This is a genomic window from Salipiger sp. CCB-MM3 (assembly GCF_001687105.1).
In the GTDB taxonomy this organism is placed as follows: Bacteria; Pseudomonadota; Alphaproteobacteria; order Rhodobacterales; family Rhodobacteraceae; genus Salipiger.
Map to the genome: position 1 here is coordinate 1 of NZ_CP014600.1, position 57,505 is coordinate 57,505.

Annotated in this window: 48 protein-coding genes (1 of these 48 cut by a window edge); 24 read left to right on the plus strand and 24 right to left on the minus strand. The window is 67.5% G+C overall.

Annotated elements, in window-relative coordinates; genetic code table 11:
* Positions 1–131 precede the first annotated feature (131 nt).
* Genes AYJ57_RS26435 through AYJ57_RS26445 form a run of 5 tightly spaced genes read right to left on the minus strand, consistent with a single transcriptional unit; the run spans position 132 to position 2,859 of the window.
* Positions 132–335, minus strand: a complete 204-nt coding sequence (locus tag AYJ57_RS26435) for a hypothetical protein (RefSeq protein WP_237220297.1) — start codon at positions 333–335, stop codon at positions 132–134.
* Positions 305–916, minus strand: a complete 612-nt coding sequence (locus AYJ57_RS25735) for a lysylphosphatidylglycerol synthase transmembrane domain-containing protein (protein WP_237220298.1) — start codon at positions 914–916, stop codon at positions 305–307. The genes AYJ57_RS26435 and AYJ57_RS25735 overlap by 31 nt, the downstream gene beginning before the upstream one ends.
* On the minus strand, positions 913–1,089 hold the full coding sequence (locus tag AYJ57_RS26440; RefSeq protein WP_237220299.1) for a hypothetical protein: 177 nt from the start codon (positions 1,087–1,089) through the stop codon (positions 913–915). The genes AYJ57_RS25735 and AYJ57_RS26440 overlap by 4 nt, the downstream gene beginning before the upstream one ends.
* A 58-nt stretch (positions 1,090–1,147) precedes the next feature.
* Positions 1,148–2,563, minus strand: coding sequence for a sulfatase (locus tag AYJ57_RS24335; RefSeq protein WP_237220300.1), 1,416 nt, complete (start codon positions 2,561–2,563; stop codon positions 1,148–1,150).
* Positions 2,560–2,859 carry a hypothetical protein gene (locus AYJ57_RS26445; protein ID WP_237220301.1) on the minus strand — a complete coding sequence of 100 codons (300 nt, stop codon included), beginning with the start codon at positions 2,857–2,859 and terminating at the stop codon, positions 2,560–2,562. The genes AYJ57_RS24335 and AYJ57_RS26445 overlap by 4 nt, the downstream gene beginning before the upstream one ends.
* 545 nt (positions 2,860–3,404) lie before the next feature.
* Between AYJ57_RS26445 and AYJ57_RS24345 the strand changes: the two genes are divergently transcribed.
* The gene (locus AYJ57_RS24345) at positions 3,405–3,959 is read left to right on the plus strand and encodes a cytochrome b (protein WP_066112003.1); all 555 of its coding nucleotides are present in this window, start codon (positions 3,405–3,407) and stop codon (positions 3,957–3,959) included.
* Between the two features lie 84 nt (positions 3,960–4,043).
* Here the strand turns inward: AYJ57_RS24345 and AYJ57_RS24350 are convergent, their stop codons facing one another.
* The 9 genes from AYJ57_RS24350 to AYJ57_RS24385 form a co-directional block, all read right to left on the minus strand.
* On the minus strand, positions 4,044–5,699 hold the full coding sequence (locus AYJ57_RS24350) for a BCCT family transporter (RefSeq protein WP_066112005.1): 1,656 nt from the start codon (positions 5,697–5,699) through the stop codon (positions 4,044–4,046).
* A 98-nt stretch (positions 5,700–5,797) separates the two neighbouring features.
* Complete coding sequence (locus AYJ57_RS24355) at positions 5,798–7,495, minus strand: FAD/NAD(P)-binding protein (protein ID WP_066112007.1); 1,698 nt, start codon at positions 7,493–7,495, stop codon at positions 5,798–5,800.
* 86 nt (positions 7,496–7,581) lie between these two features.
* Entirely contained in the window at positions 7,582–9,807 is a 2,226-nt protein-coding gene (treY, locus tag AYJ57_RS24360) for a malto-oligosyltrehalose synthase (protein ID WP_066112009.1), read from the minus strand.
* Entirely contained in the window at positions 9,804–11,510 is a 1,707-nt protein-coding gene (treZ, locus tag AYJ57_RS24365; protein ID WP_066112011.1) for a malto-oligosyltrehalose trehalohydrolase, read from the minus strand. The genes treY and treZ overlap by 4 nt, the downstream gene beginning before the upstream one ends.
* Positions 11,511–11,512: 2 nt before the next feature.
* Positions 11,513–13,603 carry a glycogen debranching protein GlgX gene (gene glgX / locus AYJ57_RS24370; RefSeq protein WP_066112013.1) on the minus strand — a complete coding sequence of 697 codons (2,091 nt, stop codon included), beginning with the start codon at positions 13,601–13,603 and terminating at the stop codon, positions 11,513–11,515.
* A 1-nt stretch (position 13,604) separates the two neighbouring features.
* The gene (locus tag AYJ57_RS24375) at positions 13,605–14,777 is read right to left on the minus strand and encodes a sugar phosphate nucleotidyltransferase (RefSeq protein WP_066112015.1); all 1,173 of its coding nucleotides are present in this window, start codon (positions 14,775–14,777) and stop codon (positions 13,605–13,607) included.
* 299 nt (positions 14,778–15,076) lie between these two features.
* Positions 15,077–15,178, minus strand: coding sequence for a DUF2474 family protein (locus tag AYJ57_RS26095; RefSeq protein ID WP_157374394.1), 102 nt, complete (start codon positions 15,176–15,178; stop codon positions 15,077–15,079).
* Positions 15,178–16,185, minus strand: a complete 1,008-nt coding sequence (cydB, locus tag AYJ57_RS24380; protein ID WP_066112017.1) for a cytochrome d ubiquinol oxidase subunit II — start codon at positions 16,183–16,185, stop codon at positions 15,178–15,180. The genes AYJ57_RS26095 and cydB overlap by 1 nt, the downstream gene beginning before the upstream one ends.
* Before the next feature lies 1 nt (position 16,186).
* Positions 16,187–17,593 (minus strand): cytochrome ubiquinol oxidase subunit I, encoded by a 1,407-nt coding sequence (locus tag AYJ57_RS24385; protein WP_066112019.1) that lies wholly within the window; start codon positions 17,591–17,593, stop codon positions 16,187–16,189.
* 353 nt (positions 17,594–17,946) lie between these two features.
* Between AYJ57_RS24385 and AYJ57_RS24390 the strand changes: the two genes are divergently transcribed.
* Positions 17,947–18,264 carry a hypothetical protein gene (locus AYJ57_RS24390; RefSeq protein ID WP_066112021.1) on the plus strand — a complete coding sequence of 106 codons (318 nt, stop codon included), beginning with the start codon at positions 17,947–17,949 and terminating at the stop codon, positions 18,262–18,264.
* A gap of 1 nt (position 18,265) precedes the next feature.
* Here the strand turns inward: AYJ57_RS24390 and AYJ57_RS24395 are convergent, their stop codons facing one another.
* A complete protein-coding gene (locus tag AYJ57_RS24395) occupies positions 18,266–19,633 on the minus strand; it encodes a PAS domain-containing protein (protein WP_157374395.1) in 1,368 nt (455 codons plus the stop codon).
* Positions 19,634–19,908: 275 nt separating this feature from the next.
* On the opposite strand from AYJ57_RS24395, the gene AYJ57_RS24400 reads away from it, so the two are divergent.
* Entirely contained in the window at positions 19,909–21,054 is a 1,146-nt protein-coding gene (locus AYJ57_RS24400; protein ID WP_066112025.1) for an alpha-hydroxy acid oxidase, read from the plus strand.
* Between the two features lie 26 nt (positions 21,055–21,080).
* Here AYJ57_RS24400 and AYJ57_RS24405 read toward each other — a convergent pair whose 3' ends face one another.
* The 3 genes from AYJ57_RS24405 to ftsH all read right to left on the minus strand — a co-directional run bounded on the left by AYJ57_RS24405 (position 21,081) and on the right by ftsH (position 24,737).
* The gene (locus tag AYJ57_RS24405) at positions 21,081–22,085 is read right to left on the minus strand and encodes an aldo/keto reductase (RefSeq protein WP_237220302.1); all 1,005 of its coding nucleotides are present in this window, start codon (positions 22,083–22,085) and stop codon (positions 21,081–21,083) included.
* Positions 22,086–22,187: 102 nt separating this feature from the next.
* Positions 22,188–22,778: a rhodanese-like domain-containing protein gene (locus tag AYJ57_RS24410; protein WP_066112027.1), complete on the minus strand. Its 591-nt coding sequence runs from the start codon at positions 22,776–22,778 to the stop codon at positions 22,188–22,190.
* Between the two features lie 48 nt (positions 22,779–22,826).
* The gene (gene ftsH, locus AYJ57_RS24415; protein WP_083191530.1) at positions 22,827–24,737 is read right to left on the minus strand and encodes an ATP-dependent zinc metalloprotease FtsH; all 1,911 of its coding nucleotides are present in this window, start codon (positions 24,735–24,737) and stop codon (positions 22,827–22,829) included.
* A gap of 380 nt (positions 24,738–25,117) precedes the next feature.
* Between ftsH and AYJ57_RS24420 the strand changes: the two genes are divergently transcribed.
* Positions 25,118–25,996 (plus strand): transferrin-binding protein-like solute binding protein, encoded by an 879-nt coding sequence (locus AYJ57_RS24420; RefSeq protein WP_157374396.1) that lies wholly within the window; start codon positions 25,118–25,120, stop codon positions 25,994–25,996.
* A gap of 2 nt (positions 25,997–25,998) precedes the next feature.
* On the plus strand, positions 25,999–27,306 hold the full coding sequence (locus AYJ57_RS24425; protein WP_066112031.1) for a surface lipoprotein assembly modifier: 1,308 nt from the start codon (positions 25,999–26,001) through the stop codon (positions 27,304–27,306).
* A gap of 39 nt (positions 27,307–27,345) precedes the next feature.
* Here the strand turns inward: AYJ57_RS24425 and AYJ57_RS24430 are convergent, their stop codons facing one another.
* Together AYJ57_RS24430 and AYJ57_RS24435 are read right to left on the minus strand one after the other, a co-directional pair.
* On the minus strand, positions 27,346–29,025 hold the full coding sequence (locus AYJ57_RS24430; RefSeq protein WP_066112034.1) for an alpha/beta hydrolase fold domain-containing protein: 1,680 nt from the start codon (positions 29,023–29,025) through the stop codon (positions 27,346–27,348).
* A 463-nt stretch (positions 29,026–29,488) separates the two neighbouring features.
* Positions 29,489–31,006 (minus strand): peptide MFS transporter, encoded by a 1,518-nt coding sequence (locus AYJ57_RS24435; protein ID WP_066112036.1) that lies wholly within the window; start codon positions 31,004–31,006, stop codon positions 29,489–29,491.
* Positions 31,007–31,239: 233 nt separating this feature from the next.
* Here AYJ57_RS24435 and AYJ57_RS24440 point away from each other — a divergent pair, with 233 nt between their 5' ends.
* From AYJ57_RS24440 to AYJ57_RS24460, 5 genes are read left to right on the plus strand one after another with little or no spacing between them, the layout of a single operon-like run.
* Positions 31,240–32,841 carry a UbiA family prenyltransferase gene (locus tag AYJ57_RS24440; RefSeq protein ID WP_083191531.1) on the plus strand — a complete coding sequence of 534 codons (1,602 nt, stop codon included), beginning with the start codon at positions 31,240–31,242 and terminating at the stop codon, positions 32,839–32,841.
* Positions 32,838–33,299 carry a GtrA family protein gene (locus AYJ57_RS24445; RefSeq protein WP_335740026.1) on the plus strand — a complete coding sequence of 154 codons (462 nt, stop codon included), beginning with the start codon at positions 32,838–32,840 and terminating at the stop codon, positions 33,297–33,299. The genes AYJ57_RS24440 and AYJ57_RS24445 overlap by 4 nt, the downstream gene beginning before the upstream one ends.
* The gene (locus AYJ57_RS24450) at positions 33,296–34,687 is read left to right on the plus strand and encodes an FAD-binding oxidoreductase (RefSeq protein WP_066112038.1); all 1,392 of its coding nucleotides are present in this window, start codon (positions 33,296–33,298) and stop codon (positions 34,685–34,687) included. The genes AYJ57_RS24445 and AYJ57_RS24450 overlap by 4 nt, the downstream gene beginning before the upstream one ends.
* Positions 34,684–35,424 (plus strand): SDR family oxidoreductase, encoded by a 741-nt coding sequence (locus AYJ57_RS24455; protein WP_066112040.1) that lies wholly within the window; start codon positions 34,684–34,686, stop codon positions 35,422–35,424. The genes AYJ57_RS24450 and AYJ57_RS24455 overlap by 4 nt, the downstream gene beginning before the upstream one ends.
* 59 nt (positions 35,425–35,483) lie before the next feature.
* On the plus strand, positions 35,484–36,797 hold the full coding sequence (locus tag AYJ57_RS24460; RefSeq protein WP_066112043.1) for a glycosyltransferase family 87 protein: 1,314 nt from the start codon (positions 35,484–35,486) through the stop codon (positions 36,795–36,797).
* Positions 36,798–37,588: 791 nt separating this feature from the next.
* On the opposite strand, the gene AYJ57_RS24465 is transcribed toward AYJ57_RS24460, so the two are convergent.
* Positions 37,589–38,698, minus strand: coding sequence for a ParB N-terminal domain-containing protein (locus AYJ57_RS24465; RefSeq protein WP_066112045.1), 1,110 nt, complete (start codon positions 38,696–38,698; stop codon positions 37,589–37,591).
* A complete protein-coding gene (locus AYJ57_RS24470) occupies positions 38,695–39,999 on the minus strand; it encodes an AAA family ATPase (RefSeq protein WP_066112049.1) in 1,305 nt (434 codons plus the stop codon). Before AYJ57_RS24470 ends, AYJ57_RS24465 begins: the two co-directional genes overlap by 4 nt.
* 810 nt (positions 40,000–40,809) lie before the next feature.
* Between AYJ57_RS24470 and AYJ57_RS24475 the strand changes: the two genes are divergently transcribed.
* From AYJ57_RS24475 to AYJ57_RS24540, 14 genes are all read left to right on the plus strand, one after another.
* Complete coding sequence (locus AYJ57_RS24475; protein WP_066112052.1) at positions 40,810–41,493, plus strand: hypothetical protein; 684 nt, start codon at positions 40,810–40,812, stop codon at positions 41,491–41,493.
* 180 nt (positions 41,494–41,673) lie between these two features.
* Positions 41,674–43,782 (plus strand): FG-GAP-like repeat-containing protein, encoded by a 2,109-nt coding sequence (locus tag AYJ57_RS24480; protein ID WP_066112055.1) that lies wholly within the window; start codon positions 41,674–41,676, stop codon positions 43,780–43,782.
* 275 nt (positions 43,783–44,057) lie between these two features.
* The gene (locus AYJ57_RS24485; RefSeq protein WP_066112058.1) at positions 44,058–44,858 is read left to right on the plus strand and encodes an IclR family transcriptional regulator; all 801 of its coding nucleotides are present in this window, start codon (positions 44,058–44,060) and stop codon (positions 44,856–44,858) included.
* A gap of 15 nt (positions 44,859–44,873) precedes the next feature.
* Positions 44,874–46,778 carry a thiamine pyrophosphate-dependent enzyme gene (locus AYJ57_RS24490; RefSeq protein WP_066112061.1) on the plus strand — a complete coding sequence of 635 codons (1,905 nt, stop codon included), beginning with the start codon at positions 44,874–44,876 and terminating at the stop codon, positions 46,776–46,778.
* A 35-nt stretch (positions 46,779–46,813) separates the two neighbouring features.
* On the plus strand, positions 46,814–47,704 hold the full coding sequence (locus AYJ57_RS24495; RefSeq protein WP_066112064.1) for an NAD(P)-dependent oxidoreductase: 891 nt from the start codon (positions 46,814–46,816) through the stop codon (positions 47,702–47,704).
* A 3-nt stretch (positions 47,705–47,707) separates the two neighbouring features.
* On the plus strand, positions 47,708–48,157 hold the full coding sequence (locus AYJ57_RS24500; RefSeq protein WP_224906639.1) for a GlcG/HbpS family heme-binding protein: 450 nt from the start codon (positions 47,708–47,710) through the stop codon (positions 48,155–48,157).
* Positions 48,158–48,161: 4 nt separating this feature from the next.
* Positions 48,162–48,989 (plus strand): sugar phosphate isomerase/epimerase family protein, encoded by an 828-nt coding sequence (locus AYJ57_RS24505; RefSeq protein WP_066112067.1) that lies wholly within the window; start codon positions 48,162–48,164, stop codon positions 48,987–48,989.
* A 70-nt stretch (positions 48,990–49,059) separates the two neighbouring features.
* Complete coding sequence (locus AYJ57_RS24510; protein ID WP_066112070.1) at positions 49,060–50,046, plus strand: TRAP transporter substrate-binding protein; 987 nt, start codon at positions 49,060–49,062, stop codon at positions 50,044–50,046.
* Positions 50,047–50,112: 66 nt separating this feature from the next.
* On the plus strand, positions 50,113–51,399 hold the full coding sequence (locus tag AYJ57_RS24515; RefSeq protein WP_066112072.1) for a TRAP transporter large permease: 1,287 nt from the start codon (positions 50,113–50,115) through the stop codon (positions 51,397–51,399).
* Positions 51,400–51,402: 3 nt separating this feature from the next.
* Positions 51,403–51,948, plus strand: coding sequence for a TRAP transporter small permease (locus AYJ57_RS24520; protein ID WP_066112075.1), 546 nt, complete (start codon positions 51,403–51,405; stop codon positions 51,946–51,948).
* A 52-nt stretch (positions 51,949–52,000) separates the two neighbouring features.
* Positions 52,001–53,446 (plus strand): NAD-dependent succinate-semialdehyde dehydrogenase, encoded by a 1,446-nt coding sequence (locus AYJ57_RS24525; protein WP_066112078.1) that lies wholly within the window; start codon positions 52,001–52,003, stop codon positions 53,444–53,446.
* 14 nt (positions 53,447–53,460) lie between these two features.
* Positions 53,461–55,188: a dihydroxy-acid dehydratase gene (locus AYJ57_RS24530; protein ID WP_066112456.1), complete on the plus strand. Its 1,728-nt coding sequence runs from the start codon at positions 53,461–53,463 to the stop codon at positions 55,186–55,188.
* A 121-nt stretch (positions 55,189–55,309) separates the two neighbouring features.
* The gene (locus tag AYJ57_RS24535; protein WP_066112081.1) at positions 55,310–55,567 is read left to right on the plus strand and encodes a ribbon-helix-helix domain-containing protein; all 258 of its coding nucleotides are present in this window, start codon (positions 55,310–55,312) and stop codon (positions 55,565–55,567) included.
* The gene (locus AYJ57_RS24540) at positions 55,557–55,907 is read left to right on the plus strand and encodes a type II toxin-antitoxin system RelE/ParE family toxin (protein WP_066112084.1); all 351 of its coding nucleotides are present in this window, start codon (positions 55,557–55,559) and stop codon (positions 55,905–55,907) included. The genes AYJ57_RS24535 and AYJ57_RS24540 overlap by 11 nt, the downstream gene beginning before the upstream one ends.
* Positions 55,908–55,974: 67 nt before the next feature.
* Here the strand turns inward: AYJ57_RS24540 and AYJ57_RS24545 are convergent, their stop codons facing one another.
* Positions 55,975–57,252, minus strand: coding sequence for a solute carrier family 23 protein (locus AYJ57_RS24545; RefSeq protein ID WP_066112087.1), 1,278 nt, complete (start codon positions 57,250–57,252; stop codon positions 55,975–55,977).
* 135 nt (positions 57,253–57,387) lie between these two features.
* Positions 57,388–57,505, minus strand: the 3' end of a protein-coding gene (locus tag AYJ57_RS24550) for an IclR family transcriptional regulator (protein WP_157374397.1). 776 nt of this gene lie beyond the right edge of the window; the window shows 118 of its 894 coding nt (coding positions 777–894); its start codon lies off the right edge, out of view; it ends in the stop codon at positions 57,388–57,390.

Consider the following 57,505-nt stretch of genomic DNA (forward strand, 5'->3'; position numbering starts at 1 on the left):
GGGTGAGGCAATGCCGGCGGTGCCTTGCGCTTGTGCCTGCGGGCTGCGGCGCAGGAAGAATGCCCCCGGCAGGGCGGACAGCAGGCTGATCAGGCCAAAGGCGATGCTCGCCGCCAGCCCCGCCTCGGCGCTCAGACCGGCCAGCGGAAACAGCGCCGCCGCCGCGCCCTCGCGCGCCAGCCCCAGCCCGCGACAGAGGCGGGCAGCAGCATCGCCGTCAGGATCAGCGGCACGATCAGCGCGGCGTGGCCCGCGGGCAGCAGGCTGCCACTGGCCCGCGCGGCGGTGACAAAGGCGGCGACGGTCAGCCCGGCGATCGCCAGCGAGAGCGCCACTTGCGTGCGCCATTGGCCAAGCAGCGCGATGCGGGCGGCGGCGCGCCAGCCCTGCGCGCGGCCCCGCCTCTGGCTGGCCAGCAGCACAAGCGCGCCCAGCAACAGGACCAGGACCGCGCCGGGCAGCCAAAGGCTTGGCACAAAACCCGAGGGCCGAGGGGCCTCCAACGCCCGCCAGCATCAGGACCAGCCCCGTCAGGGCGACGAACCCCATGCCCGCCTGCCCCGCCGCGCGCTCCAGCACCACCGCCTGCGCGGCGCGGCTCAGCGCGCCGTTCTGGCGGCTGCGCGCGGCCCCGCGCCGCATCGCCAAGCACGCCTCCGGGCAGGGTCTGATTGACGAATTGCGCCATGTAATACTCGCGCGCGGCCTCGCCCCGCGGCATCTGCAGCCCCAAGGCCGCGGCGGTCCGCCGCCAGCGCAGCGCCGAGAGCAGCGTCACCGCGTTGAGCAGCGCCAGCGTGGCCAGCCCCCAGCCCGGCGAAAGCTCGGACAGCCGCCGCAGCGCCTCGCGCCCGTCGGCGAGCCACAGGCAGAGCCCGATCAGCCCAAGCGGCAGCAGAAGACGCAGCGCGCTCATGACCCGTCTGCCCGCATCTGCGGCCCCGCCGCGCTGGTGGCGCGCAGGAACATGTCGCGGACGTCGCGCATGGGCAGGGCGTCTTGCGCCGGGTCGGGCTGCAGCCCCGCGGCCCAGCCCCAACCGTCGAAGAGGCGCAGCGCTTCCGGTGGGCCGATGAGATGCAGGGGCACATCCTTGCCCCCCGCCTGCGCCACGAATTCGGCGGCTGGTGATCGCCCAGCACGAGGATCAACGGCGGCTCGGCGCGCGGCAGCGCCGCCCATGACAGCACATTGCGCAGCGCATAATCGAGCGAGCGGCCAAAGTGATCGCGGATGCGGTCCGGATCGGCCCAGACCTCCTTGGGGCTCGGGCCAGAGGTGGCCTCGGCGTCGAAGATGCTGCCATCCCCACCGCCTGCCAAGGCACCATCTGCGGCACCGGCGTCCAAGGCGCATGGCTGGAGATCAGCGCGATCTCGGCCATCAGCGGGGCGCCTTGATCGGCGGCGATCCGGTCGAACTCCGCCAGCGTGTATTGATCGGGCATGGTCACCCAGTTGAACGGCAGCCCGCGATAGCCAAGCTCGGCGGCGCGCGGATCTCCTGAAACCCCATGGCCGGTCCTTCGGGCCAGTCCATGACGATCGCCGGGGCCACGGCCATGGTGTGATACCCGGCGCGGCTGGCGAGGCTGAAGAGGCTCTGCCGGGCGCTCGCCAGCAGGGCGCGGTAGCGGCGCTGGTCGCTGACCTCCACACCGCCGCCAGCGTCGCATGCGCCAGCCAGCTTTGCCCGCCCTGCACCGGCGAGCGCAGCCAGCCCGAGCGCATCGCCAGCCCCGCCTGCGCCAGCGCCGCCTCTCCGGCCTGCAGCGTCGCCAGATGGCGCGGCGCATAGAGCGGGTTGTCAAAGGCCGCCGCCCGTAGCTTTCGACAAAGACGATGACCACCGGGCGGCCCTCGAGTTTCGACAGCAGGCCATCGCGTCCGGCCCAAGGGTCGGTGGCGGCGGCGCGCTCGAATTCGGCCAGCGCGGTGCGGGCACGGGCGAAATCGCGAATGTGCTCGGCCCCGAGCCGCGCGGTGAAGGCGTTGCCGGCCGGGCGCCAGCCCTGCCAGCCGTTGAGCGCGGTGCGGATCTCGGCGGCGCAGAGCAGCGCGAAAACCAGCGCGGTGCCCCCCGCCGCCAGCCGCAGAGCGCGCGGCAGTTGGCTGCCGCAGCGGGCCCAAAGGCGCAGCGCGCGGTAGAGCAAAACCATCGCCCCGCCCAGCAGCAGCGCCAGCGCCGCGCCGACCCCCAGCGCACCCGCAAGCCCGGCGCTGCCGCGCAGCAGATGCGCCGCCGCGGGCACGAGATGCATGTCCGCCAGCGGATCGAAGCCGCGGCCAAAGGCGGTATAGGCGGACAGATCAGCCAGCTTGAGCGCCGTCATCAGGGTGAGCGCCACGCTCGCCAAGATCGCCAGCGGACGGGCGCGCGGCCCAAGCGCCAGCATCCCCAGCAGCAGCACCGGCAGCTCCAGCGGCACCATCCTCAGCGCGGGCCAGCGCAGCGCGCCGGGGTGGTTGGGCAGGATCAGCAGCAGATCGACCAGCACCGCCGAGACGAGCAGCGCCAGCCAGAGCCGCAGCGCTCCTCTCCTCCCCGCCCCGGCCCCGCTCACCGCCGCCTCGCCAGCCAGAGCACATCCAGCGCGAAGGACCACGCCAGCAGCGCCAGCGCCAGCAGCGCCGCGAGTTCGGACCAAGGCGGCCCCGCGATGGGCGCGAGCAGCCCCGCCAGCACCGCGATCTGCACCACGCAGACCAGCTTGCGCCGGAAGCGTTGCGGCAAGGGCGCGTCGAGCCACGGCCAGAGCAGGCTGGCGCTGACGAAGAGATAGCGCAGGCCGCCCAGCAACAGCACCCAGCCGCCCGCCGCGCCGCTGCGCCATGCCACCGCCGCGAGCAGCAGGGGCAAAGACGCTGTCGACCTCCATGGTCGAACCGCGCGCCCCAAGGTCCGGCCAGCCCGCTGCGCCGCGCCAGCGGGCCATCGACCCCATCGAGCGCCAGCGTGATCAGCGCGAGGCAGAAGAACCCCCAGCCAGAGGCGCCCTCGTCAGCGCGGGTTGCACCAAGGGCAGCAGCATCAGCGCCCGCCAGCGCCAGCCGCCCGAGGGTGAGCGCATTGGCATAGCCGAGGCGCGGCGCGGGCCAGTGGCGCAGCAGGAAGTGGCCCGAGACCCCCGCCCCCAGCCCGAAGCCCAGCACCGGCAGCAGCATCAAAGCCCCGGCCAGCCACCACGACAGGCCGCAAAGCGCCAGCGCAAACCCCGAGGCCAGTAGCGCAAGGGACGCAAAAGGCGTCCTTGCAGCGGCGAGAGCCGAGGCGCGTTGCACAGGGGGCGGCGGCAGGTCCATGCCAAATGAAGTGCTGCCGCGCCCGCGCCTGTCAAGCACCGCGCTTTACGTAAGGGCATGTACTCACTAGGCTGTGAGAGCTCAGAACCGGGAGGTCGGCGCATGGCCAGCGTGGCTCAGACAGAGGTTTTCCCCCGTTATTCCCGCGCGGCGCGGCTGCTGCACTGGCTGACGGTGCTGCTTGTGCTCACCACCATCCCCGCGGGGCTGGTCATGGTGCAGGAGGGGCTGCCGCGGGCGCTGCAGAATACGCTCTTTCTTTATCACAAGAACATCGGCCCGATCATTCTGGCTCTGGTCGTGCTGCGGCTGGTGGTGCGGCTGATCTCAAGGCCGCCGCCGCTTCCGGCCAGCGTCCCGGCGCTGCAGGCGTTGGTGGCGCAACTGGTGCATTGGCTGCTTTATCTGACACTGGTGGCGCTGGTGATCTCTGGCATCGTGCGGGTGCAGGCGGGCGGCTTTCCCATGGAGTTTTGGGACCCGCTGCTTGGCGGCATGGTCGGCAAGGATGAGGCGCTGGCCAAATCCGCCAGCGGCTTTCACGATCTGGCCAAGACGGTGCTGATCGGGCTGATCGCGGTGCACGCAGGGGCCGCCGCGCTGCATGGGCTGGTGAAGCGGGACGGGGTGTTCAGCCGCATGTGGCCGCCCGCCTGAGGCCCTGCGCCTCGCCAAAAACTACGTGTCGCCACAAAAAAGGACCGGCGCGCCCGCCGGTCCCCTGTCTTGTTCCTACGGCCCTTACTCCGCGGGCTTATACGCGGCATCCGGCTGCGGCGGCGGCGTCGGATCAGCCCCGTAAAGCTCGCCCGGCAGTTCCGAAGGCATGGCGTGATCCGCCTCTTCGTCGTCGCGGTAGCGCTGGTTGTGGCGATAGACCATCAGCGTGTCCCAGCGCAGCGCCTTGAACAGGCCGATCAGGATGAACAGGCACACCACGGCAAACGGAAAGCCCGCCACCACCGCCGCCGCCTGCAGCGCGTTGAGCCCGCCCGCCAGCAGCAGCACCGAGGCCACGGCGCCTTCGGTGATCGCCCAGAACACCCGCTGCACCCGCGGCGGATCGGTGTCACCGCCCGCGGTCAGCATGTCGATCACGAAAGAGCCCGAGTCCGAGGAGGTCACGAACCACAGCACGATCAGGATCATCGCAAAGCCCGACATCAGCCCCGAGGCGGGGAAGTAATCGAGCAGCGCGAACATCGCGTCGCCATAGGCATTCTTGGTGGCCTCGACCAGCGCCGGATCGCCGCCCAGCGAGATGTTCAGCGCGGTGCCGCCAAAGGCGCAGAACCAGAAGAACATGATCGAGGTCGGCAGCAGCATCACCCCCAGCACGAACTCGCGGATGGTGCGGCCCTTGGAGATGCGCGCCACGAAGACGCCGACGAACGGCGACCACGAGATCCACCATGCCCAATAGAAGATGGTCCAGGAATTCTGCCACGAGCCATCGGCCTGCCATGCCTCGGTCCAGCTGGCCCAGCTGACGAAGCGGGCGACGTAATCGCCGTAGCTCTGCACGAAGAGATCAAAGATGAACACCGTCGGGCCGACGATCAGCATGAAGATCAGGAAGACGAAGCTGAGGCCGATGTTGAGGTTCGACAAACGCTTGATGCCGCCGTCGAGACCCGCCACCACCGAGATCGTCGCCGCAAGGGTGATCAGGGCGATGATGATGATCTGCGTGACCACGCTGTCGCCGATGCCAAAGACCTCGCCAAGGCCCGAGTTGATCTGCATCGCGCCAAGCCCCAGCGAGGTGACGATGCCAAACATCGTGCCAAACACCGCAAGAATGTCGACCGCGCTGCCCCAGGGGCCAAAGATCTTCTCGCCAAGGATCGGATAAAGCGCCGAGCGGATGGTCAGCGGCAGCCCTTTGCGGAAGTGGAAATAGGCCAGCGCCAGCGCGATCACCGCGTAGATCGCCCAGCCGTGGAAGCCCCAGTGCAGGAAGGAGATCACCATCGCCTGCCGTGCGGCCTCTTGGGTTTCCGCATCGCCGGTGGGCGGCGCGAAGTAGTGATAGAGCGGCTCGGCCACGCCCCAGTAGATCAGGCCGATGCCAATGCCCGCCGAGAACAGCATCGACGTCCATGAGATCAGCCCATAGGCGGGTTTGTCGTTCATCCGGCCAAGGCGGATGTCGGCGAAGGGGCCGAAGGCGAGGTAGATCGTGGCAAGCACGAAGATATTGACCTCGATGATCAGCGCCCAGCCCAGCGTGTCGGCAAACCAGTTCTGGATGCCGGTGAAGACGCTGTTGGCCTGTTCGCTGAAGGTCGCCCCGAAGAGGATAAATCCGACGATGAGCAGCGCCGAGACTGCAAAGACGGTCTTGTGCACCCTCGGGAAGATGAACAGCCGTTCCTGCGGCATCTTATCGTGCATCTGGCTCTCCTGAATGGTCACGTTGGCTTGAAGCTTGCGAGAGCAGATAGCGCCCAAGCGCCGGTCGGCCAGTCTTTGCCGATGCGGCGAGGGGTGTGTCAGCCGGATTTCAGAGCCGTTTTGCGCATCGCTTTGGCGATCATCTCCGCCGTCTCGCCGCCCATTTCGCTGGCGTTCACCAGCCCCTGCACAAAGGGATGACGCTGGAGCAGCGCCGGCAGCGCGACGCAATGGATGCGCCCCGCGCAGGGCGCGGAAAGGGGCAGGACAAAAGCGTCAAAGCGCAGCGGCTCTGACAGCAGACCCGCGCGCGCCAGCGACGGAAACCCGAGGTCTGCCAGCGTCATGGCGCGCTGGCCGCGCGCGTCGATGAGCATCTCGAAGACGCTCTCCTGCCCGCCGTGGCGCACCGACACGCCCTGTGCGCAGGCGGTGATCTGGCTGTCATCGCCGGTCGTTTGACCAAGCCGCAGCACCTCGAGCACCCCCGCCTCGCGCAGCGCCAGCAGGCGCTTGATCGACGGGTGCGGCACGCAGGCGTAGCAATCGGTGAACATCGGCTTCAGCGTGGCGTGAAACGCCGCGACCTCGGCATCGCTGAACCTTGGAATGAGCTCTTCGAACAGCTCATGCGCGCGCAGCAGCGCGCTGCGCCAAGGCGTCGGGGTCTTGCTGGCGACGGTCTCTTCGGCCTCTACAAGATTGGCACGGGCCCAATCGAAGGGATCCGCCGCGAGGCGCTTGGCGAAATATGCGTGGCAAAACGCGTCGCAGGGCACGTCAGGCCCGCCGAGGCCCGCCAGCCACGCCGGATCCGCCGCCTGCAGGTCCGCAACGAAGGCGCGATAGGCGCGGTCGAGCAGAGCGCCCTCCTCGGCGCCAGAGACCTCCGTGCCAGACACCTCCGCGCAGATACCCGCCAAACGGGGCAGCTCGGGCAACGGCAGGTCGTACCAGTAATCCGCCTCGGGCAGCAGCCCCTTGCGGGACATGAGGCTGAGCAGAAACGGCTCCCGCCCCTCCTGCGCGACATAGCGCATCCGCCCGCCCTCCTCGCAAAAACGCCCGCGCGCCGAGGCGATGGTCACCGCCACATCAATGGCCGACAGCGAAGTGCCCAGCACGCCGATCCGTTGCTGCGGCAGCCGGGTCAGCTTCTCGGCGGGCCAAGGCGAATGCAGCACCGCCCCGCCCGCGCACGTCCGGTCCGGCCAGCGGTGCCCGGTGGCCAGCACCGCATCCGCATAGAGCGCCTTCGACGCGCTGCCCGGACTGCGCCACGCCAGCTCTACGCCCGCCGCGCGCGGCGCGATGTCGGTGACCGTGTGGTGCAGGTGAAGCTCGATCCGGTGCCCCTGCCGCCGCCCAAGCGCGATCACATCCGACATCTGCGCGGTGAAATAGGCCCCCAGCGCAAGACGCGGATAAAACGCCTCGTCGCTGATCTCGGCCGCGCGCAGCCCCAAGCGCGCCAGATCCGATGTGTCGAGCCCGCGCAGCCAGTCGTTGAGCGAGGTCAGAACCGGCGGCAACTCGCGGCTGGCGATGTTCGACAGCATGACCGGCGCGTTCATATCGGCGCTATAGGGCATCCCCGGACCGGCGGCGCTGCCCTTCTCAAAGATGTCCACATGCAGCCGAGACGGTGCCAGCCGCAGCAAAGCGGCAAGCGTGTAGACCCCGGTCGGACCGGCACCGACGATCGCGACGCGATGGGCCGCGGGCGGGCGGGGGCGCGGCGGCCTCACGGGCCGATTGCCGCGCGATCTCAGGGGGATGGGTTTCTCATAGGCCATGCGCGATCTCCGCCGAATGGAGGGTGGATGGGAGGCACCAAAGGCAACTCGGAACAGACCCGCGGGCGGGTGGGGGCACGCGCCGCCTATTGCGCGGCGGTGGTCTTTGCAGAGCAGGCGCAGCGGAACTGCGGATCAAACGCCCCCTCCGCCGAGAACAGCAGCCGCTGCGCGCGCCCCTCGAGGCTGCGGGTCAGCGCGAGGCCCTCCGCCTCGGCTGTGAGCCGGGTGCTGCCCTTGGTGAAAAGCTCGGGGTCGGCGCGCCGCAGCGCCACAAGCTCTTTGAGCAGCGCGGTCTTGCGCCAGCCAAACACCGAGATCGGCGCGGCGGGGTCGAGCGGCGTGCGGTTGTCCGGGTCGGTCAGATCGAAGCTGCCCTTTTCGCTGCCCTGATAGATGTCCGGCACGCCCGGCATGAAGACGCGCAGGGCAAGCTGCGTCAGCGACAGCCCCTCGCCCATCGTCCCAAGCTTGCGCAGCGCCTCGGGCGGGTCCGCCCGCCACTGCGCCAGAAGCGCCCGCCCGAAGTCTGCCGCCTGCGCCTCGGCGTCCTCGTCGGGGTCGTGCCAGTCGGTGAGTTCCTTGGCCTCGCGCAGCGCCTTCTCGAGATGCTCTGCCAGCCGGTCCTCAAGGTCCGCGCGGTCCGGATCCCAAAGCGCGATGGCCGATTGCAGGATATACCAGCGCACCGAACCGTCAGGCGGGTTCGGCCCTTTCAGTCGGGCGGCCTGCGCCCAGAGAACCGCGGCCTCTTCCGGCAGATGGGTCAGCGCGATGAGCCGCGCGCGCGCGTCCTCGCCGCGTTTGGTGTCATGGCTCGACCCCAGCGTCAGCGCCTGCGGCCAGAGGCGGGCGCGCTCGGTGCAATAGTCCTCGAACTCCGCCGGGGTCAGCGGTGGCGCATCGGGCTCGGATCCGACCTCGGCCTCGGCGAGACAGCGGGTGTGGCGGTAAAAGGCGGTGTCCTCCTGCGCCTTGGCGACCACTGCGCCGGTCACTTGCTGAAAGCGCCGGACGAAGGCGCGGCCAGCGCGGCCTTTCGGGGCGGCGAGCCGCGCGTGCAGCCGGTCCAGCATCTGGCGGTCGGGCAGCGTGGCGGCGGCCTCTTCGGCGGTCTGGGTCAGCAGCTGCAGATCCTCGGCGCTCGGGCCGTCGCCGTCGATGTAACTGCGGTAGCGCGGGAAGGCGACGAGCAGCGCGCGCAGCGCCTCTTTGATCTGCTCGGGCTTGACCAACGCGGGATCCTCCTCGGCGTCGGTCTCGTTCAGCGCCTGCAGCGCGATGCGGGTCAGTTCCGACAGTTCCGCCGCCAGATCCTCCGACAGGATCTGGTGCCGCGCGGCGCGGCAGGCCGCCGCATAGTCGCCCTTGGCCCCGGTCGCGCCGCGCCACATCCGGTCGAGCCGGTCCATCCCCTCGGCGTCCAGCAGCAGCCGGGTGATCCGGTCGTTGGCCTCATAGCCGGTGGTGCCGGTGACCGGCCAATGCTGCAGCCGTTCCTCGCCGGTGAGGATTTTCTCGATCCAGATCGGCACCTTCGGCCCCACCTCTTGTCGCAGGCGACGCAGGTATTCGGCGGGATCGGCGAGCCCGTCCACATGGTCGATCCGCAGCCCATGCGCCAAGCCCTCGCGCAGCAGCGAAAGCGGCAGGGCGCTCATGGCCTCGAAGACCTCGGGCAGTTCGACCCGCATCCCGATGAGGCTGGTGATATTGAAAAACCGGCGGTGGGTCAGGCGTTTGCGCTCGCGCACCCAGTGGCGCAGATGCCAGTGCTGGCGGTCAAGCACGTCCCGAGGATCGCCGCTTTCGGCGCTGCCGGGGGCGAGCGGCAGCCAGCCGCCCTCCCATGTGATGCGCTGCCCGCCAGCGTCGATCTTAAAGGCCCCCTGCTGCAGCATCTCGTCTTTCGGCTGCGGCAGCAGCGGCAGGATCAGCCCCTCGGCCCAGTCGACGTCGAAATACTTGGCAAAGCGGCTCTCGGCGCCATGGGTCAGCGCATCCACAAGCCACGGGTTTTCTGTGCTGAGCACCGTATGATTGGGCACGAGGTCGAGCACGATGTCGAGACCATGCGCCAGCGCCGCCGTCACCAGGCGCTCAAAGCCGGAGCGCCCGCCAAGCACCGGGTCGATCTCGGCGGGATTGGCCACGTCATAGCCGTGGGTCGAGCCGCTCTGCGCCGTGAAGATCGGCGAGAGGTAGAGATGGCTGACCCCCAGATCGGCGATATAGGGCAAAAGCTGCGCGGCGCGCACAAAGTCGACACCCTGACGAAGTTGCAGCCGGTAGGTCGCGATAAGAGGTCTCACGCGGTGATCTCCACTTCGATGGCAAAGGGATCAAGGGTCGGATCGCCAAGCCGAAACTCGGCGCGCGGCAGCCCCTGCGCGCCGGTGGCGGGCTCTCCCAGCGACAGCAGCATGCGGATCTCGCCCGCCGCGAAAGGCCAGCGCACGACATAAGCCCGCGCGCCAAGCCGCGTGACCGCGCCCAGCCCAAGCTTGCCCGAGCTGAGCAGCGGCACGATCTTGCGCGCGCGCAGCTCCAGCAGATCGCGGGTCAGATCGCGCCATGCCGCCGCCCGCCCCGGGTCTGACGCGGGATAGGGGCGCGAGGCCTCCAGCGCCTCCGGGCCGGTGGGGTCGGGCATTCCCGACAGGTCATAGCCGATGCGGGTCAATTCGGCACCGCGGCCCCTGCGCACCGCCGCGCGCCCGGCCTCGTCGGGGGGATCGCAGAAGAACAGAAAGGGCACCTCGCTGCCCTCTTCCTCGCCCATGAACAGCATCGGCACGAAGGGCATCAGCAAAAGCGCCGCATGCAGCACCCGCGCCGGGCCGTCGCCGATCAGCGAGATCAGCCGCTCGCCAAGCGCGCGGTTGCCGATCTGGTCATGGGTCTGATTGGCGTTGACGAAAGCGGTCCACGGCAGATGCGCGGCGGGCGCGCCGCGCGGTTCTTCTGGGTGGGGCTGGCCCTCGTCCACCTGCCCGCGGCTCAGCGCCTTGGCGACATCGTCAAAGGGATCCTCGGCAAAGCGGCTGTAATAGCCATGGGTCTCGCCGGTGACCGCCACATGCATCGCATTGTGCCAATCGTCATTCCATTCGGCGTCGAACCCGGCCTCGCGCAGATGCGGCAGGTTGCGCTCGTCCTCGCAGATCAGATGCACCGGGCGCCCCAGATCGAGCGCATGGATCTCGGCGGCAAGCTGGCGCATGAAACGCTGGTCCTGCCCGTCGCGGATTTCATGCACCGCGTCGAAGCGAAACCCGTCGAGCCGGTACTCCCGCAGCCAGCCCAAGGCGGCGTCACGGAAAAACGCCTGCACCTCGGCCCGTTCGAAGGCGATGCCGTCACCCCAGGGCGTCGGGCGCTGGTTGAAGAACTCGGGCGCATAGCTGGGGAGCAGATTTCCGAAGGGGCCGAAGTGGTTCATCACCAGATCGAGGATCACCATCATGCCAAGGCTTTGGGCCCGCGCCACCAGATCGCGCAGATCGTCGGGCGTGCCATAGGCCGGATGCGGCGCGCGGATCAGCACGCCGTCATAGCCCCAGCCGCGGCGTCCGGCGAATTGCGAGACCGGCATGATCTCGATGGCGGTGATGCCTAGGCTGGCAAGGTCCGGCAGGCGGCGGGCAGCGGCGGCGAAAGTGCCCTCGGGGGTGAAGGCCCCCACATGCAGCTCAAAGATCACCGCCTCTTCGAGCGGCCGCCCCTGCCATGGCGTGCCCCAGTCGTAGCGCGCGGGATCGACGGTGAGCGATGGCCCCTCGACGCCGCCAAGCTGGGCGCGCGCCGCCGGGTCGGGCACATCCCGCCCGTCGATCCTGAACAGATAAGCCATGCCGGCCCGCGCGGGCAGCCGCACGCTCCAGATCCCCGTCTCGCTGCGCATGGCGATCTCGCGACCCTCGAGCAGCAGTTGCACCCGCCGCGCCTTGGGAGCCCAGAGGCCGAAGGACCACAGGCCATCCCCGTCCGCATGAGCGCCCCACCGCGGCTGCATGGTCAGACTCTTCCCGCGCCCGCAGCGCCGCCGCGATCACGCAGCACCGCCACCGATTGCGTCCCCACGGTGATCTGCGGTCCGGGGCGCTCTGCGCAGGTGATCCCGTCGCTCCCAGTGTCGTCACGTCCGGTGTCGAGGATAAGCTCCCACGCCCCCTCGGGCAGGGTGAAGGTGCAGGACTCGCCGCCGTTGATCAGGATCAGCAGATCCGGGCAGTCTTCCTGATGGTGCCGCAGCCCCATGGCGAAAAGCCCACCGTCCTGCCAATCGCGCTCGGACATCTCGCGGCCCTCGGGATGCAGCCAGATGCTCTCGGTCGCCTCGGGGCGTGGCCAGAACCCATAGGGCGCCAGATGCCCGCGCCAGTCGCGGCGCAGCGCGGTCAGCGCCGAGACCGCCTCGACCAGCCCCGGACGCGCCGCCTCCCAGTTGATCCAGGTGGTTTCATTGTCCTGACAATAGGCGTTGTTGTTGCCGCTTTGGGTCTGGCCCATCTCGTCGCCCGCCAGCAGCATCGGCACCCCATGCGACAGGAACAGCGTCGCCAGCATGCCCTTCACCCGCCGCGTGCGCGCGGCAATGATGCCGGGATCGTCGGTGGCGCCCTCATGGCCCATATTGTCCGACAGGTTGTGGTTGTGGCCGTCGCGGCCATCCTCGCCGTTCGCCTCATTGTGCTTGTCGTTGTACGAGACCGTGTCCCAAAGCGTGAAGCCGTCATGGGCGGCGATGAAGTTGACCGAAGAGGTGGCCGGGCGGTGCGAGTGGTTGAACTGCACCGGGCTGCCCATCAGCCGCTCCGACAGGCCGCCAAGCTTGCCCGGCTCGCGCTTCCAGAAGCCGCGCACGTCGTCGCGAAACTTGTCGTTCCACTCGCGGAAGGGCCACGGGAAGCCGCCCACCTGATAGCCGCCCTCGCCCACGTCCCAAGGCTCGGCGATCAGCTTGATCTGGCTCAGCACCGGGTCTTGCCGGATGGCGTTGAAGAAGGCGCCCTCACGCTCGAACCCATCGGGCTCGCGCGCCAGCGTCGAGGCGAGATCAAAGCGGAAACCGTCGACGTGAAAGGCCTCGACCCAATAGCGCAGGCTGTCCATCACCATGCGCAGCACCATCGGATGCGCGACATTGAGCGTGTTGCCGGTGCCGGTGGTGTCAAAGCCGTGGCGGCGGTTCTCGGGCGACAGCAGGTAGTAGCTGGCGTTGTCGATGCCCTTGAACGACAGGGTCGGGCCAAGCTCGTTGCCCTCGGCGGTGTGGTTGTAGACCACATCGAGGATCACCTCGATCCCGGCGGCGTGGAAGCGTTTCACCGCGGCGCGCACCTCACGCACGTCCTCGGTCGCCAGATAGGTGCGGTTCGGCGCGAAGAACCCCAGCGTGTTATAGCCCCAGTAGTTGCGCAGCCCCTTCTCGATCAGATGCCGGTCCTGCACCATGGCGTGGATCGGCAGCAGTTCGATCGTCGTGACGCCAAGCTTTTGCAAATGCTCGATGATCGGGGCAGAGGCAAGCGCGCGGAAGGTGCCCCGGTCGGCCTGCACCACGCCGGGATGGCGCATGGTGAGCCCCTTCACATGCGCCTCGTAGATCACCGTATCGCGCCAGCGCACCTGCGGCGCGGCATCCGCCTCCCAGTCGAACACCGGGTCCGCAACCACCGCCTTGGGCATGAAAGGCGCGCTGTCTCGGGTGTCGAGATCCAGATCCGAGCCGCCCGCCGGATAGCCAAACAGCGCATCGTCCCACGTCAGCTGACCGCGCATCGCCATGGCATAGGGGTCGAGCAACAGCTTGTGCGGGTTGAAGCGATGGCCGCTTTCCGGCTCGAACGGCCCATGCACCCGGTAGCCATAGGCCTGCCCCGGCCCGAGGTCGGGACAGTAGCCAAAGAAGATACCGCCCTCGGCGCGGGGCAGCTCCAGCCGGGTCAGCTCCTGCGCGCCAGCCTCGTCGAACAGGCACAGCTCGACGTTTTCCGCATGGTCGGAGAAGAGCGCGAAGTTGGTGCCCTCCCCGTCGAAGCGGGCCCCAAGCTGGTCCGGTCGGGACCGGGCTGGGTCGATAGAGACGTCACGCGGATCGATCATGTCAGCCTTCCAAGCTGGTGAGAGCGGTCATCCGGGGCACCCGGTGGATGGGGGCCCGTGCTGTGGTCTTGCGCAGGGCGGCGTTGCGCCGGTCCATCATCTCGGCGGTGATCAGCAGCGTGCCCTCGGGGGTTCTGCGGAAGAAACGGGCATCCTCTTCGGCGTCATAGCCCGCGCGGAACCCATCCGGCAGCCGCACGCCGGTGCCGACGATGGCGCCCCTGATCTGGCAGCGCCTGCCGATCTTGCTGCCGGGCAGGAACACCGTGCCCTCGGCGATGCTGTCGATACAGTCGGTCTGCGCCCGCTGCATGGTCTTGGGCAGCGCCACCGGCGGCACCTCGGCGGCGAAATCAAGCTGCGCGCGCCGGTAGGCATCGAGCGAGCCCACATCGCGCCAATAGGCGCTTTGGCCGTCGCGGCTGTCGGGCAGCCGGTAGACCGACAGCGCCGCCTCGCGCAGCGCCAGCGGCAGGATGTCCTGCCCGAAGTCATGCCGCGTGGTCGGGCGACCGGGCGCTTCGCGCAGCACCTGCTTGAGCCAGATCCAGTCGAACACATAGATGCCGGTCGAGGCCAGCGCGCGCTCGGGGTCGCCCTGCATCGGCTGCGGGTCGGCGGGCTTTTCGGCAAAGCCAAAGACTTCGCCATCCGCATCGAGATCGAAGATGCCAAAGCCGCGCGCCTGCGACAGCGGCACCGGCGTCGCCGCGACGGTGACCGGCAAGCCGTGCCCGCGGTGATGGGCGAGCAGCTGCTCAAGGTCGATGTCGAGCACATGATCGCCCGACAGCACCATGACGTCGCGCGGCGCATAGGCGTCGAGCGCGGTGATATTGCAGCGCAGCGCGTCGGCGGTGCCGCGATAGCCATAGGGGCTCAGAAATTCGCCGTCGCGCACCGAAATCCCTTTGGCAAAGCCATGCGCCCAATGCCGATTGAGGTGCTGGCACAGGTCATTGGGGCGGTATTGCGTGGCAACGAAGAGGCTTTCGAATTGCGCCCGCTCGGCTGCCGCCAGAATGAAATCGACGATCCGTCCCTCGCCGGATCCAAAGCTGAGGGCCGGTTTGCACTGCGCGCTGGTGAGCTCAAAGAGACGCGCGCCGCGACCGCCCGCCAGCAGGAAGGGAAGGCACCGGGCGGTGCTTGGCAAGCTTTTGGAAATCCGCATGAATCATGGCCCTGTCAGGATGCTGAAATGCCCTGCGAAAGATGCGGTCCGCATCTCGCCGCAGTGGTGGTCGCAGTGGTGGTCGAAATGATCAGGCCGGCCGGATGATCCGCAGCAGGAACCCCCCGGCCCGGCTTTGGTTCCTGAAAATATCGGGGGCCTTTGTCGAATTCCGAAGGCCGGATATATCCGCCGTGGTTTTATTCAGAAGACGCGGCATTCCCGCACAAATGCAACGCCGGGATGCCTATTTGGAAAGCAGTCTATATGCGGGGGCGTATTCCGCCGGGCCGGGCGCTTTAATAAGGCAGCGCCGCCCGGATCAGCAGCGCCACCGCGCCGACGCAGGCGACCCCGGCCAGCCAGAGCGCGATGAACCACAGGAGCCGCTTGCCGCGCATCAGTGATAGCCCTCGGAGGGGTCGATCTTGCCGCGGAACACCCAATAGGCATAGGCGGTATAGGCAAGGATGATCGGGATCAGGATCACCGTGCCGACCAAGGCAAAGCCAAGGCTGCTGTCGGGGGCCGCGGCCTCGACGATGGTCAGCGAGGGCGGCACGATCATCGGGTAAAAGCTGATGCCGATGCCGATGAACCCCAGCACGAAGAACCCCAGCGCCGAGAAGAACGGCAAATGGTCGCCGCCGCCGCGCAGCCCTTTCCACAGCCCCGCCGCGCATAGCAGCACAAGCACCGGCACCACCACCACAAAGGCGAGCGAGCCGCCGCTGAACCAGCGCTGGAAATAGACCTCGTCCTGCAGCGGGGTGAAGATCGACACCAGCCCAAGGAAAACCAGCGTCGCCAGCCCCAAAGGCTGCGCGATGCGGCGCATCTTGTCGTGGATGTCGCCCTCGAGCTTCATCACCAGCCATGTGGCCCCCAGCAGCGCATAGCCCGTGGTCACCGCCAGCCCGGTCAACAACGAGAAGGGCGACAGCCAGTCCCACCAGCCGCCCGCATAGCCGCGGTTCACCACTTCGATGCCCTGCACCAGCCCGCCAAGCGCCATGCCCTGCGAGAAGGCCGCCACCAGCGAGCCGCCGAAAAAGGCGAAATCCCACAGCCGCTTCCAGCGCTTGGTACGCCAGCGGTACTCGAAGGCCACGCCGCGAAAGATCAGCGCCAGCAGCATCAGGATGATCGGCACGTAAAGCGCCGGCATGACCACCGCATAGGCCAAGGGAAAGACCGCAAACAGCCCGCCGCCGCCCAGCACCAGCCATGTCTCGTTGCCGTCCCAAATGGGCGCCACCGAGTTCATCATCACGTCGCGGTCCTGCTCGGTCTTGGCCAGCGGAAACAGGATGCCGACGCCAAGGTCGAACCCGTCGAGGATCACATAGACCAGCACCGCAAAGGCGATGATCCCGGCCCAGATGAAGGAAAGCTCCAGTCCGAACATGTCAGTCGCTCCTCTGGTCACGGGGCTGCGCGGGGCCGGGCATGATCCCCGCCGTGCGGATCGGCCCGTCACGCAGGCCAAGCCGCGGCGTGTCGGGCGCTTTGCGCATCATCCGCAGCAGGTAAAAGGTGCCCGCCCCGAAGACGAAGAAATAGACCACGACAAAGCCGATCAGCGAGGTGGTCAGCGCCGGCAGGTCGAGCGGCGAATGGCTGTCGGAGGTGCGCAGCAAGCCGTAGACCGTCCACGGCTGCCGCCCGACCTCGGTGGTGATCCAGCCCGCCAGCACCGCGACAAACCCCGTCGGCCCCAGCGCAACCGACGCGCGCAGCAGCCATGGGTCGTGGTAAAGCCAGCCGCGCCAGCGCGCCCAAAGCCCCCAGAGCCCGAGGCCAAGGAAGGCAAAGCCAAGCGCCACCATCACCCGGAACGACCAGAAGACGATCCAGACCGGGGGCTGATCCTCGATGGGAAATTCCGACAGCGCGGGGATCTGCCCCTCCCAGCTGTGGGTCAGGATCAGCGAGCCCAGATGCGGGATCTCCAGCGCGTAATCCAGCTCTTGGTTCTCCTGATCGGGGATCGCGAAAAGCACCAGCGGCACGCCGCCCTCATGGCTTTCGAAATGCCCCTCCATGGCGGCGATCTTGGCGGGCTGATGCTCCAGCGTGTTCAGCCCGTGCTGGTCGCCTGCGAAAATCTGGATCGGCGCGACGATCACCAGCATCCACATGGCCATCGACAGGCTCTTTTTCGATACCGGATGCCCCGGCGTCCTCAGCAATTGCCACGCCGAGGCCCCGCCCACCACAAGCGCCGTCGTGAGATAGGCCGCCAGCACCATATGCACCAGCCGGTAGGGGAAAGAGGGGTTGAAGACGATCTGCCACCAATCCTCGGGCACGAACTGACCATTCTCGGCGATCGAGAACCCGGCGGGCGTGTGCATCCAGCTGTTCACCGCAAGGATCCATGTGGCCGAGATCAGCGTGCCGAAGGCCACCATGAAGGTCGCCAGCATGTGCAGCCCGTCGCCCACCCGCTGCCGCCCGAACAGCATGATGCCCAGAAACCCCGCCTCGAGGAAGAAGGCGGTCAGCACCTCATAGGCCATCATCGGCCCGACCACCGGCCCGGCCTTGTCGGAAAACACCGACCAATTGGTGCCGAACTGATACGACATGACGATGCCCGAGACGACGCCCATGCCAAAGGCGACCGCGAAAATCTTCTTCCAGTAATTGAACAGCGACAGGTAGCGCCCGTCCTTCGTCCACAGCCACGCGCCGTTGAGCACGGCAAGATAACTGGCCAGCCCGATCGAGAAGGCGGGGAAGATGATGTGGAACGACACCGTAAAGGCGAATTGAATCCGGGCGAGGACTTCTGCGGACACTTCTGCGGTCATGGGCACTTCCGTCGAAGGTGTGGCTTTTATCTGAGCTAGCCCCGCCCGCGTCGATGGCAATCAACGCGCCAAGGAGCGCATCTGTTCAATGGCTTCAAGAGATCGTGCGGCGGGGGCTCTGCTCTTGCTGTGGGATTACTGCGGGGATTACGCGGCAGCGCCCGCTTTGGATCACTTTTCCGCCGACGGTTCTGCCGCAGACCAGGCGCGGCAAAACGCGCGTTGCGCGGGCTTGCCATCGCGCAGAACATAGACACAAAGTGCATCTTCAGAAGACGGAACCAAAGCCCGCCCTCGGGCTTTCAACATACGGTGCCCGGAGCAACCGGGCCAATCTGCACGAGGAAACGCGCATGTTCGGCAGCTTGTTCTTAAACGTGGCGCAATGGCACGAAGCGGCCATGGCCGGGACCGAGGTGATGATCTCGGCAGCCACCGTCGTCCAGCTTCGGACCATGCAGATGGCGACCGGCGCCATGGCCCCCGCCGAGGCCGCGCGGATGATCGTCGAGAAACCGTCGGCCTTCGCCAGCGCCAGCGAAAACTACCTGCGCGCGCTGGCCTCGAACCGGGGCTATGCGGCGGCGACCCTCGCCGGGCTCGCGCCCTACCAAAGCGCCACCAGCGCCAACGCCAAGCGCCTCTCGGGTCTCGACGCGCAAGAGGCCTAAGTCACGGGTTCAGCGGGAATTTCACGCTCCACGTCAGACCCTCGCTCGAGTAGTCCGCCTCGATCTCGCCGCTGAGCGTGGATTGCAGCATCGCGCCGGTCAGCGTCGAGCCAAAGCCCTTGCGCGAGGGCGGCAATACCGCCGGGCCGCCGCGCTCGCGCCAGACGATCTGCAACCCGGTGCCGTCCGCAGACACCTGCCACGCGATCGTCAGCTTGCCCGCCTCATTCGACAGCGCGCCATATTTCACCGCGTTCGTCGTCAGCTCGTGGAACGCCAGCGCCAGCGATTGGGCCGCCGAGGCCGGGATCACCACATCTGGCGCGCCGCGCAGAATGATCCGCGCGCCGATCAGCTCGGCAAAATGCGGCAGCTGCGAGCGGACGAGCGCCTCAAGCTCGATGTCCTGCCAGCTGCGCCGCACCAGAAGATCCTGCGCCGCCGACATGCTCTCAAGTCGGCTCTGGAACACCGGCAGGAAATCATCGGGCCGCGAGCGCGCCGTCTGCCGCGAGATCGCCAAGATCAGCGAGACGAGATTCTTGCTCCGGTGGTTGAGCTCATGCAGCAGCGCGTCGATGGTCTCCTGCGCCTTGCGCGCCTCGGTGACATCCTCGACGATGGCGGCCAGCCCGGACACACGGCCCGCAGAGCGGATCGGAAAGAAATGCTCTTTCCAAAAGCGCCGCTCGGAGGGCCGGGCCGGGGTGCAGCCCGAGATCTCCACATCGCGCTTGGCGACGCCACTGTTCAGGATCTCTTGCAGCAGGCTGGTCACACCGTCGATATCGACCACCTCGGGCAGCAGTTCCTTGGGGGTCTTGCCGATGTGCACTTCGGGCGCCAGACCGTTCATCTCGGCCAGCAGCGGGTTGATCTTCACGAACCGCAGGTCGCGGTCCCAGATGCCGATGCCCACGGGCGCGTCGTTGAACAGCGCGTCGATCACATCCGCCTCTTCCATGCGCCCGTCGCCGCGCGCCGCCGGAGCCGCACCTTGGCCCGCCGGAAAGGTCGAGGCATCGACCACATCGGTCACATCCGTCTCGACGCCCGAGAGCTTGACAGCAGCCCCCGTCGCATCGCGGACGACCACGCCCCGATCCAGCACAAAGCGCAGCCGTCCATCGGGGCGCACGATGCGGAACCTGTGCTCGAAACGGTCGGCCTTGGCGCAGACCTCCGCCATCTCTTGGCGGATGCGGGCGCGGTCCTCGGGGTGCACCGAGGTGAAAAACCCCTCGCCGCGATCCGGGGCCTGCGTCAGCCCATAGACCGCCAGCAGGCCCTTGCTCCACAGCAGCCTGTCGCCGGAAAGATGCCACTCATAGCTGCCCGTTCCCGGGGTGAACTCGTCAATATCCAGCACGGTTTGTTCCAAAGTGCCCCCTCGGCTGTTCTCCAGAACTCCATCTGTGGTCGCGGCGGTGCCAAATAAAGGCCCGCGCGAGATTTGACCCTAGCTGCAATCATGTGGGGTAAAAAGGACGGAGTTGCGTCAACCCGCATATTCACGCGCCCGTTAAAAGCGCTGCCCGCGAATGCGCCGAACACAGAGCGGGCGCGGCCCGCTGCGAGCGGTCGGTTTCAGAGTTCCCGTTCTCGGCAAAGCCCACTAGGGTCAGCCGCGGATGGAGGGACCCGATGACCAAGCTGCTGAGCCTCAACGATTTTGAAACCCCGGCCCGGCGCCGCCTGCCGCGGCCACTCTTTGGCTATATCTCCGGCGGCACCGAGACCACCGCCGCCCGCGCCGACAATCGCGCGGTGTTTTCCGAACACCGTCTGGTGCCCCGCGTGCTGCGCGGCGTCGAGGGCCGCAGCCTGACCCATCCGCTCTTTGGCCGCGACTGGCAGGCGCCTTTTGGCATCGCGCCCATGGGGATCGCCGCGCTGATGGCGCGCGACGGCGATGTGGCCATGGCCCGCGCCGCGCAGGCCGAGGGCATCCCCTATTGTCTCAGCGGCTCGTCCCTTACCCCGCTTGAGCGGGTGCGCGAGGCCAATCCCGACGGCTGGTTTCAGGCCTATCTGCCGGGCGAGGATGACCGCATCCGCGCGCTGATCGAACGGGTGCGCAAGGCGGGCCACGAGACGCTCGTGCTCACCGCCGACGCCGCGGTTCTGGCCAACCGCGAGAACAACATCCGCTCGGGCTTTACGACGCCGCTGCGGGTCTCGCCGCGGCTGCTGTGGGATTTCGGCCTGCGCCCGCGCTGGGTGTTCGGCACCTTCCTGCGCGGCCTGATGACCCACGGCATGCCGCATTTCGAGAACTCCTTCGCCGAGCGCGGCGCGCCGATCGTCTCGCAGCGCGCGGCGCGCGATCACGGGCGCAAGGACCATCTGAACTGGGAGCATGTCGCGCTGATCCGCGATCTGTGGAAGGGGCGGCTGGTGATCAAAGGGCTGCTCTCGCCGCTCGATGTGGCGGAGGCGCGCAAGCTGGGCTGCGATGGCGTCATCCTGTCGAACCACGGCGGGCGGCAGCTTGATTATGCGATCAGCGGCGTGCGCGCGCTGTCGGTGGCGCGCGAGGAAGCGGGCGATATGGCGCTGATGGTCGACGGCGGCATCCGGCGCGGCACCGATGTGGTCAAGGCGCTGGCGCTGGGGGCGGATTTCGTCTGGGTCGGGCGGCCCATGCTTTATGCCGCGGTGATCGGCGGCGAGCCGGGCGTGACCAAGGCGATCGGCATCCTCAAGCGTGAACTGCACCGCGACATCGGCCTGCTGGGGCTGATGAGCCCCAGCGAGGTATCGGCGGCGCATCTCGAAACGCCAGCTTGAACGCCGGTCGCGGCGGCACCCTAGCCTCAGCCCGGCACCGGCGCCTGTGGATGGATCAGCCCGGCAGAGCGCAGATCCTGCCAAAATTCCACCGGGATCGGCTTGTCCATGGCGACCATATCGTCGATCGCCTCGTCCGGGCGCCCCATGCCGACGACAACCGCCTGTGCCACGTCCGGCGCCTCGGCGAACTGCAGTGCCGCGGCCAAAAGGTCGATGCCGTGATCAAAGGCCATCTCGGCGAGCTTGCGGCGCTTGTCCATCCGCTCCTTCGAGATCACGCTGCTCTTGGCACCATAGTGATAGCGGTGCACGCCGGCGAGAAAGCCAGCGTTCAGCGATGAGCCGATGACAAAGCTGTTGCCCTTCTCGCGCGCCCTAGGAAAGACGGTCTCCACCGGGTAGTCATGCTCGACCAGCGAGTATTGGCTGGCCATGAGGTGAAGATCGGGATCGCTGTCCTCCATCGCCTTCATGATCGGCTCGGGGCTGTTCACCCCCATGCCCCACGCCTTGATCACTCCCTGATCGCGCAGTTCGCAAAGCGTCGCGAAGCAGCCCTCGACCGCCTCGGGCCAAAGCTCCAGCCACGGTTTCGGCAGCGCGTCCTCATTGTCGGGCGAGAGGTCGTGGACGAAGACCACATCGAGACTGTCGAGCCCGGTGCGCTGCAGCGTGTCCTCGATCGAGCGTAGCGTGCCGTCACGGCTGTAGTCGTAAATCTCGATGTTGGGCGAGGGCGAATAGGGCATCAGCGTCTGGTCGCGGTGCTCGGGTCCGGCCTTCAGAAGTCGCCCGACCTTGGAGCTGAGCACGAAGCTCTCGCGCGGCTGACGATGCAGGAACTGTCCGTAGCGGCGCTCCGCCAGCCCCAGCCCATAGTGCGGCGCCACATCGAAATAGCGGACGCCCGCATCCCATGCCGATGCAAGGGTTTCCGAGGCCTGCAGATCGGTGGTGACGCGGAACTCATTGCCAATCGGGACGCCGCCCATGCCAAGGCGGTGGGGGAGTGTGTATCGCTCGGTCAAGATTGCACCTTTCTGTATTGCGTCCGGGTGCAACGTGCCGATCTGGTCAGGGTTCCTCAGCGGCAGCTCACGCTTTCGTCCGGGCCTGCGCCGGACAGTCGATCACCCCCCGCCAGTGACCGTGAGGCCGAGCAGCCGCCAGACCTGCATCCCGCCTCGGTAATAGAAGATCCGCTCGGGCGGATAGCCGGCCCCGATCATATTGCGGATCGCGGTGGGCGACTGGCCGCACCAGATGCCGTTACAGAAAAGCGCCACCCGCTTGGCCTGCGCGCAGTCCCAGCCGTCGAAATCGGGCTCGCAGCCAAGCTGGGCAAGCTCGTCGATGACATAAGTATAGGGAATGTTGATCGCGCCGGGAATCGTGCCGCCCTCGAACCAATCGGGGGTGCGGCTGTCGATCACCACCGCGTCCGGGTCCTGCAGCAGGGCGATCAATTCCAGCTCTCCGATGGTCGCCACCCCCGGCGCGGGCGTGAAGGGCTGGATGCAGAAATCGGGGCACGGGCGCGAGGTTCGGGCCCACTCGCCCGAGATCTCATGCGCCGGGTCCTGAATCCGCTCGATGACCACCGGTCCGCTGGCGCTCTCGACCGTGACCTTGGGCATGTCCCGCGCGATGCCGACCTCTGCTTCGGCGCCCGCTTGCGCCGCGCAGACCAGCAGCGCCGCCGCGATGGCGTAACTCTTCATGGGCTCTCCTCCCTGCCAGACGCCCGCCCGCAGGTTCGGCGCTCCCGCTCAGCCGGGCTCGCCGCCGCTGCGTCCATTGGTCGGGCGTTCGATACGGTGCACGTTTCCCGCCCCGGCGAGAAGCTTTGAGATCTGCGCGCTGTCCAAAGTCTCCTCGCGTTCCAATTGCGAAACCAGGCCGAGAATTTCCGTCTCATGCGCTTCCAAAAGCGCGGCCGCACCCTGTTCGGCCTCCTTCAGCAGCAGGATCACCGCCGCATCGGCGCGCGCGGCGGTGGCGTCGGAATGCTCGCGGGGCTGGGCGAAGGACTGCCCGAGGAAGGGGCTGTCCTCGGAGGTGCGCAGATCGACCGGCCCCAGCGCCTCGGTCATGCCCCAGCGCGTGACCATCGAGCGGGCGAGCCGCGTCGCGCGGCGGATATCGTCATCGGCGCCGGAACTGACTGAGCCGGTAAAACGGCGCTCGGCGGCACGCCCGGCGAGCAAGATCAGCAGTTGCGTGCGGAGATACTCCTCGGGCAGCGTGTGATGCTCTTCGCCCTCCAGCATATGCGTGCCACCAAGCGCCTGCCCGCGCGGAATGATCGTCACCTTGTAAAGCGGATCCGCCCCCGGCGAATAAAACGCCGCCGCCGCATGTCCGGCCTCATGCACCGCAAGCCGGTGACGCTCGCCCGGAGCGATGGCAAGGCTGCGCACCGTGCCCATCATCACCTTGTCGCGCGCCTCCTGCAGATCCGCCGTGGTGATGCTCTGCGCCCGCCGCCGCGCCGCGTTGATCGCGCCCTCGTTCAGCAAGTTCTTCAGATCGGCACCGGAAAACCCCGGCGTGCCTGCGGCGATCTCGGCAAGGTCACCGGGCGTTTCGAGCGGCAGATCGGCGGAATGCAGTTTCAGGATCGCCAGCCGCCCGGCGCGGTCCGGCAGGCTCAGCGTCACATGGCGGTCGAAGCGACCGGGACGCAGCAGCGCCGGGTCCAGCACGTCGGGCCGGTTGGTGGCGGCGAGCACCACAACCGCCTCTTTGCCTTCGAACCCGTCGAGCTCGGCGAGGATTTGGTTCAGCGTCTGCTCGCGTTCGTCATGCCCGCCGCCAAGGCCGGTGCCGCGGGTGCGCCCGATACTGTCGAGTTCGTCGATGAAAATCACTGCCGGCGCGGCCTTGCGCGCCGCCTCGAACATCTTGCGCACGCGTCCCGCGCCGACGCCGACAAACACTTCGATGAACTCCGAGCCCGAGGTCGAGAAGAAGGGCACCCCCGCCTCCCCGGCCAGCGCCTTGGCCATGAGCGTCTTGCCGGTGCCCGGAGGTCCCATCAGCAGCACCCCATGCGGCACCTCGGCGCCAACGCTCTGATAGCGCTCGGGCTCGCGCAGGAAGTCGACCAGCTCGGCCACCTCGCGCTTGGCCTGCTCCTGCCCGGCGACATCCGCGAAGGTCACGAGGGTGCGGGTCTCTGCCGGGGTCGAGAAGCGTCCCTTGAACAGCCCCGCCGCGCCGCCCGCCCCCATTCCGCCGCCCATCTGCCCGATCATTCGCCGCTGCAGCCAGAAATAGACGCCGAGGATCAGCATCCACGGCAGCAGGAACATCCAAATCGAACTGTCGCTGGGCGGATCGGCGGTGATCGGCACCTTGTGATCCTCCAGCAGCGGCAGCAGCGAAGGATCGCTCTGCGCCGGGGTCGTCGCGCGGTAGAGCGTTGTGCCACCGGCGGCATCCGGCACCGATATGGTGATGGCATGGTCCGCCAGCGTCGCCGAGGTGACCTTGCCGCCCGCGATCATCTCTTTTACCGCGCTATAGGATCTGGTCTCCGCCGTGGAGGTCTGCGTGTTCTCGTCCAACACCAGTGCCAGCGTGATGACGATCGCGACGAGCAGGATCGCAACCCGCAGCCATTGTTCGGGCAGCGGCGGCGGCGGGCTCCGGTCCGGCGGCTTTTGCTTGTCGGCCATGGGATCTCCTCCTCCCCGGCAGCGTGCAGCCTTTGCCCGCGCGCCGCGTTGATCGGAGTCAAACCGGCGCGGCGGGTCGCAGGCCGATGATAGCAGAACCGGCGCGGGACCGAGACTGACACCACCGATACAGCCTCTGATTTTCAGTTGCGGATATGGAAACAATCATAAGTAAAGCGCCCGCGAAACAGGCAAGGATATTTACAGACTCATAAGGATTGTGCTTTGCTCGACAAATGAGCCCTGCAGGGGCGCAAGATTTAGATCACTGCGGTTTCTTTTCGCGCGGCCAATTTCCGGTCAGCCTATGGGACACCGCCAATTCAAGGCGCGGCCCTGCCCCGTAAGTTACTGATTAAAAATAATTTTTGTGAGGAACTATGAAGTATCTTGTTGTTGGTGTCGCCGCCGTCTCACTGTTGTCGGCCTGCGGCGGGAGTGGAGGCGGTTCAAATAACTCCACCGGTCTCTCCGAACTCGTATCATTCGTTGAAGATGGCTCTGCCGATGGCACCTATAGCGCCAGCGGCATGGGTGTCTCGACCCATTACGTCACCAATGCCGACGGCACGGTGACCTCGGTCGAAACGCCGGTCTCGGACCGGAACGTCGACGCCTCGCTGACCTTCGAGGATGGCGAGCTGGACGCGGTCAGCGTCGAAACCCCCGATGGCACGCTCACCTTCTCGCGCAGCGCGGGTGACACTTTCATCCTGCAGGAGGGCGCGATCACCGCGGTCAGCGCCGACGGCGACAGGGTGATGGTCGCCGCCGATCCGTTCCAGCAGGGCTATGAGTACCAGAGCTACGGCACATGGCAGACCGGGCTGACCGGCACCACGCGGCTGGCGGGCGCAGGCTCGATCGGCGCGCGCACCAGTGCCAGCCAGATGCCCAGCAGCGGCACCGCCAGCTACTATGGCGACAGCACCGGGCAGGTGTTCACCGATGGCGACGTGGCGGTGACCACCTCTTACATCGCCGTGGACACCGATTTCGACACCGTCGAGGTCTATAGCTCGGAAACCATCACCGCCGATCCGATCACCGGGGTGATCACCGGGTCGCGGCCCGATCTGGACTTCTACGCAGAGGGCAGCGTTTCCGGCACCGGCTTTGCCGCAACCATGGACACGGGCACGCTGACCGGCACGGTCGACGGGCAGTTCTATGGCCCGGATGCGGCTGAGGTGGGGGGCACCTTCTCGGGGACCACCGCCGATAGCACCTATATCGGCGCGTTCGGCGCCATCCAGTGACCATGGCCCGCATAGGCCCCCGTGCGGCGGCGCGCCGCACGGTCCTGCCCCGCGTCGCCACGCTCGCGCTTCTGGCGCTGCTTGGCGGCGGGCTTGGGGCTGGCACGGCGCGGGCGCAGGACATGGCCCCCGCCGCCACCCCAGAAGCCTCCCCAGAAGTCGCCCCCGCGCAGATCGAGGCGCGCTTTCAGCAGGCGATGACCACCCGCGACCCCGAGGCGGCGGTGCGGCTGCTGCGCCGCATCCTCGCGCAGGATCCGGGGCTGGTGCGGGTGCGTCTTGAACTGGCGCGCGCGCTCTTCGAGGCCGGGCAATATGCCCGCTCGCGTGAACAATTCCGCATCGTGCTCTCCAGCCCCGATCTGCCGCCGCAGGTGCGCGACAACGTGCTGCGCTTCATGCGGGCGATCGACGAAAAGCGCGGCTGGCGCGCCGAATACAGCATTGGGCTGCGCGCCCCGCGCGGTGCCGGACGCAGCTATGACACCGACACATTCGATTTCGACCTCGGCGACGGCCCCCTGCCCTTCGTAATGAACCGCCCCGATCCGCCGCTGACCGGGCTGGCGCTGAGCGGCGCGGCGCGGCGGCAATGGCCGCTGGCCACGCGCATGGGCGGCGCCACGCTCACCGCCTATCTGCGCGGCGCGGGCGAGATTTACGAGACCGAGGGCGACATCTTCGACGAGGCCAGCGCCGAACTGGCCGCCGGTCTGCAATTCACCTGGCCGCGCAGCACCGCCTATCTCGAACTGCTGGCGGGCACCGATTACGACGCGTGGGAGATGACCGAGGAGCGCCTCGGGCTTGGCGCCGGGATCAGCTGGCGCAGCGCCTCGGGCCTGACCACCGCGCTCGAGGCCGAGCTGATGGACGTCACGCTTGGCGGCTTCGAGGGCGAGGACGTCACCCGCGCCAGCGCCAGCGCGACGGTGATCAAGCCGCTCGGCGGGCGGGCGCAGATCGCCGCTAGTCTCTCGCTGCAGCATCAGGCGGCGTGGCGCGACGATCTTTCCTATGACTACGCCGAACTGCGCTTCGGCGGGCGCACCGAGGTCAGCGGCGGCTTCTTGCTGGAACCGTCGGTCTATGCGCTGGCCTTCGAGCAGGTGGCGGCGGGCGCGGGCTTTTCCGAGACCCGCTCCGAACGCGAATACGGGCTGGAGCTGCGCATCGACAAGACCGACACGTTCGTCTTTGGCCGCCTCACCCCCTATGTCGAGATCGCGGCGGCGCGGCGCAACAGTTCGATCGACGCCTACAGCTATCGCGAGCTGCGCATCGGGGCGGGGCTGAGCAGCGCGTTCTGATCCTCGCTGCCCCGCTGATCCCCCCTGCCCCGCCGCAGGTCACTCGCCCGCGACGCTTTTGCCCGCCTGCGAGCGCAGCCAGCCGCCCATGCCGCGCAGCCGTTCCTCGGCGACGGTGCCAAAGCCGATGGCATGCAGATAGTCGCGCACCAGCCCGCTGCCCGGATCCACCGCCACCGGCACCCCCGCCGCCTCCAGCGCCTCGCCATAGGCCGCACCGCTGTCGCGCAGCGGATCATGCTCGGCCAGCGCGATATAGGCGGGCGGCAGCCCAGCGTGCGACGATGCCAGAAGCGGCGCAAGCTGCGGGTCATGCGTGCGCAGGCTGGTGTCGGGGCAATATTGCTCCTGCGCCGCCATCAACTGATCGAGCGTCCACAGCGGCCCCTCGCGGTTGACCTGCGCCGAGGGCCGCGTGGTGTCGAAATCGCAGATCGGATAGATCAGCAATTGCGCCGAGAGCGACACGCCAGCATCGCGGCAGCGCAGCGCGGTGACCGCCGCGAGGTTGCCGCCCGCGCCATCGCCGCCAATCGCCAGCTTGGCCGGGTCGATGCCCAGCATCTCATGCTGTGCCTTGGCCCAAGCGACCACCGCGCCGATCTGCTGCAGCGCCGCCGGATAGGGCGCCTCGGGGGCCAGCGCGTAATCCGCAGAGATCACCAGATAGCCCGACAGCGCCGCCAGCCGGGCGGTGATGTTCCAATGGGTCTCGGGGCTGCCCTGCCGCCATGCGCCGCCGTGCAGATAGATCAGCGCCGGCAGCGGCTCGGGCCCCTCGGGGCGGAACAGCCGCACGCGCACCGGCTCGGCCTCGCTGTCGATCCAATGCTCCTCGTCGGTCTCGACGCCATCGGGGCTGGGCAGCCGCAGCGAGCGCGAGACCGACTCGAAATGCAGCCGCCGCGTCGCCGCATCGCCGTCGGTCGGAAGGCTCGCCCATGTGGCGTCCCATGTCTCGCGGAAGCGGTAGATGTCGGGATGGATCACCCGCGTCTCGGAGATTGGCTTGGACGAGGCTTCCTCGACCGACAGCCCCGGTTTCATCACGAAGCGCAGCATCATGTCGCCCACATGGCGGCGCAGCTGTTGCTGGCCCTTGGGGGTGAAGAGATCATCGCCAAACAGGCTGGAGAAGGTCGCGCGGTTCGACACGTTGAACACCGCCAGCGCCGAGATATGCCAATGCAACTCCAGCGCGGTCAGCCCGCGGCGAAACAGCCCGGCGGCGCAGCCGCGCTGATAGATCTCGTCCAGCAGCCGGATTGCCGAGATATTCTGCCCCGCCATATCGCCATCGCTTTGCATATGGCGCGCATCGTGAATGTTCTCGACCATCACCAGCCGGACGAAATCGCGGTCTTCGGCGTGGTGGTCAAAGGTGAACTCCGCCAACCGCCGCAGCGCCTCCACCGGGTGCAAGCTGGCCAGTTCCAGCTCGTCCTCGGCGCTGCGCACCCGCGAATAGGCCTCCTGCAGCACCGCGCGGTAGAGCCCCTCCTTGTCGCCGAAGTAATAGTAGATCATCCGTTTCGAGGTCTCGGTGCGGGCCGCGATGTCGTCGATCTTTGCCCCGGTCAGCCCGTGGGCGACAAAGGCCTCGCGCGCCACTTTGAGGATATTGGCGCGCACCGCCTCGGGGTTCTGTTTCCAGTTGCGCCGCGCCCGGCTGTCACCGTTCGGTCCGGGCTCGCGTTTTTTCACGCTGACGTCCTCCATCAAATGTTCTCCAATCAAAATCTGCGACCGCTAAGGCGGGAAACCTCTGCCATCCGAGCCGGCACGGGCCCGATGTCTGCTGCCGCCGCGCCGGGCGGACCCTCTTCAAACAAGCGACAAGCGGTTGCGGTGACTTTCTAATGTTCCCCGAACTTGGCTCGGGGCTTGGCGTAATCAAGGTAATGAACGAATTTGTACAAATTAAGGTCTGCGGACCGACGATGGTCCTGCACACCCCCGCAGCCCTCATTTCACCCCTTGAATCACTGGACGATCCGCAGGGTCACGGGAAGGTCTCATGCCACCAGAGTCTCACAGCGGCTACCTAAAAGTATAGTGAAAATAGCCGCTGACAACGAGCGCGTGAAGGGATTGTGACACGAGCGTACAATGCACCGGCGGGTCTTTGCCCCAAAATGTCCCGCGCTGCCCGCGACTTGGGCAACGGCGCGCCCCCCTCCCCTCAGCCGTGCTGCCCGGTGTCTTCGGCGGCGGCGAGGGTTTCGTTGCCCGACAGCGCCCAGCGGGTCAGCGGGCGGGCCAGCGCGATCAGCACCAGCCCCGCCACCGCGCTGCCGGTGAACAGCCCGTTGAACAGCCCCGGCAGCTCCGAGGGCGTCTCGGTGTCCATGCCCGCCGCCAACAGCCCGGCGATCAGATTGCCCAGCGAGGCGGCGAGGAACCAAAAGCCCATCATCTGGCTGGTGAACCGCTCTGGCGCCAGCCGCGAGAAGGTCGACAGACCGACCGGGCTCAGCAGCAGCTCGGCGCAGGTGTGGATGAAGAAGGTGCCGATCAGGAACAGCGCCGAGACCCGCACCCCGGTCATCGCCACTTTCGCCGCGGGCACCAGCAGCCAGAAGCCGAGGCCCACCAGCACCAGCGCCAGACCGAATTTCACAAAGACCGAGATTTCCCAGCCCCGGTCCTGCGCCCGCGTCCAGAACCACGCAAAGAGCGGCGTCAGCAGGATGATGAACGCCGGGTTGAGGTTCTGGAACCACGAGGCCGGCACCTCAAAGCCCATCAGGTCGCGCCGGGTCAGCTCGGCGGCGAAGATCGACAGCGACGAGCCCGCCTGCTCAAAGCGCGACCAGAAGAGCGCGGCGGCGACGAACAGGATCGCCAGCACGATCATCCGCTTCTTCTCGTCGGCCGACAGCTCGCCCGCGATGTAGATGTTGAGAAAGAACCCCACCGCCACCGTCACGATCAGCACGCCGGTGGCCTGCGCCACACCCTCGGCGCTGCGCACGTCCAGCACCCCGGCGGCGATCAGCGCGCCAAGGATCAGCACCACCGCCGCCGACAGCCCAAGGCTCACCAGACGGTCGCGCCCCGCCTCCGCCGCGTCTTTCTGCGGCGGGCGCGCGCCCTTGCCGCGCAGCGAGCCGCGCCCGGCGTGCAGGAAGTTCAGCAGCCCCAGCAGCATCGCCACCGCCGCCGCGCCAAAGCCGTAGTGCCAGCCCCAGACCTCGCCCAGATAGCCCGCGACAAAGCCGCCGAGGATCGCGCCGATGTTGATGCCCATGTAGAAGAACGAGAATCCGGCGTCGCGCCCGCCCACGTCGTCCTTGGGGTAAAGCTCGCCGACCATGCTTGAGATATTGGGCTTCAGCAGCCCCGTCCCCAGCGCGATGCAGACCAGCCCGGCCAGGAAAATCCACGCGGTGGAGCCCGAGATCGCCAGCAGGATATGCCCAAGGATGATCACCAGCCCGCCCACGGTGATCGCCCGCCGCGCGCCCCAGAACCGGTCGGCGATCCAGCCGCCGGGCAGCGCGAGGATATAGACCGCCGCCGAGTAGATGCCGTAGATCGCCACCGCCTCGGAGGTCTGCATCCCCATGCCGCCGGTCTCGACGGCGTCGATAAGGTAGAGCACGAGAATGGCGCGCATGCCGTAGAAGCTGAACCGCTCCCACATCTCGACGAGGAAAAGCGCGGGCAGCCCGGCGGGGTATCTGGCAAATCTGGACATGGAAAAGGCCTGAACCGGAAACAATGGCGCGAGACTAGCGCCCAAAATGCCGCAGGGCGAGTAATTTGGCCATTTCTCGCGCATGACGAGCGGCAGCCTGCCGACCGCGCCCCGCTCCGCCGCACCGCTTAAGAAAGGCTTACTGGCACACTTCCCGGAAATATCCCCTAGGCGGCCAATTTTCGCCCCATTTCCCCCATTGGTTGTGAGCTGTCAGTGTGAGGGGTTGGACGATGATCAGTTCGCAGGTTACCGGGTTCACCGCGGCAGAGCAGCCGCTTGAGAGTGGCAGCAATGTCGTGGCGCTGCGCGGCGCGCTGGCGCCGCAGTTCCAGCCCGAGCCTATCACGGACACAGACACCGCCCGCCAAACTCCCCGCGAAACCCTCAGCAGCCCCGGCCTGCTGGTGGTCGATCTCGACGGCACCTTGGTGCACACCGACACGCTGTTTGAAAGCTTCTGGTCCGCGCTTGGCCGCGACTGGCGCGGCGCGCTCGGCGCCGCCCGCGCGCTGCTGCAGGGCCGCGCCGCGGTCAAGCACAGCCTCGCCCAAGCCGCCGCCCTCGAGGCCGAGCATCTGCCCTATGACCGCGCGGTGCTGGCCTATATCGAGGCATGGCGCGCCGAGGGCGGCCGCGCGGTGCTGGTCACCGCCGCCGACCAGAGCATCGCCGATGCGGTCGCCGCCCATACCGGGCTGTTCGACGAGGCGCATGGCTCGGACGGGCAGACCAATCTCAAGGGCGCGCGCAAGGCCGCCTTCATCACCGCGCGCTGGGGCGCCAGCCGCTTTGCCTATATGGGCGATGCCAGCGCCGACCTGCCGATCTGGCAGCACGCCAGCCGCGCCATAACCGTCAACGCCCCCGCCGCGCTGCGCCGGCGCTCTGAACGTGTGGCGCAGCACACCGAACATATGCGCACCCGCGGCTTTGCGCTGCGCCCCTATCTCGATGCCCTGCGCCCGCATCAATGGCTGAAGAACCTGCTGGTCTTCCTGCCGATGCTGGCGGCGCATCAGATCTCCGCCGGCAGCCTCGGCCATGCGCTGGCCGCCTTCGCGTCGTTCTGCCTCGTCGCCAGCGCGGTCTATGTGCTCAACGACCTGCTCGACCTCAACTCCGACCGCGCCCACCCGCGCAAGCGCGCCCGGCCCTTCGCCTCGGGCCGCCTGCCGATCGCCCATGGTCCGGCGATGCTGCTGGCGCTTGGCGGCGGCGGGCTGGGCATCGCCATGGCCATGGGGCCGCAGATGCTGGCTGTGATGACCGGCTATATGACCCTGACCACCGCCTATTCGCTCTATCTCAAACGCGCGGCGGTGATCGATATCCTTGCGCTTGCAGGGCTTTACACCATGCGCATGGTGGCGGGCGCCGTGGCGCTGGGGATCGAGCTTTCCGCATGGCTCGCCGCCTTCTCGCTGTTCTTCTTCTTCGCGCTGGCAGCGGTGAAGCGGCAGGCCGAACTGGTCGACCACAAGGCGCGCGGCAAGACCGCCCCCGCCGGGCGCGGCTACAGCACCGACGATCTGCCGATCATCACCATGGTGGGGCTTGGCTCGGGCTATCTGTCGGTGCTGGTGATGGCGCTTTACGTGACCTCGCCCGCGGTGCTGGCGCTCTACTCGATGCCGCAGGCGCTCTGGGGGATTTGCGCGGTGCTGCTCTATTGGGTGACGCGCATGGTGCTGCTCACCCAGCGCGGCCAGATGCATGATGATCCGGTGGTCTTTGCCGCCCGCGACCGCGTCAGCCATTTCTCGGCGCTGGCGATCCTCGGCTTCGGCCTCTGGGCGGCGCTTGGCGAGACGCTCTGGACCGCCCTGACGTGACCCGGCTGAGCCTGCCCACGCTGGTGCTGCGCTATGCGGGCTTTGCCCTGCTGGCGATGGCGGCCAACCTCGGCACGCAGCGCGCGGTGCTCGCCTTTGGCGACCCCGAGCAGCTGCTGCTGCCCGCCATCGCGCTTGGCACGCTGATCGGGCTGGCGGTGAAATACACGCTCGACAAGCGCTGGATCTTCCACGACCGCGGCACCACACCCCTGCCCCGGCAATTCGCCCTCTACAGCCTGATGGGCCTTGCCACCACGGCGCTGTTCTGGGGCACGGAAACCGCCTTCTGGTTGCTCTGGCACAGCGATGCGGCGCGCGAGCTTGGCGCCGCGCTGGGGCTGACCGTGGGCTATGTGGTGAAATACCGTCTCGACCGGCGCTTCGTCTTTGCCGTAGCAATGACGGGTGAGGACAGCAACGAGACCCCGCGAGAGGGGCAGGAGCAGGCGGCGTGAAACTGACCGGTTGGGGGCGCTTTGCCCCGCGCGACACCGCGCTGGAGGCCCCGCGCGATGCTCAGGCATTGCGCGCCCTGCTCGCCCGCCCCTCCGCCAGAGATCCCGCAGCCACCGATCCCACAGCCACCGAAACAGCAGCCACCGACAAAGCACAGGGCGGCGCCATCGCCCGCGGCAACGGCCGCGCCTATGGCGATGCGGCGGTCGGCGCGCAGACCACGCTGTCGACCCGGCACCTCAACCGCATGATCGCCTTCGATGCGCAGAGCGGCCAGCTGGTGGCCGAGGCCGGGGTGCTGCTGTCGGATGTGATCGACGCTTTCCTGCCGCGCGGCTGGTTTCCCATGGTCACCCCCGGCACCCGCTTTGTCACCTTGGGCGGCATGGCGGCGGCGGATGTGCACGGCAAGAACCACCATCTGGACGGCAGCTTCCGCACCTGCGTCGACTGGCTCGACCTGATGGGCCCCGATGGCGAGATCCGCCGCTGCAGCCGCACCGAGAATGCCGAACTGTTTGACTGGACGCTGGGCGGCATGGGGCTCACCGGGGTGATCCTGCGCCTTGCGCTGCGGCTGCGCGCGGTCGAAAGCGGCTGGATCGGCCAGACCACCCTGCCCTGCCCCGACCTCGATGCGGTGCTGCGCGGCTTCGAAGAGCATGAGAGCGCCCCCTATTCCGTGGCATGGATCGACTGCCTCGCCAGCGGCGGCGCGCTTGGCCGCTCGCTGCTGACGCTGGGCCACCATCTGCCGCGCGCCAAGCTTGAGGCCGCGCAGGCCGCCGATCCGTTCGCCAGTGCCAAACGCGGCGCCCGCAAGCTGCCCTTCGATCTGCCGAGCTTCGCGCTCAACCGCCACAGCGTGCGCGGCTTCAACGCGCTTTACTACCGGCGGGGCTGCGCCGCCGCGGGCGCAGGCGTCACCGACTGGCAAAGCTATTTCTACCCGCTCGACGCGATCCTCGGCTGGAACCGCATCTATGGCCGCCGCGGCTTTGTGCAGTTCCAATGCGTGCTGCCCGACACCAGCGCCCGCGCCGGGCTTGCCGCGCTGCTGCGCGCCACCGCCGAGACCGGCTGCGCCTCCTTCCTTGCGGTGCTGAAACGCTTTGGTGCGCAGGACGGCGCGTTTTCCTTCCCGATGCAGGGCTACACGCTGGCGATGGATTTCCCCGCCAGCCGCCGCGCGCTGGCGCTGCTCGACCGGCTCGACGCCATCACCCTCACCCACGGCGGGCGCTTCTATCTGGCCAAGGATGCCCGGATGAGCGCCGAGACCCTGCACCGCGCCGATCCGCGCGCCGCCGATCTCGCCGCGCTGCGCGCCCGCGCAGGCATGGCCGCTCCGCTGCAATCGGCCCTTTCGCAAAGGCTTTCGCTATGACCACTCTTCCCCCCGTCCTGATCCTCGGCGCGCGCTCGGACATCGGTCTGGCGGTGGCGCATCGCTTCGCCGCCGCGGGCCATCCGTTGCAACTGGCCGCACGCCACGCGGGCACGCTCGAGCCCGAGCGCGCCGATCTTGCCCTGCGCCATGGGGTGAGCGTGACCCTGCATGAGTTCGACGCGCTCGACACTGCCGGGCATGGCGCTTTTGTCGAGGCGCTGCCGCAGCTGCCCGGCATCGCCGTCTGCGCCGTGGGGCTGATGGGCACGCAAGAGCACAGCGCCGCCGAGCCCGAGGCCGCCATCGCGGTGCTGCGCAGCAATTTCGAAGGCCCCGCCATCATCCTCGCGCATCTCGCCAACCGCTTCGAGGCGCGCGGCTCCGGCACGTTGGTCGGCATCAGCTCGGTCGCGGGCGAGCGCGGGCGGGCGACGAATTACGTCTATGGCGCGGGCAAGGCCGGGTTCACCGCCTTTCTGTCGGGGCTGCGCAACCGCCTCGCCGGGCGCGGGGTGCAGGTGCTGACCGTGCTGCCGGGCTTTGTCGCCACCCGCATGACCGAGGGCATGGATCTGCCGCAAAAGCTCACCGCCGCCCCCGAGGAAGTGGCCGAGGCGATCTTCCGCGGCTGCAGCAAAGGCCGCGACGTGATCTATGTGCGCCCGATCTGGCGGGTGATCATGGCGGTGATCCGCGCCATCCCCGAACGGGTGTTCAAGAAGCTGAGCCTCTGACCCCCCTCCCCTGCCCGCTGTAAGCCGCCCCCGACCCCGCCGACCCAAGGACCCGCCCGATGCAAGACAGCTCCCCCGCCCTCGCCGAGACCGCCCTCCCCGGTGCCCGCGTCCCCGGCGAGCCGGTGCTCTTCCGCCTCAGTGCCATGAGCCGCGCGGTGCTGATGGCGATGCTGCTTGCGATGCTGCTCTTTGCCACGGCGCAACATATGGGCGGGCTGTTCGGCAAGGATCCTCTGTTCCTCGATTTCAACGTTTTCTACATGGTCGGCGAGTATGTCTGGCAGGGCCGGGTTGCCGAGACCTATGACTTCGGCCTTTTCGCACCGGCGCAGGACGCGGTGAACGGGCCCGATCAGGGCTTCATGCCTTGGACCTATCCGGCGCAGATGGACCTCTTCGTCGCGCTGCTGGCCCTGCTGCCGCGCTGGCTTGCGTATTTCGCCTTCGCCGCCGGGTCGCTGGCCGGGTTCCTCTGGGTGCTGAAACGGCTCGCCGGGGTGCATTTCGACGCCGCGCTGGTGCTGGTGCTGCCTGCGCTGATGGTGACGCTGCTGACCGGGCAGAACGGCATGATGACCGCCGCGCTGGTGGGCAGCTACGCGCTGCTGGCGCTGCGCGGCACCGGTTCTGGCTCTGGCACCGGTTCTGGCACCGGTTCTGGATCGGCGGGCGTGCCGCTGGGGCTGATGGCGATCAAGCCGCATCTCGCCGTTGGCCTCGCCTTGCACGCGCTGATGACCGGACGCTGGAAGGTTCTTGCGGTCTCGGTGGCCGTCACCCTCGCCGCGGTCGCCGCCGCCACGCTGGCCTTCGGCCCCGGCATCTGGGCCGTGGTGGCGCAAAGCGCGCGGGACTCCGGGACCTATCTGGCCGAGGGGCGCTATCCGCTGTTCCGCATGAGTTCGGTCTACGCCGGGCTGCGCAACTCCGGCGCCTCCGCCGATCTCGCCTTCGCCGCGCAGGCCAGCGTGGCGGCGTTGGCGCTCGGGCTGGTGGCGGCTCTGGCGCTGCGCCGCTGGCAGCCACGGCGGCTGCTCGGCGTGGCGCTGCTGTCGAGCTATGCGGTGAGCCCCTACAACTACGATTACGACCTCTGCGCGCTGGGGATGGCGCTGGCGCTGCTGCTGCCCGACGCCGCGCGCTTCGCCGGGGTTGGCGGCAAGATCGCCCTCGCGGTCTGCTGCTGGAGCGCCTGCGGTCTCGCGGTATTCGGCGCCTCGGTGCCAGGCCGGTTCGACAGCCTGATGGCGGCGCTGTCGATGCGCGGGGAGTTCCCCTCGATCGCCACGCTCGGCTATCTCGGGGCCTTCGGGCTGCTGCTTTGCTACGCCGTGAAGGGCGAACGGGCCGCGGGCGCGGGTACGTATTAATTTAACATAATACCTGCAAGACGCCCGCTGTCCCCGCGGCGACAGAAGTCTGATCCGCGGCCTGAAGCCTGCCACAGTGCGAAGCCGCCAAAGCCCGTCCCCTGTCTGTCCCCGCGGGGACAGCCCCGCGCCGAGCGCCCAGATCGAGCGTAATGGGGGCTCTGCCCCCGGCCGCATAGCGGCCTCCCCCGGGATATTCACCTCTAGACGAAGCGGCGGAGGCCCTAGGTGTCCCCGCGGGGACAGTCATGCAATGAACGTCCATGTCAGAGAGTGTGGGGGCTCTGCCCCCGTCCGCTGAAGGCGGACTCCCCCGGGATATTTCTGCCAAGAGGAAGGACCTAGGCCGGAGGTGTCCCCGCGGGGACAGAGAGAAAGCCGGTCGATGCGCCAGCGCTCAGAGAGCCTTTGCCGGGGTCTGTCCCCGCGGGGACACGTGATCACCCGCCCCAGAAAGAGCCCTCTGCCACGGCCAAGGCGCGCGCCAAATCTGCGCTGTCCCCGCGGGGACACTTGCCCAATGGCCAGATGCGGCGGCGCCTCTTTGGGCCTTGTCCCCGCGGGGACAGACCCGCGCCCGCCGCTTCGTCTAGATAAAAATATCCCGGGGGAGGCCGCTGTGCGGCCGGGGGCAGAGCCCCCGTTTGCGCCCCTGTCCCCGCGGGGACAGAGCGCTGAGCCCTGGGCCAGACGTGGGCCGCACTGGGTCTTGCGCGGCACCAAGCAGGCACAAAAAAACCCCTGTCCCCGCGGGGACAGGGGCGATGCCCTGCTGGCAATGACGCGCTGCGTCAGTCGTCGAGCGCCGCCATGAAGGCCGCCACCGCCGCCTCCAGCCGGTGCCGGTCGATGCTCGAGAAGTCCCGCTCCATCGCCAGCTCCACCTTGCCGTCGCGCGCCGCGCAGCGGACTGTCCCCGCGGGGACAGTGCAGCGCAGCGTCGTTTTGGCGGCGGCATTGGCGCTGGACCCTTTCGGCTTCGGCGTCGCCTTGGGCGCGGATTTCACCGCGTCGGTCAGCCGCGCCACCTCGTAATCGGACGAGACCTCGCCCTGCCCGGCCAGCATGGTTTTCAGCCCCGCCGAGAAGCCCGGCTCGTCGCCCATGCGCTTCACCAGATCGAGACCCAGCTGTCGCGAGATCGCCTCGGGGTGACGCAGCTCGCCGCCGAGCTCTTCGAGCAGCGTGGCGAAATGGCGGATGTAGCTGCGCTTCTGCCGCCCGGCGGAGGCGTAGAGCAGGGTGATCGCCTCTTCGATGTCGGTGGTGTCGGTCGCCGGATCGCGCGCGAAGCTCAGCGCCAGCTGCGCCATTTCGGCAAAGGAGATGCCGCGGCGCACGAGGTTCTCGTCGACCATCTTGCGGTAGAGACCCACCAGCGCCTCGCCCGAGGCGACCAGCCCGGCGGGGATGCGGGCGTAAGCCTCGTCGCCGGTTTCCGCATACAGCTCGCGGAAGGCCGACAGACGCCGGAAGCCCTGCACCAGTTCGAAGTGATCGCCCACCGGCTCGACGCGGATCGGGTTCGACAGGCCAACCTCGCGGATCGAGGCCTTGAGTTCCTCGATCTCGGGGTCCGGCCCGGCGGCGCGGTCGCGGGTGAGCTTGGTGGTCAGCACCGCGTCGATCGGCACCAGATCGGTGATCAGCCCTGCCCGCTTCAGCCGCACATAGTCATGCGCCAGCCGGTCGTTCTCTTCGCGGATCGCGCGCTCGGCCTCGGCGCGGTCGCGCAGCGCTTCGGCGTTTTCGCTGATCGCCGCCGCCATCGGGCCGCGCCGTGTCCCCGCGGGGACAGAAGGTCGCGCCGACTCGTCACTCGCGGTCTTGCGCCCGCCGCCGGTGTAGACCCCATCGGGCGTTTCGGGAAAGTCGATGTCGAAACCGCGTCGCTTGCTCATGCCTCATCCTCCAGCTTGTCCCACGCGGTCAGCACGTGGCTGCGGAACTCCTCATAGGCGCGGTCGAAAGAGGCGCGCGCCCGGCGCCATGTCTCGCGGGTCATCTCGCGATAGTCGATTTCATAGATCGAGCTGAGGAAGCGGCCGGATTGCTCGACGGCGCGGGTCATCTCGATCGGGTGTTCGGTCATCCTCTCATCCCAGACCTTCTGGAAAGCTTGCCGCATCGCGCGGTGCAGATCATTGCCGCTCTCGTAGCGGGTCAGCAGGAAGCGCACATCGAGGAACGCCTTGGGCAGGGTGAGTGTCCCCGCGGGGACAACGCCTTCGAAGCCCGACAGATCGCCGAGCGCTTCGCTGAGCTGGCCGATGAAGGAGGTGGTGGAATCATACTCCCAATAGCCCGGCCCCGAGGGGATATAGAGCATGTCGGCAGCGAAGACCGCGTTCATGCTTTGGTACCCGATGGCGGGCGGGCAGTCGAAGATCACCAGATCGTAGGCATCCGGCGGCAGGCTGTCGAGGTAGCGGCTGACCGCGGCAAAGAACGACCACTCGGGGTTGAGGTGCCGGTATTGCGCCGAGGCGAACTCGACAAAGGCCGCATTGGCGCAGGAGGGGATGATGTCGATCGTCGGCCAGGAGGTCGGCTTGATGAAGTCGGCGGCGCGCAGGTCGCGCAGCCCCATGGAGGTGATCGCCTCGGGCAGCCGCCGCTCGGGCAGGGAAGAGCCGCTTTCGGCGCCGCGGGTGGCGGCGTTCATCCGTTCGGTCTCGCGGATCAGGTCGCGGGCCATGATGCCCCAGACGGTGTATTCCTCGGTGATGTCCGACAGGCCCATAGAGTGGCTGAGCGTCGCCTGCGGGTCGAAGTCGACGCAGAGCACCCGGTAGCCATCAAGCGCGGCGGCATGGGCGAAATGCAGCGCCACGGTGGATTTGCCCGCGCCGCCCTTGAAGTTCGAGATAGCGACGCGGAAGGCGCGTTTCTTCGCGGGGCGGGGCGGCATCAGGCTCTTGCGGTTGACCTTCAGCTTGCGTCGGATCTCGTTGATCTCTTCGAGCGAGTACCAGCGCTGGCGGCCATCCTCTTCGACCAGCCCCTGCGGCAGATGCGGGTCGGCGGCCATGCGGCCGCGCAGGGTGGATTGGTTCACCTGCAGGATCAGTTCGGCCACCTCCCAGCTGGAGAACCGGCGCAGGGTCTTTTCCATCTCGGGCGAGAAGGTCTGCTGCCGGATCCATCCCTGCATCTTCAGCGACTGCGCCTGCAGCCGCGCAAGGTCTTCATGTGTAAACATCCTGCCTCCTGTCCCCGCGGGGACACTTTCATGTTGTCGCGCCACTGCGGACGCTTTGCCTGCTGTCCCCGCGGGGACACTCTTATGTCTGTCCCCGCGGGGACACCCGGTTTTGCACCTGTCCCCGTGGGGACGTTTTGTGCCTGTCCCCGTGGGGACAAATTGGACCCGTCCCCGTAGGGACACTCTTATGTCTGTCCCCGTGGGGACACCCGGATTTGCACCTGTCCCCACGGGGACAGTCTGGATTTGCCCCTCCGGAGAGAGCGCCGTTGCGCCTGTTGTCCCCGCGGGGACAGCTTCGGCGAAACCGCTGGACGCTAATTTCCGATGGGCAGGAATTTACGCTGAATTTGCATTCAAGGCAAAAGCTATTACTGTTTAATAAGGCATTCGCGGAAATCGTGGATTTGCCTGTGTCCTCAGCGCCGCGGCCCCTTGCACCAAAGGGAGTCCGATTCGGCCTCAGCCCCGCGACTCACCCGGAGTCAGGGTCGGATAATGGGGGACACATTCTGGGTCTCCCCCACATATTGGGGGACATTTTTGGCGAAATAGGGGACTCCCTGAGTGTCCCCCTATACCAGACTACCGATATTTTCATTCGAAAATGGGTTTGGGTCTGGAGCCAAAACGGACCCCGGCTTGACAGAATCGAGAAACCGGACGCAAATGGCACAGGCTCGGGAAAGAGCGTTGCGTTTTCGGTCCGATCACCGCACGCTCTCCTTGGCAAAGACGCAACGGGCCGAAAGAGCCCGCATACTCGAGGCACCGCACACAGGCGGCAGGAAACACGAGGGCAGGGACATGCTTGCCACGAAAGCGGCCGGGCGCAACGCCGCCGCGATGAAATACGACCTGCTCACCGTCATGGGAGCCTATGCGCTGGCGCAGGACAAGGGCCGTCAGCGTCTGGTCCTGCGGCTGATGACGCTGGTGACCGCGCGCTACAATTGGGCCCGCGACGAACTGGCCGTGGGCCAGCGCGAGATCGCCCGGCTGTGGCTGGTGGACGAGCGCACGGTGAAACGCGAGATGGCCAAGCTGCGCGCCATGGGCTGGCTGAAGGTGAAGCGGCAGGGCGCGCGCGGGCGGGTCAGCGAATATTCCCTCGCCATCGAGCGCATCCTCGAAGACAGCCGCACGCGCTGGGGCGACGTGGGTCCCGATCTCGAGCAGCGGCTCAGTGGCAGCGAGCCAGTGGATGAGAAAGTGGTGCCTCTCCCGGTGAAGGGAAAAATTCCCGCGCCCAATCTGGCGGATGAAAGCGAGTGGGGTCTGGCCCGCGCGGTGCTGCATGGCGAGGACCCGGCGCTTTACGCCGCGTGGTTCGCCGCGCTGGAGCGGCGCGAGAGGGCAGGGGGGCGGCTGGTGCTGGTCGCGCCCTCGCGGTTCCACGCCAGCTATGTCTCGGGGCATCTGGGCGCGCGCCTGCTGAGCGCCTGCCGTGCCGTCGATGGCGGCGTGGATGAGGTGCAGGTGGTCACCTGACCCTGAGCGCTCTCGCCGGGCGTTGAACCTGCGCAAACTTCTGCCGACACAAGGCACTGAGTTGACGTGGCCGCGGCTTCCGCGCACTCTGTCCCCATTCATTTTTCGGCCAATTTCGGTCGCATTCATTTCACTGCCGTTTTTGACCGATTCAATTTTGTAGATTTCGGAGGCACATCTATGCCCGCTGCCCTGTCGCAGAGTTCCGTCTTTTCCTTCCCCGACTTCAGCCCCACAGCCACTCTGAGCCTTGGCCTCACCGAAGCCGAGGCGCTGAGCATTGGTGCCGGTTTCGCCGTCGCCTCGAACCCGCATCCGTCGGGCGATGCCTATCTGCAGGCGACCGGCGCGAGCGCGCAGGCGGGGGGCGTTTTTGACGGTGTCGCAGGGCTTTACGATCTGACCGTGGCCTATTTCGACGAGACCGACGGGGTTTCGATGATGGAAGTGCTGGTCAATGGCACGGTGGTCGCGAGCTTTGACTGGGACAGCACCACCGGCGATGCCATCGTCACCGCCGCCTCCAAGGCTGACTATACGGTGACCGGGCTGGTGTTGGCACCGGGCGATATGATCGAACTGCGCGGCGCTCGGGACGGCGGCGAGCCGCTGCGCACCGATTATGTGGAGATCTCTGCCGCCGCCGCCCCATCGCTTGGCGAGAGCTTTGTGATCGAGGCCGAGGACCTGCAGATCGTCTCGGGCTTCAGCGTCAAGTCGAACGGCGCGGCCTCGGGGCGTGAAATGCTGCAGCACACCAGCGGCGATGAGGCGCGCGCCAGCTACAGCGTGCAGCAGACCGGCAGTTTCGATCTGACCATCGGCTATTTCGACGAGACCGATGGCGTCTCGTGGCTGCAGGTACTGGTCAATGGCGCGGAAGTGGCGAGCTTTGACTGGGACGGCACCGGCGGGGCCAGCATCGCCAGCCGCGCGAGCCTTGTGGAAGAAGTGATCGAAGGGCTGGCGCTGGAGGCGGGCGACACGATTGAACTGGTGGGGCAGGGCGATGGCGGCGAGCCGCTGCGCGTCGATTATCTGCAGTTCACCAGTGTCGAGCCGGGCGCGAGCGGGCCGAGCGCTCCGGCGACGCTCGATCTGTGGTACCTGCGCGACGGCGAGGTCTATGTGGCGCTGAACGACGGCAGCGGCGGTTTCACCGAACTGGCCACCGGGGTCACGCCGGATGGCACGCTGCGCGCGGTGGACATGGATGGCGATGGCGATCTCGATTTTCTCGACGTGGCGGTTGTCGATCCCTTCCCGCTGCCCGAGGCCACCTCTCCGGCGGATGAGTTCGTCTTTGAGGTGGTGACCACCGTCTATGAAAACGACGGCAGCGGCGGCTTTACCGAGACCACCAGCGACAGCACCAGCTTCGTTGCGGGGCTTTACGGCTATCCCGCTTCAGAGGTCGACCGGCTGTGGCAGATCCTGCAGACCGGCGACGCCGGGGATATCGACGGCGATGGCGACGTGGATTTTGCCGCGGTGTCGCTCATCGCGGGCAGGATCATGATCTTTGACAACGCCGGGGACGACACGTTCAACCTGATCGAACTGCCGGTGCCGGACGAGGTTTATGAGCTCAGCCAAGGCGGCAATTTCGCCGGGCTCGCCGATATGAATGATGACGGCAAGCTCGACCTGCTGCTCAGCGTCTCTTGGAATTTCAGCAGCACGCTGGTGATGATCAACGACGGTGCGGGCGGTTTCGATCCGGTGGGGAGCTATGGTGCCAGCGACGATGGCAACAGCACCGAGATCCCTGCCGACCTCGACGGCGATGGCGATCTGGATGTGCTCTTTGTGGCGATTAGCGATGGCGGCGGCATCTACACCTACATCAATGACGGCACCGGCGCGCGGGACGCGGCGGCGGTTGCCCCGTCTTTCCCCGAGAGCGAGCTCAACGGCATCGGCTTCCTGCAGATCGGTGACTATGACGGTGACGGCAAGCTCGAGATGGTCGGCGCAAGCATCGAGGACGCCTCTGCGGGGCTCGATCCGGGGCTGCGGCTGTTCGAGTTCCCGCTCGAGGAGGGCGAGTTGTCGATCGAGGTGGCCTCGCTCGATCCCAGCCTTGTGGGCGAGTTGACCGCGCAGGGCGACTTTGACGGCGATGGCGACATTGACCTGATCCTCGTCGCCGAGGAGAGCGCCGACACGTTCGTGCTGATCAACGACGGGACGGCCAGTTTCACCGCCGTGCCCACCGGGCTCGATGCGTTCTCGAGCAATTACCCAACACTGTATGCAGGCGAGCTTGGAGATCTTCTCGTCGCCTGACTCGGCATGCGGGGGCCCTGGTCGCGGAACTGGGGACCACGCGGGGACGGGGGCACCGCACCCCCGGGAAACCGGTCGCGCAGCGCGCGGCCGGTCTTCTTTTGTGCGGGAAAAGCCTTTGCGGGGAGGGGATTAGCGGCCCGTCTCGATAGGGCAGGGGGGTTATGAATACGCATACATTATCTTTCACAATATGAAATCGCCTCCACGATATGAAAAAGATCTGGAGCGACGCGCCCGCCTCCTGCAGCTTTCGGGGCAGGGAGGAACTGCAGATGTCGAATGACCTGAGCATCAGGGATCAGGCCGCGCCGCCGGAGAAGACGATCCAATCCGTCGACCGCGCGCTGGCGATCCTCGAGACCATCGCCCGCCATCGCGGCGAGGTCACGCTGGCGCTGATCTGCGAGGACCTGGGGCTCAATGCCTCGACCTGCCACCACATCATCAAGACGCTGATCGCCCGCAACTACGTGCGTCCGGGCACCGCGCGGGGCCGCTACATGCTGGGCTCGCAGGTGGTGCTGATCGCCGATGCGGTCAACATCAAGGCCGAACTTCCGGGCCGGGCGCGCCCGGTGCTGGACGCGCTCAACCAGACCACCGAAGAGGCGGTGCACCTTGCCGTGCTGCAGGGCGATGAGATGATCACGCTGGTCAAGCGTGACGCGCTGCATGCGCTGCGGGTCGACAGCGGCTCGATCGGCAAATCCACCGCGATGCATGCCACCGCCACCGGCAAGGCGCTGCTCTCGGGGCTGCCCGAGGCCGAGGTGCGGCGGCTGACCACGCAGCATGGCATGAAGGCCTTTACCAGCCACACGGTCACCGACATCGACACACTGCTGGCCGAGCTTGCGGAGGTGCGCGCCACCGGCTGCGCCATGGATCGCGAAGAATTCCAACTTTACGTGGTCTGCATCGGTGCGCCGGTGCTCGACGTGAAGGGCAAGGTCATGGCCTCGCTCAGCGTCTCCACCCCGATCAACCGCGCGACCGAGGCGCATCTTTCGCTGGTTCGGCAGGAGGTGCTCAGCGCCGCCCGGTCGCTCTCGCTTTCCCGCTACGACCCGTAAGAGGCGGACAGGACAATGAACAAACAGGATGTGAAGATCACGGCGGCGCTGTCCGGCGCCGAAGGAACGCGCGCGCGCGCCGAAGCGATCGCCGCCAGCGGCGGGTTCGAGGAAGCGCTGGCCGAAGGCACATTGCCGCAACTGGCCGAACTGTCGCTGAGCGAGGCGCTGGTGCTGGGGCTGCTGAAGCAGGGCACCCGCAAATATCTGGCGATCTTCGGCCATGGCTCGACCGATCTGGGCGAGGTGCTGCGGATCTACACCGAGGCCGGCGTCACCCAGACCTACAACTTCCGCAACGAGGTGGAGATGGCCCATGCCGCCACCGCGCTGTCGTGGCACTACGGCGAGGTTCCGGCGCTGGTGACGTCGATCGGGCCGGGCGCGCTGCAGGCCATGGCGGGCTCGCTCGCCGCCGCCTCGAACGGCGTGGGCGTGTGGCATGTCTACGGCGACGAGACGACGCTGGGCGAGGGCTACAATATGCAGCAGATCCCCAAGGCCGAACAGGCGCTTTATCCGCGCATGACCGCGCTGATGGGCGAGAGCTATATGCTGTGGCGGCCGCAGGCGCTGCGCGACGCGCTACGCCGGGGTGGGCAGAAGGTCTTTGCCCCCGCGAAGGCGGGGCCGTTCTATCTGCATCTGCCGATCAACGTGCAGCCCGAAGTGGCCGAGTTCAACCTCGCCAGCTTCCCGGCGCGGCCCGCTTTCGAGCCGCTGGCACCGGAAGGGGAGGGGGCGATCACCCGCGCCGCCGAGCTGATCGCCCGCACCGACCGGGTGGTGCTGAAGGCGGGCGGCGGCTGTCGTGGCTTCGACGCCGAGATCCGCGCGCTGGCGCGGGCGGCGGGTGCCTCTGTCGTGCTGTCTCCGGGCTCGACCGGGGTGCTCGCCGACGATGACCCGCTGAACATGCATGTCGGCGGCTCCAAGGGCTCGCTGAGCGGCAACTTCGCCATGGAGCACGCCGAACTGGTGATCGTCGCGGGCTCGCGCGCCGTCTGTCAGGCGGATTGCTCGGGCATCGGCTACCCGCGGGCGCGGGCGGTGGTGAACCTCAACGCCGATGCGGGCGACGCCATGCACTACAACGACACGATCTCTTTGCTGGGGGATCTGGGCGCGGTGGCGCGGCGGCTGACCGCGGCGCTGGAGGCGCGGACCGGTGATCCCGGCAAGGAAAAATGGCTGGAGGAGTGTGCCGCGCGCAAGGCCGAGTGGGGGGCTTTCAAGGCCGAGCGTCTGGCGCTGCCGCCGCAGGTCGATCCGGTGTGGCAGGCCCCGGTTCTGGCGCAGCCCGCCGCCATCGGCATCGTGTCGGAGTTCGCCAATGCCATCGGCGCGGTGAAATATTTCGATGCGGGCGACGTGCAGGCCAATGGCTTTCAGATCGTCGCCGACAGCCGCAGCGGCCAGACCTTCACCGAGACCGGGGCCAGCTACATGGGGTTCGCCACCAGCGGCATCCTCGCCTCGGCGATCGCCGATACGCCCGATTACGTCATCGCCTTCACCGGCGACGGCTCGTTCATGATGAACCCGCAGGCGCTGATCGACGGGGTCGAGCACGGGCTGCGCGGGATGATCGTGATCTTTGACAACCGCCGCATGGCCGCGATCAGCAGCCTGCAACTGGCCCAATACGGACGCGACTTCCGCACCAATGACGGGGTCGCCGTGGATTACGCCCAGATGGCCGGATCGGTCTCTGGCGTGCTGAGCCTGAGCGTCGGAGGCACCGCGGACGCGCTGCGCACCGCGCTGGAACAGGGACAGGCCCATGACGGGCTGAGCGTCCTGCATGTTCCCGTCTACAGCGGAGAGGAGCCCCGCGCGGGCATGGGAAGCTGGGGCAAGTGGAACGTCGGAAACTGGGTCGAGGACGTGCAGTCGCGCTGGCTGCGCCAATCGCTCTGACCCTGAAACTCGAAGACCTCGAAAGGGAGGACAAGATGAGCAAGAGAACCGTAGGCTTTGTCGGTGTCGGCAATATCGGCACCCCGATGGTGCTGTCGATGCTGCGCGCCGATCTCGACGTGCTGGTGCGCGACCTGCGCAAGGATCAGGCCGCCGAATGCCTCGCCGCAGGGGCGCGCTTTGCCGAGAGCAACGCGCAGCTTTGCGAGGAGTGCGAGACCATCGGCGTCGCCGTGGTCAATGACGCGCAGCTCAACCGGCTGTTCCGCGACGCGGGCGGGCTGCTGGAGCTGGCCAAGCCCGGCACCGTGCTGATCGTGCATTCCACCGTGCTGCCCGAGACCATCCTCGCGCTTGGCAAGGAATGCGACGCGCGCGGGCTGAAGCTGATCGACGCGCAGGTGAGCGGCGGCGATCTGCGGGCGCGCGAGGGCGATCTGGCGGTCATGGCCGGGGGCGACAAGGCGGTGATCGACGCCAATCGCGATTACTTCGACGCCATCTCGCGCCGCACCGAACATATGGGCGAGCTGGGTCTTGGCGCGGCCACCAAGGTTGCCATCCAGATGATGACCTTCGGCAACTGGCTGGCGGCGATGGAGGCGATGCGCGTCGCCCGCGCCCATGGCATCGACGAGAAACTGCTGGCCGATTTCGCCACCGACACCACCTCCGACAGCTGGGTCTGTCAGGTCTGGGGCAATTACGACCGGCTGCTGCACAACCACCCGCTGACCGGCAGTGAAGAGCTGTTCCGCTTCTTCGACAAGGACCTCTTCAACGCGCTGCTGGTGGCGCGCGGCAAGGATCTGTCGCTGCCCTTCACCGCGGCGGGCAGTCAGGCGCTAGAAGGCGCGATGCGCGAGCGCATGGAGCTTTCGGCCGAACAATACGCCAAACCCGCAACCCAAGTCCGGAGTGCCTGAGCCATGCCCGAGGACATGACCATGACCGCGCTCACCCGCCCCAAGGCCGTTGTCACGCTGGCCGCCGCCGAGGCGCTGATCGACCGCGCCTTTGCCCACGCCGAGAAGATCGGCAAGTCGGTCTGCGTTGCGGTGGTCGATGATGGCGGCTTCCTGATGGCCTTCCGCCGGATGGATGCCACCAACCCCGCCGCCGGGCAGATCGCCATCGACAAGGCCTATACCGCCGCCGTCTCGCATATCCCGACCCACAAGTGGCAGGAGATCATGCAAAGCGACGAGCCGCTGCGCATCGGCGTGCCCGGCGTGGTGCACCGGATGATCACCTATGGCGGCGGTCAGCCGATCGTCGTGGACGGGCAGATCATCGGCGCCATCGGCTGTTCGGGCGGACACTGGACCGGCGACACCGAGATCGGCACCGAGGCGCTGAAGATCTTCGAGGAAGGCTGAGACCATGACGGACCAGATCACCCTGCCGCTGTCGTTCCACACGGGCTTTCTGAGCGACCTGCCGGTGCTCGAGGCGGTGCGGAAGATCCGCGACCACGGGTACGAGATGGTCGAGCTCAACGGCGAGCTGCTGCCCTGGGGCCCGGCGCATATCACGCCGGACACCCCGCGGGCGGTGATCGACAAGCTGGCGGGCATGGGGCCGTATTCGGCCCTGTGCATCCACCATTGCGACTTTGGCTCGAGCCGGGACGACCGGCGCGATGCCGCGCTCGCATGGGGCCGCGAGATGATGGATCGCGCCGTCGATCTGGGTATCGGTCTGGTGCATGTGATCCCGGGGGAGGAGACCGGGATCGCCGCGCTGCACCGCTCGCTGGCGGTGGCGGTGGAGGATGCCGAACGGCGCGGTCTGACGCTGGCGCTCGAGGCCATTGTCGGGCGGCAGATCGGCACGGTGCAAACCGCGCTGGCAGCGCTGGAGGCGGCGCCGGGGCTGAAGATCAACTTCGATCCGTCGCATTATCACCCGATGGGCGACGACACCACCGAGGCGGCCAAGGCGCTGCTGCCGCATATCGCCCATGTGCACCTCAAGGACGCGGTGGGCGGTCCCGAGGATTTCCGCTTCGTGCCCTTGGGCGAGGGCGGAATCGACCTGACGGCGATGCTGCGGGTGCTGCTGGAGGGCGGCTATCGCGGTGCGGTCTCGATCGAACATGAGAGCCATTTCTTCGCGGGGGATGCCCGCGGAGCCGATGAGGTGCTGCGCGACTGCCGCGCGGACTTCGATGCGCTGATGGCGCGCGCGCAGGGAGCCCCGGTCGTGTAGACCGCGCCCCCGATCACACAAAAAGGGAGGAAGACCAATGAACAGATTTAGTCTGAACCGGAGAGGATTCTTGCAAGGGGCCGGCGCGCTGTCGCTGGCGGCGGGTCTGGGCGTGCGCCCGGCGCTGGCCGGAGCCAAGACCAAGCTGAAGCTCTCGCACCAGCTGGGCGCGACGCATCCGTCCTATCAGGCCGCCGAACGCATGGCCGCCGCCATCGAAGAGCGCACGGGGGGCGAGCTGTCCATCGCCATCTTCCCCAACAGCGCGCTCGGCTCGCCGCCCGAGACGGTGAAACAGGCGCAGATGGGCGCGATCGATCTGGTGATGTTCAACCCGCCCAACATTGAAGCGCAGGACAAGAGCGCCGGGGTCATCCAGATCCCCTATCAGTTCGACGGCTACGAGCACGCGCACCGCGTGCTGGGCGAGACCGCGCGGCCCTGGCTCGACGCGTTCCTGCAGCGCAACGGCCTCGCGTGGATCGCCAACTTCGAATACGGCTTCCGCGCGCTCAGCAACTCGCGCCGCCCGGTGATGACCCCCGACGACGTGAAGGGGCTGAAGCTGCGGGTGCCGCCCGAGCTGTCGATTCAGGCGACCTTCGAGGCGCTTGGCGCGAACACGCAGACCATCGCCTTCGGCGAGCTCTACCTTGCGCTGTCGAGCGGCACGGTGGACGGGCAGGACAACCCGATCTCGGTGGATTACGCCAATAAGTTCTACGAGGTGCAGAGCCATATCGCCACGACGCGCCATGTCTACACCTCCTTCATGCTGACCGGGAACCCGCGCAGCCTCGACGGGCTGTCGGACGAGCATCGGGCGATCCTGTCGGAAGAGGCATTGAAGGCGGGCAAGGAGGCGCAGGCCGAGGTGCAGGCGGGCGAAGAGGACATGCTCGCCAAGATGGAGGCCGAGGGCGTGCAGGTCACCCGGCCCGACCCCGGCCCGTTCCGCGACATGATGGGTCCGGCGTGGGAGCGTCTGCGCGAGCGCATCGGCGGCGAGACCTGGGACGAGTGGATGGGCTACGTCGAGGCGGCCCGCACCTCGTGATCCCGTGACGGCCGGTGGCGCGCCGCGCCGCCGGTCCAACCCCCTCTTGCAAGAAAGGCCGGTATCATGACCGTTGCCGTGATCATGTCGGCGCTGGTGCTGTTGATCCTGATCGGAACCCCGATCGGGATCGCGCTCGCCATGCTGGCGGTGGGCACGATGTGGTGGGCCGTGGGCCCCGATCTTCTGCCCGTGCTGATCCAGAGATTCTATGTCGGCACCACCTCGTTTCCGCTGCTGGCGATCCCCTTCTTCATCGTCGCCGGCAACCTGATGAACACCGGCGGCATGACCGACCGCATCTTCCGCACCGCGCTGGTCTTTGTCGGCCGGGTGCGCGGCGGGCTGGGCCATGTGAACGTGGTGGGCAGCATGCTGTTCTCGGGCATGTCGGGCTCGGCGGTGGCCGATGCCGCGGGGCTGGGGCTGATTGAGGTGAAGGCGATGAAGGACGCGGGCTATTCGCCGCGCTACGCCGCCGCGATCACTGCGGTCTCGTCGACCATCGGCCCGATCGTGCCGCCGAGCATTCCCTTCGTCATCTACGGCAGCATCGCCAATGTCTCGGTGGGGGCGCTGTTCCTTGCCGGGATCATGCCGGGGCTGCTGATGGGCCTCGCCATGATGGCGGTGATCGCGCTGACCGCGCGCGCCAAGAACCTGCCGCGCCTCGAAGAGCGTCCCGGCCTGCGCGAAAGCGCGGTGACCGTGCTGGGCGCGCTGCCCGCGCTGGTGATGCCGATCTTCGTGGTCGGCGGGCTGCTTTTGGGCATCGTCACCCCCACCGAGGCCGCCGTGCTGGCGGCGGGTTATGCGATCATCGTCGGCGTGTTCTTCTACCGCGAGCTGAAGATCACCGACCTGCCCGAGATTTTCTGGGTGTCGGGCCAGCAGACGGTGCAGGTGCTGTTCATCATGGCCGCCGCCGCGCCGTTCAGCTGGGTTTTGGTGCAGCAGCAGGTGCCCAACGCGGTGGTCGACGCGATGCTCGGCATCACCGATCAGCCTTGGGCGATCCTCATCATGATCAACCTCATCCTGCTGATCCTTGGCATGTTCATCGAGGGCATCGCGGTGATGATCATCTGCATGCCGATGCTGCTGCCGGTGGCGATCCAACTGGGCGTGGACCCGGTGCATTTCGGCGTGATCGTCGTGCTCAACCTGATGATCGGGCTGATCACCCCGCCGGTGGGCCTTTGCCTTTACACCGTGGCGCAGGTGGCGCGCGTCGATCTGGTCGAGATCATCAAGGAGATCTGGCCCTATCTGATCGCGCTCGCCGTCGTGCTGATCTCCATCACCTTCCTGCCGGGCCTCGTGATGTGGGTCCCCGCACTCTTCGGGTTCTGAACCATGCTGACACTGACACGCATTTTCACCGCTCTCGACACCGCCGTGGACAAGGTCACCCGCTGGGGGGTGATCACCGGGATCACGACGCTGTTCGTCCTGCTGCTGATCCGGGTCATCGCCCGCGCCACCGAGATCGCCTTTGTCGCCTATGACGAGATCGGCGAGCTGGCGACGATCTGGATGATCCTGCTGGGGGTCGTGGCGCTGTGGCGCCGCGGCATGCTCTACCGGGTCGATGTGATCATCGCCGGTGACGCGGCGTGGAAGGGCTGGCTCGAGGTCTTCGTGCAGCTCGTCTCGCTGAGCTTCGCGGCGATCATGGTGGTCTATGGCTGGCAATACGCGGTGAACGCGCGCGAGACCACGGCGATCCTGCAGATCAACAAGATCTGGTACTACGGCGCGCTGCCGTTCTGCTGCGCCATCATGGGCATCTACAGCGCGCTGCAACTGGTGCAGCAGGTGCAGGGCAACCTTGCCCGCGGCACCGCGGGGGCGCCGGTGCGCCCGGCGCCCGAGGGCGAGCCCGCCATCAAGCATCTTTGACAGACATCAGAGGGTGCGCCCGGCGTGCCCTCCTTCGGGAAAGGGAGAGACCATGACCGTCTACCAGAGCTTCGGCCTGCACATCGATGGGCAATGGAAAGAGGTCGCCTCCGGCGGCGAGATCGCGGTGATCGATCCGGTGAGCGAGGACGTGCTGGGCACCATCCCGCGCGCCGGCACCGCCGAGCTTGATGCCGCGCTGGAGGCCGTCGACCGCATGGCGCCGGTCTGGGCGGCGACGCCGGGCTGGCAGCGCAGCGCGCTGCTGCGCGAGACCGCCCGCTGCATGGCCGACCGCGCCGAGCGCGCCGCATGGGACATGAGCGTCGAGACCGGCAAGCCGCTGGCCGAGGCCAAGGGCGAATGGCAGGCGGCGGTGGATCAGTTCGACTGGTACGCCGACGAGGCGCGGCGCATCTTCGGCCATACGCTCGCCGGGCGCGAGCCGGGGGTGCGGCTGGATGTGAGCTATGCGCCGGTCGGGCCGGTGGCGGCCTTCACCGCGTGGAACTTCCCGGCGCTTCTGCCCGCGCGCAAAGTCGCGGCGGCGCTGGCGGCGGGCTGTCCGATCATCGTGAAACCCTCGGAAGAAGCGCCGTCGAGCATGGCGCATATCGCCGAATGCGCGGTCGAGGCGGGGCTGCCAAAGGGCGTGCTCAACGTGGTGCTGGGCGATCCGGCCGAGATCTCGGCGCATCTCATCGCCTCGCCGGTGATCCGCAAGGTCTCGCTGACCGGCTCGGTGCCGGTGGGCAAGCTGCTGATGGCGCAGAGCGCGCAGGGGCTCAAGAAACTGTCGATGGAACTGGGCGGCCATGCGCCGGTGCTGGTCTATCCCGATGCCGATCCGGTGCGCGTGGGCGAGATTTGCGGCGCCACCAAGTTCCGCAACGCCGGGCAGGTCTGCATCTCGCCGACGCGGTTCTTCGTGCATGAGGACGTCTACGAGCCCTTTGCCGAGGCCATGGCGCGCGTCGCCAAAGGGGTGAAGCTGGGTCGCGGCACCGATGAGGGCGTGCAGATGGGGCCGATGGCCAACGCCCGCGGCCGCGACCGGGTGGCGGCGCTGGTGCAGGACGCGCTCGACAAGGGGGCCGATCTGCTCGCCGGGGGCAGCGTGCCCGCCGGGCGCAATCAGGGGTTCTTTTTCGAGCCCACCGTGCTGGGCCGGGTGCCGATGGATGCGGCGATCCTGCGCGAAGAGCCGTTTGGCCCGGTTGCCCCGATCGTGCCCTTCCGCGACCATGACGAGGTGATCCGGCTGGCCAATGACACCGGCTTTGGCCTTGCGGGCTATGTCTTCTCGGGCTCGCTCTCGACCGCCAGCCGCGCCGCCGAGGCGCTGGAGGTGGGTATGGTCGGGGTCAACGACATGCTGCTCGCTGCCGCCGAGGTGCCCTTCGGCGGGGTCAAGGACAGCGGTTTCGGCCGCGAGGGGGGCCAACTCGGCATCCTCGAATATCTCGAAGCAAAATACGTGAAGACGCGCTACGCGTGATCGGAAAGGACGCCATGACCAACGACACGACCAAGGGGCAGGGCATTGCCCGCGGCCTCACCAACTACGGCGATCCGGCCTTTTCGCGCTACCTGCGCCGGTCCTTCGCCAGTTCGATGGGCTACAGCCGCGAGATGCTCGACCGGCCGATCGTCGGCATCGCCCATGCGGCCTCGGGGTTCAACAACTGCCACCGGCATTTCCCCGAGATGATCGAGGCGGTGAAGCGCGGCGTGCTGGCTTCGGGCGGGCTGCCGGTGGAGTTTCCGACGATCTCGCTGGGCGAGGTGTTTCTGACCCCGACGTCGTTGAAATTCCGCAACCTCATGTCGATGGACGTCGAAGAGATGGTGCGCGCTCAGCCGATGGACTCGGTGGTGCTGCTGGGGGGCTGCGACAAGACCGTGCCGGCGCAGCTGATGGGCGCGATCTCGGCGGGGCTTCCGGCGATCCAGCTGGTGGCGGGGCCGATGTCCACCGGGCGCCATAAAGAGCACCGGCTTGGGGCCTGCACCGACTGCCGCCGCTTCTGGCAGCAGTTCCGCGCGGGCGAGATCGACCAGCAGGAAATCGACACGGTAGAGCGCAAGCTGGCCTCGACCGCGGGCACCTGCGCGGTGATGGGCACCGCCTCGACCATGGCGAGCCTGACCGAGGCGATGGGCATGATGCCCGCGATGGGCGCGGGCATTCCGGCGGTCAGCGCCGACCGGCTGCGCATGGCCGAGGACACCGGGCGCATCGCCATGGGCCTCATCGGCTCGGATCTCACCCCGGCCCGCATCATGACCGAGCAGGCGATCGAAAATGCGGTGACGGTGCTGCTGGCGCTTGGCGGCTCGACCAACGCGGTGCTGCATCTGGCGGCCATCGCCGGGCGGGCCGGGCTGCCGCTCGATCTGCGGCGGCTCAATGAGCTGAGCGACCGCACGCCGGTGCTGGTCGATCTCAAGCCCACCGGCGACTACTACATGGAGGATCTGCACTATGCGGGCGGCATTCCGGCGGTGATGCGGGAATTGCGCGACCTACTGCATCTCGACGCGCGCACGATCACCGGCGAGACCATCGGCGACCGGATCGAGGCGGCGGAAGACTGGGTCGACCGGCGGGTGATCCGCCCGGCCAGCGATCCGATCCGCGAGACCGGCGGGCTGGTGGCGCTCTATGGCAACCTCGCCCCGAACGGCGCGATCCTGAAACGCTCGGCGGCCGACCCGAAGCTTTTTGAAAAGGAGGCGCGGGTGATCGTCTTTTCCTCGCTCGAGGATCTCTCGCAGCGCATCGACGATCCCGATCTCGACGTCACCGCCGACGACATGCTGGTGCTGCAGAACGCCGGGCCGACCAGCGGCGCGGCGATGCCCGAGGCGGGCTATCTGCCGATCCCCAAAAAGCTGGCGCGGCAGGGCATCAAGGATATGGTGCGCATCTCGGACGCGCGGATGAGCGGCACCGCCTATGGCACCATCGTGCTGCATGTCTCGCCGGATGCGGCCTCGGGCGGGCCGATCGGGCTGTTGCGCAGCGGCGACCGGGTGCGGCTGAGCGTGAAGGACCGCAGCATCGAGGTGCTTGTGGGGGCGGAGGAACTGGCGGCACGGCGTGAGGGCCACACCCCGCAGCGGGCCACCGCCGAGCGCGGCTATGCCAAGCTCTACGCCGAGGAAATCCTACAGGCCGAGAGGGGTTGCGACTTTGGGTTTCTGGTCGGCACGCCGGTGCAGACGGCGGGCGACTAGAGAGGCCCGGAGAAAGGGTAGGGGGGCGGCAGAGAGGGCCGCCCCCGGCCTGATGCACGCGCACGTTGACCGCAGCGGGCCTGCGCCCATATACTACCCAGTAGCATATGAGGGCCCCACCATGAGCGTCAAAGCCTCTATCTCACTCACCGAAGCGCAGGATGCCTATGTGCGCAGCCTCGTGCAGGGCGGGCGGTTTCCCTCGCTCAGCGCGGCGCTGCAACATGGGGTCGAGCTGATGCGGCAGGAAAGCGAGCAGGCCGAGGCGCTGCGGCAATTGCTGGACGCGCGGCGCGCCGGGGCCTTTGTGGCGCTGGACGAGGGGCGCGCGGGGACCGAGGCGATGATCGCCCGCAAGCGGGCCGAGCGTGGCCTATAGGGTTCTGCGGGCGGCGGCGGTCGCGCGCGATCTGGAGCTGATCTTCGAATTCATCGCGGGCAGCGCCGAGGCGCTTGGCGAGTCTGTGGAGGCGGCTTTCGAGATCGCCGAGCGGCGGCTGGCGGCGATCCTTGCGGCGATGGAAGGCTTGGGGCAGGCACCGCATCAGGGCACCCGGCGGCCCGAGCTGGGCACGGCGCTGCGCCATGTCACCAAAGAGCGGGCGATCTTTTATTTCGATGTGGATGATGGCGCCGAAGAGATCCGCGTGCTGGCGGTGTTCTTTGGCGGGCAGGACCACGACACGCGCATCCTGCTGCGGCTTTTGGGGCGGGGCTGATCCGCTTTGGTGAGCCGCTTTGGTGGGGTGCTCCGCGCAGCGCCGGGCCGCGCGGAACGAGAGGGTGTCAGGCTTTGCGGCCAATGCCCAGCAGTTGGTAGAGCAGCAGCGCGGTCAGCGTCGAGGTGCCGATGCCGCCCAGCGAGAACTGCCCGATGTGCAGGGTGAAATCCCCGGCGCCGAAGATCAGCGCCACACCGGCGGTGAAAAGGTTGCGCGGGTCCGAGAAGTCCACTTTGTTCTCGATCCAGATGCGCGCCATGGCCGAGGCGATGAGCCCGAAGACCGCCACCGACAGCCCGGCGAGAACCGGCGCGGGAATGGTCTGCAAGAGCGCGCCGAACTTCGGCGAGAGGCCCAGCAGGATCGCGGCGAAAGCGGCGATCACAAAGACCAGCGTGGAATAGACTTTGGTCATCGCCATGACGCCGATGTTCTCGGCGTAGGTGGTCACCCCGGTGCCGCCGCCCGAGCCCGCGACCATGGTCGCCAGACCGTCGGCCAGAAAACCGCGCCCGATGTAAGGGTCCATGTCCTTGCCGGTGATCGCACCAAGCGCCTTGATGTGCCCGAGGTTCTCGGCCACCAGCACGATGGCCACCGGGGCGATGAGGGTGATGGCGGACCAGTGGAACTCGGGCGTCTGGAACTTCGGCAGGCCGAACCAAGCGGCCCCGGCGACCGCAGAGAAGTCGATCGGCGTCATCAGGCCCATGAGGTTGCCCAGCACCAGCACCAGCGCATAGCCAAAGAGCAGCGCCAGCAGCACCGACAGCCGCCGGGTGCGGGAATGGCCGTAGCAAGAGACCATCGCCATGCAGAGCACGGTCAGCAGCGCCACGGTGAGGTGCGAGGGGGTGGGCGCGCCGAAGGCGTTCAGCTGGTCCACTGCCACCGGCGCGAGGTTGAGGCCGATGGCGATGCCGATGGTGCCGGTGACCACGGGCGGCATCAGCCGCTCGACCCAGCCATAGCCGACCGCCATGACGATCAGCCCGATCAGCGCGTAAAGCGCGCCGCAGGCGATGATCCCGCCAAGCGCATGGGCGATGGTCGCGCCCTCCTGTCCGGTCACCGCCAGCACCACCGCGATGAAGGCGAAGGACGAGCCGAGGTAGCTGGGCACCCGCCCGGCGGTGATGATGAAGAACAGCAGCGTGCCGATGCCCGAGAAGAACACCGCCACATTGGGATCGAACCCCATGAGGATCGGCGCCACGATGGTCGAGCCGGACATGGCCAGCAGGTGCTGGATGCCCATCGGCACCGAGGCCGCGCCGGGCAGCCTCTCGTCGGGCATCACCTCCGCGCCGGTGGTGCTGCGCCATTTGGGGAAATACGACATCTCTCTCTCCTCGGAAGCCTCGCGTTGGGCGCGGCCATAGCCTCTTTTGCGGGCAAAAGGGAATGGCCGATGGCCGTAGGGCCGCCATGCGCCAAGCGGCGCTCATGGGGCGTGTGGCGCTATAGGGGAGGGGGGTTAGAGGATGCCGGCGATTTCGCTGGCGATCTCGGCCAGCGGCCCGCGGGTCTCACGGATGCGCAGAATGCAATCGGAATCGCGCGGCAACAGGCAGCCCACCGCCGCCGCCACGCCG

What these genes read in the sequence shown, in the direction of transcription:
- AYJ57_RS25735 (WP_237220298.1), bottom strand. Translation starts at nt 916, where the DNA reads ATGAGCGCGCTGCGTCTTCTGCTGCCGCTTGGGCTGATCGGGCTCTGC.
- AYJ57_RS24345 (WP_066112003.1), top strand. Translation starts at nt 3,405, where the DNA reads ATGGCCAGCGTGGCTCAGACAGAGGTTTTCCCCCGTTATTCCCGCGCG.
- AYJ57_RS24350 (WP_066112005.1), bottom strand. Translation starts at nt 5,699, where the DNA reads ATGCACGATAAGATGCCGCAGGAACGGCTGTTCATCTTCCCGAGGGTG.
- AYJ57_RS24355 (WP_066112007.1), bottom strand. Translation starts at nt 7,495, where the DNA reads ATGGCCTATGAGAAACCCATCCCCCTGAGATCGCGCGGCAATCGGCCC.
- treZ (WP_066112011.1), bottom strand. Translation starts at nt 11,510, where the DNA reads ATGCAGCCGCGGTGGGGCGCTCATGCGGACGGGGATGGCCTGTGGTCC.
- glgX (WP_066112013.1), bottom strand. Translation starts at nt 13,603, where the DNA reads ATGATCGATCCGCGTGACGTCTCTATCGACCCAGCCCGGTCCCGACCG.
- AYJ57_RS24375 (WP_066112015.1), bottom strand. Translation starts at nt 14,777, where the DNA reads ATGCGGATTTCCAAAAGCTTGCCAAGCACCGCCCGGTGCCTTCCCTTC.
- AYJ57_RS26095 (WP_157374394.1), bottom strand. Translation starts at nt 15,178, where the DNA reads ATGCGCGGCAAGCGGCTCCTGTGGTTCATCGCGCTCTGGCTGGCCGGG.
- cydB (WP_066112017.1), bottom strand. Translation starts at nt 16,185, where the DNA reads ATGTTCGGACTGGAGCTTTCCTTCATCTGGGCCGGGATCATCGCCTTT.
- AYJ57_RS24385 (WP_066112019.1), bottom strand. Translation starts at nt 17,593, where the DNA reads ATGACCGCAGAAGTGTCCGCAGAAGTCCTCGCCCGGATTCAATTCGCC.
- AYJ57_RS24390 (WP_066112021.1), top strand. Translation starts at nt 17,947, where the DNA reads ATGTTCGGCAGCTTGTTCTTAAACGTGGCGCAATGGCACGAAGCGGCC.
- AYJ57_RS24400 (WP_066112025.1), top strand. Translation starts at nt 19,909, where the DNA reads ATGACCAAGCTGCTGAGCCTCAACGATTTTGAAACCCCGGCCCGGCGC.
- AYJ57_RS24410 (WP_066112027.1), bottom strand. Translation starts at nt 22,778, where the DNA reads ATGAAGAGTTACGCCATCGCGGCGGCGCTGCTGGTCTGCGCGGCGCAA.
- ftsH (WP_083191530.1), bottom strand. Translation starts at nt 24,737, where the DNA reads ATGGCCGACAAGCAAAAGCCGCCGGACCGGAGCCCGCCGCCGCCGCTG.
- AYJ57_RS24420 (WP_157374396.1), top strand. Translation starts at nt 25,118, where the DNA reads ATGAAGTATCTTGTTGTTGGTGTCGCCGCCGTCTCACTGTTGTCGGCC.
- AYJ57_RS24425 (WP_066112031.1), top strand. Translation starts at nt 25,999, where the DNA reads ATGGCCCGCATAGGCCCCCGTGCGGCGGCGCGCCGCACGGTCCTGCCC.
- AYJ57_RS24430 (WP_066112034.1), bottom strand. Translation starts at nt 29,025, where the DNA reads ATGGAGGACGTCAGCGTGAAAAAACGCGAGCCCGGACCGAACGGTGAC.
- AYJ57_RS24435 (WP_066112036.1), bottom strand. Translation starts at nt 31,006, where the DNA reads ATGTCCAGATTTGCCAGATACCCCGCCGGGCTGCCCGCGCTTTTCCTC.
- AYJ57_RS24440 (WP_083191531.1), top strand. Translation starts at nt 31,240, where the DNA reads ATGATCAGTTCGCAGGTTACCGGGTTCACCGCGGCAGAGCAGCCGCTT.
- AYJ57_RS24455 (WP_066112040.1), top strand. Translation starts at nt 34,684, where the DNA reads ATGACCACTCTTCCCCCCGTCCTGATCCTCGGCGCGCGCTCGGACATC.
- AYJ57_RS24460 (WP_066112043.1), top strand. Translation starts at nt 35,484, where the DNA reads ATGCAAGACAGCTCCCCCGCCCTCGCCGAGACCGCCCTCCCCGGTGCC.
- AYJ57_RS24465 (WP_066112045.1), bottom strand. Translation starts at nt 38,698, where the DNA reads ATGAGCAAGCGACGCGGTTTCGACATCGACTTTCCCGAAACGCCCGAT.
- AYJ57_RS24470 (WP_066112049.1), bottom strand. Translation starts at nt 39,999, where the DNA reads ATGTTTACACATGAAGACCTTGCGCGGCTGCAGGCGCAGTCGCTGAAG.
- AYJ57_RS24475 (WP_066112052.1), top strand. Translation starts at nt 40,810, where the DNA reads ATGCTTGCCACGAAAGCGGCCGGGCGCAACGCCGCCGCGATGAAATAC.
- AYJ57_RS24480 (WP_066112055.1), top strand. Translation starts at nt 41,674, where the DNA reads ATGCCCGCTGCCCTGTCGCAGAGTTCCGTCTTTTCCTTCCCCGACTTC.
- AYJ57_RS24485 (WP_066112058.1), top strand. Translation starts at nt 44,058, where the DNA reads ATGTCGAATGACCTGAGCATCAGGGATCAGGCCGCGCCGCCGGAGAAG.
- AYJ57_RS24490 (WP_066112061.1), top strand. Translation starts at nt 44,874, where the DNA reads ATGAACAAACAGGATGTGAAGATCACGGCGGCGCTGTCCGGCGCCGAA.
- AYJ57_RS24495 (WP_066112064.1), top strand. Translation starts at nt 46,814, where the DNA reads ATGAGCAAGAGAACCGTAGGCTTTGTCGGTGTCGGCAATATCGGCACC.
- AYJ57_RS24500 (WP_224906639.1), top strand. Translation starts at nt 47,708, where the DNA reads ATGCCCGAGGACATGACCATGACCGCGCTCACCCGCCCCAAGGCCGTT.
- AYJ57_RS24505 (WP_066112067.1), top strand. Translation starts at nt 48,162, where the DNA reads ATGACGGACCAGATCACCCTGCCGCTGTCGTTCCACACGGGCTTTCTG.
- AYJ57_RS24515 (WP_066112072.1), top strand. Translation starts at nt 50,113, where the DNA reads ATGACCGTTGCCGTGATCATGTCGGCGCTGGTGCTGTTGATCCTGATC.
- AYJ57_RS24520 (WP_066112075.1), top strand. Translation starts at nt 51,403, where the DNA reads ATGCTGACACTGACACGCATTTTCACCGCTCTCGACACCGCCGTGGAC.
- AYJ57_RS24525 (WP_066112078.1), top strand. Translation starts at nt 52,001, where the DNA reads ATGACCGTCTACCAGAGCTTCGGCCTGCACATCGATGGGCAATGGAAA.
- AYJ57_RS24530 (WP_066112456.1), top strand. Translation starts at nt 53,461, where the DNA reads ATGACCAACGACACGACCAAGGGGCAGGGCATTGCCCGCGGCCTCACC.
- AYJ57_RS24535 (WP_066112081.1), top strand. Translation starts at nt 55,310, where the DNA reads ATGAGCGTCAAAGCCTCTATCTCACTCACCGAAGCGCAGGATGCCTAT.
- AYJ57_RS24545 (WP_066112087.1), bottom strand. Translation starts at nt 57,252, where the DNA reads ATGTCGTATTTCCCCAAATGGCGCAGCACCACCGGCGCGGAGGTGATG.